Source organism: Glutamicibacter sp. NPDC087344 (assembly GCF_044744225.1).
GTDB lineage: Bacteria > Actinomycetota > Actinomycetes > Actinomycetales > Micrococcaceae > Glutamicibacter.
In genome coordinates this window covers 221,082-278,621 of the sequence record NZ_JBIUXY010000007.1, presented here as the reverse complement: position 1 = coordinate 278,621, position 57,540 = coordinate 221,082, and the positions used below count along the sequence as shown (strand labels likewise).

Here is a 57,540-nt window from a genome sequence, read left to right as displayed (position 1 = left end):
CGCTCGGCCGGCGGCAACCACCACCACCGAGGCTCGACGAGTGTGGTTGGCCAAATCCGAGGTGCGTGAATGGCACAGCGTCACCGTGGCATCGCGCTGAAGCAGCAGCTGCGCCAACGGTTTGCCCACCACCATGGAGCGCCCGATCACCGCTACGTCCTCCCCCGCCAGGGGAATCCGGTAGTGGTCCAACACCTCGATGACCGCTTGGGCCGTGGCGGCGGCAAAGGCCGGCATGCCGGCTGCCAATCGGCCAAAACTCAGTGGATTGGCCCCATCAACATCTTTCTCCGGAGGAATCAACCGCACCAGCTGGGCGGCATCCACCCCCGCAGGCAGCGGGGTCTGCAGGATGATTCCGTGAACCTGGTCATCGGCTGCCAGCGCACGCAAGGCCGCCGTCAGTTCCGCGGCATCGGCCTGGGCTCCCAGATCCAGCACATCGCAATGGATCGAAGCCTTGGCCGCCTGCTGGGCAATCGAGCGGACGTACCATCCGGTGGATTCGTTGTCTGTGGCAACAACCACCGCCACGCGCGGAACGATACCGTCACCGTGCAGTTGGGCCACATTCTGCGCGGTCCTCTCACGCAGCGCGCGAGCTACCGGAAGCCCCTGAAGCAACTGGGCACTCATGCGGCCAACACCTTTCTGACTTCCGCCGAAACCTCGTCAGCCTGAGCCATGACCGCTTCGGCTTGAACGACCGCCTGGGCCAGAGATTCCACCACGTCGGTGGTTGCCAGCGATCGGGCATTAATTTCCATGGTCACCACCGCGGTGCCCAGCCCGGCACGAGCCGCATCAGCGGCCGCGGCAACATCGCTGAGCACCATCCGGTTGCCAAACCGCACCAGTTCCGCCGCCAGTTCGATGACCTGGGTGCCGATCTGAAGCGCCTCCAGCTGCGGCTGGGCGGCGCGGATGGTTGCCTGCTCGATTTCCTGCGCCCTGAGGCTGCGCTGCCGCTCGTCCTCACGCGGCAGCTGGTAGGCGCTGATGACCTGGGCGAAAACCACCGCGTCTTGCTCGGCAAGAGTTACGGAACGAGCACGCAGCTGGTCGGCCTGTTGCGCAATGTCCTCGGCACGCTCCTGGACGTGAACGTATTTTTTCCCGTTGGTGAAACGGGCGACCATGGAGAGCAGGGCCGCCCCCTGGGCGAGGTGCAATCCGCCGGCGGCCCCGCCCCCAGGAGTTGCTTCCCTGGAGGCGAGCCGCTGGAGGTAATCCTCAACGGTTGATTGAGCGATCATCTGCCGGCTACACCGAAACCTTGGCGTGAACCGGTGCATCCTGGATGTCGCGCAGGCGGTTCATCTGCGGATCGTACAGCGGATCCTGGGTGACCGTAGCCGCCAGCCGCTGCCCGAAGTAGTCGATCTCGACCTTGTCGCCAAGCTCGTAGCTGGCCGGCAGGTAGGAGTAGGCGATCGGGCGTCCCACGGTGTAGCCGAAGGCGGCGCTGGTCACGTAGCCAACCACGTCATCCCCTGAATAAACCGGTTCCTTGCCCAGGACTACCTGGTTCGGGGAGTCCAGCACCAGGCAGCGCAGCTTTTTGGTCACCGGCTGCGCCGCGATCTGCGCCAGCGCGGCCTTGCCGACAAAGTCCTCTTCCTTCTTTTTCGCAATGGCGAAATCAAGGCCGCACTCGTACGGGTTGTATTCGGTGTTCATATCCGAACCCCACGAGCGGTAACCCTTCTCCAAACGCAGCGAGGCGAAGGCGGCGCGGCCGGCAGGCACAATACCGAACTCGCGGCCAGCCTCGAACAACACGTCCCACAGGCGCTGCCCGTTGTCCGCGGTGGTGTAGATTTCCCAGCCGAGCTCGCCGACGTAGGACAAACGCCAGGCGCTGACCGGCACTCCGGCAATGTGCGCCTTGGTTGAGCGGAAGTACTTCAGGCCCTCGTTGCTGAAGTCGTCATCCGACAGCTTCTCAATGACCTTGCGGGCGAACGGACCCCACAGGCCCACGCAGCAGGTGCCGCCGGTGATGTCCCGAACCTGCACCCAGCCGCCGGGGACCGCCCCGGAGTTCTGCGCTTCGGCCTCAACCGTGAAGTAGGCCAGGTCGATATTCCCGTTGGCACCGACCTGGAAGGTGTTCTCCTCCAACCGGGCGATGGTGATATCGCTGCGGATGCCGCCGGCTTCATCCAGCAACAGGGTGTAGGTCACCGAACCAACCGACTTCTTGGCGTTGCCGGTGCTCAGGCGGTGCAGCATCGCGGCGGCGCCCGGACCGGAAATCTCGAAACGCTTCAGCGGGGTCATGTCGTACATGGCCACGGCGGTGCGGGTTTTCCAGGCTTCCACCGCGGCGATCGGAGAGTGGAATTTCGCCGCCCAGGTGTCGCGCAGCGGTTCCTTCCAGTCCTCCGGCAGGTCCTTGAGGTACTTGGCATTGGACTCGTACCAGTACGGGCGTTCCCAGCCGCCGCCTTCCAGGAAGAATGCCTGCTGCTCGCGCTGGCGGGCGTGGAATGGCGAAACTCGCAGGTCGCGCAGGGCCAGGCGCGGCTCCAGCGGGTGGCGTACGTCGTAGATCTCCACAAAGTTCTGCGCCGAGGTCTCGTTCACGAAGCTCGGGGCCAGCTGGACATCCTCGAAACGGTTGATGTCGCTGTCACCCAGGTCGATGGAGCTGCGCCCCTGGACAATCAGTTCTGCCACGGCACGGGCAATACCGCCGGAGTGGGTCACCCACACGGCTTCGGCCATGTAGAAACCTGCAACCTTGGGACTCTGGCCGACCAGCGAACCGCCGTCGGAGGTGAAGGAGAAGATGCCGTTGAAACCGTGCTCGATCTGCGTCTGGGCCAGATCCGGCAGGATCTCCTGCGAAGCCTCCCACGCCGGCAGGAAGTCTTCCATGGTGAATTCGAGGCTTGAGGGCATATTCTCAGGCGTGTAGTCAGCCGCGGCGATTTTTGGCAGGTTGCTCACCGGAGACGGCATCGGCTTGTGCGCATAGGAACCGATACCGTAGCGGTCCCCGTGCTCGCGGTAATACAGGTCTTGGTCCTGGTAGCGCAGGATCGGCAGGCTTGCGCCGTTGGGCTGCTCGTTGCGCCCCTCAAGGCCAGCGACCTTGGTGGTTTTCGCATACTGGTGGGCCAGCGGCAGCAGCGGGATGTCCACCCCGACCATTTCACCGACGTTCACACCCCAGAACCCGGCGCAGGAGACCACGATGTCTGCCGCGAGGAATTCGTCGCCCAGCCAGACACCGGTGATCTTGCCGTTTTCCTGGGCAATGCCGGTGACCTCGGTCTGCTCGCGGTAGCTGACTCCCGCGGCGCGGGTGCTCTCGATCAACGCGGCAACCTGCTTGGTGGCAAGGGCCAGGCCGTCGGTTGGCACATACAGCCCGCCAAGGACCTTCTGGGCATTGAGCAGCGGGTACTTTTCCAGGCATTCCTCGGCCGAGAGCAGGTGCGCCTCGATGCCCGTGGACTTCACGTAGCCGTGGCGGCGGCGCAGGTCGCGCAGTCGGGTTTCGGTGGTGGCGATTTCCAGTCCGCCCACCGGGTTGAAGCACTCCATGGCCTCGAGCTTGTCGCGGGTGTAGGTCGCGAACTTCATCATCGACTGGGATGGGTTGGCCTGGAACACCAGACCCGGAGCATGCGAGGTGGAACCGCCGGGAAGGGTCAGCGGACCCTGTTCCAGTACGGTGATGTTGGTGTGGCCGCGCGCTACCAGTTCGTCGGCGAGGTTGGTTCCGACAATACCTGCGCCGATGATGACGATGTGCTGCAAAGTGGACACGATTTCTCCTGTGAGGCTGTGAGGTTCTGGCGAGATAAGGGGGAACTGCTAGCGGAAAACGACGGTGCTGGAGCCGTCGAGCATGACACGGTTTTCACAGTGCCACTTCACTGCCCGGGACAGCGCCTGGGACTCCGCGGTCTGCCCAACCTGGGACAGCGCCCGTGGATCATAGGTGTGATCCACCCGGATCACTTCCTGCTCAATGATCGGCCCCTCATCCAAATCCGCGGTGACGTAGTGCGCGGTGGCACCGATCATCTTCACCCCGCGGTCGTGCGCCTGGTGGTAGGGACGTGCACCCTTGAAACCTGGCAGGAACGAGTGGTGGATATTGATGGCTCGGCCAGAGAGTTTGGTGGTGAGATCGTCGGAGAGGATCTGCATGTAGCGGGCGAGCACCACGAGATCGATATCGAATTCGTCAATCAGCTCCAGCAGCCGGGCCTCGGACTGCGGCTTGCTGTCCTTGGTCAGCGGCACGTGGATGTAGGGAATTCCGGCCCCTTCAGCCATCTGGCGCAGGTCCTCATGGTTGGAGACCACGAGGGCAATCTCGGCGTTGAGGTTGCCCTGGCGCCAGCGGAAGATCAGGTCGTTCAGGCAATGCCCGCTCTTGGAGACCATCAGCAGCAAACGAGTTGGCTTGGAGTTGCTCAGCTGGTAGTTCATGGAGAAACGCTCGGCAACTGCGGAGAACTCCTGCTCGAGCTCGCCGCGGCTGATCGGCTGCGGCGTGGTGAAAGCCGTGCGGATGTGAACCCGGCCGGCGCCGCGGTTGTCGAACTGCTGATGTTCCTTGATATTGAACCCCCTGGAGGAGAGGAATTCCGCCACTCCGGCGACAATTCCTACCTGATCCACGCAGGAAGCGGTGAGCACAAATTCAGTATCAAGTTCGGCTGGAAGCTCGGTGAGCGCAGCGGCGTCTTGTTCTGTCAGGTTCAGGGGGCTCATGGTGACTCTCTTTCGAAGTGCACGAATAAGTATCCAACTAATATATTAGATTGCTTTGTAGCCTAGATCACAAGATGGCCGACGGTCAAGAGTTTTCCCGAAGTCGGCGAAAACCGCGTCACCGAACCGCAAGGCAACGACAGGTCCAACAGGCCGCATCGCAAGAGGTTCGCCCATATCAAGGGAGCCAATGACCGCCAAGGCAACCGATCGCTCCAGCCATCACCGACAGATATCTGAACAAAAATTTTGATCAGATCCCCCAAGGTTTCTTCGCCTCACCCCCTCCAGCGGGCGAACCACCATGGAATTCCTTGGGTTTACCCCGGCGCGAACCCGAACAAAAAATGATCAAACCGTCAACCGCGCCGCAGCAGAACCACAAGCCGCAGCTATCACCGCACGGGCTCACTTGAACAAAATTTTCGATCAGATTTCACCACAGATCCACCCCTAATCACCCGGAACCAGCCATCGAAGCCCACCAACCCCCAACTCTCACAGACCCCGGGCCACGAACATCCTTGAACCGGACCCAGCACTAAGCAGGTTCTGCTGACCAAAAATTTTGATCAGAATCCACGGCGCACAATCGAATGCTTCCCCAGCAGGCCACTGGAAGCCATTCGATGAGATTTCTGACCAAAAAAATTGATTAACTAACCACCAGGCCCCTAACGAACCCATTAGCACCGACCCCCACTGCCTTGGTGAACAAAATTTTCACTCAAGATTCACGCTTACCCTCAACCCGAACGCTGACCAAAAAAGAATTGATCAAATCCCCAACCATGGCACGACAGGACCAAAAAAAGCTACAGCTACCACCGCACAGGCTCCCTTGAACAAAATTTTCGATCAGATTTGACCACAGATCCGCCCCTAGTCACCCTGGGCTGGCTACCGAAGCTCACCAACCTCGCACCCCAGTTCCCGGACCACGAAAACCCTTGAACCGGGCCCAGCACCAACCAGATTCTGCTGACCAAAAATTTTGATCAGAATCCACGGCGTGCAATCGAACGATCAGCCAGCCGGCCACTCACCGATACCCGATGGAAACTCTGACCAAATAAATTGATCAAATCGCCAACTGCACCATGGCCGGGCCAAAAGCCGCGCCCACCCAGTGCAGGCAAAGTTGAACAAATTTTTCGATCAATTTCGGACTCGGTAGCCGCTCGACATCCCATTAGCTAGTTCCATCCGAGATTCCCCGGATTACTGACCAAAAAAATTGATCAAATCGCCAACTACTACACACAAGTTGCGGCCGCGAGAACGGGCCAAGAGTGTGAGTGCTCCATTGCTTCGACACTTCGAATTCCACAGCACGGAGATGCAATAGACACGCAGAGCTGTCCGATCCCGCATCTGTCAGCGCGAGGATCTCTCGCCTCAGTTGCTACGCGGCACCGGGGACCGAGCCGCGACTGGCACTAACCATTCGAAGCCTGGCCTCAAGAGCATCCATCATTGGGAATTGAGGGCAGGGTCGCAACTCCCAGGGAGTTCGTGAGGGCAATTGCCCCGTTCGCCGCACCGCAGGCCAAGTCGGTAACCTGAGAATATTTCGTTGACATAAGTGACCCCCACCACTAGCATTCCTGATATATAAGTTCTATACATCAAATAATCGCGGGTCACTCCGGACCGTCGCAGCAGCTACAAGCCACGGGACCCGCGCAGTAAATTGCACGTACCACTCGGCACACAGCAGTCCATCGTGTAGCCCAAAACATCGACCGCGCGAATGCGCTGGGAACCCGGAAAGCCCCCAGCCGACCACACCCCCGTTATCGGGGATTTCGTAGGTGCATCAAGGATAGAGACAATGAATCTCAGCACGGCCATGGACAACGCAAAGATGTCCAAGTTCCACCGAAAGTTAGTCACCGGTTGCATGGGCGGCCCGTTCCTCGACGGGTACATGCTCAGTATTATCGGTGTCGCAATGCTCGGCATCACCACTCAATTTCATTCTTCCGACATGGAAGTCAGCCTGATTGGCGCTTCAGCGTTGATCGGTATCTTCTTCGGAGCAATCCTCCTTGGCCCCCTGACCGACAAAATTGGTCGGCGCCTCATGTATACGATCGACCTTTGGGCTCTGGTTATCTGCTCGGTCGCACAGTTTTTCGTCCAGGACTCCACCCAGTTGATCATCCTGCGTTTCATCATTGGTGTGGCCATCGGTGCGGACTACCCCATCGCCAGCGCGTTGTTGGCAGAATGGCTGCCTATCGCCAAACGCGGGCGGATGCTGGGAATGCTCATCCTGGGCTGGTTCTCCGGTGCCGCGGTGGCATCCTTGGTGGGATTTGGCATCGCCGAGCTTGCCGGCGACGAAGCTTGGCGTTGGATGCTTGGCAGTTCTTCCGTCTTCGGTGTCGCCATCCTGTTTTTGCGCCATGGAATCCCGGAATCTCCGCGATGGCTCATCCAGCACGGAAGGCTTGATGAGGCGCGTGAATCACTGCAGATCGGCCTCGGCGACCAGGTAGACGCCAACGCCGTGGTTGATACCGAGGCGCAAAACGTCGTCCCGGGAATGAAAACCCACATCAATTGGTCCCTACTTCTTCAGCGCCCGTACTTGCGACGACTGATTTTCTGCTCGGTGTTTTACATCCTGCACGCGGCTCCTCTATTCGCCCTCTACACCTTCGGTCCGGTCATCCTGGAGTCCTTCGGCCTCAATGAGGGGAATCTAGCCAATCTGGGCTCCGTGGTCATCAACCTCGTTTTCCTTCTTGGTTGCATCCCGGCCCTGAGTCTGGTTGAGCGCATCGGGCGCCGTCCGCTGATTGTCTGGAGCTTCGCCCTCATGGCCCTGCCGCTACTGGTTTTGGGCTTCGCCCCTGGCGCACCGGTCGCAATCGTCATCGCGTGCTTCAGCCTTTACGCGTTCTTCTCCGGCGGACCGAACATCCTCGAATGGGCGTACCCCAGCGAACTATTCCCAACCCAGGTCCGAGCCAGTGCCGTCGGAATCTCCACCGGCATGAGTCGTATCGGAGCCGCCGCAGGTACGTTCCTGGTGCCATTCTCGATCAGCGGTTGGGGTATCGGACCGACCATGCTAATCGCCGGAGTGTTGACCGCACTGGGCTTTATTGTCTGCCTGTTCATGGCAGAAGAAACCAAGGGCACCAACCTTTCAGAGGTCATCGATCCATCCGAAGAGTTGCGTTCCCTGAACACAAATTCCGAGCACCCAGCACCACGGGTGAACTAGGACGCACAAGAAAGCGGGCTGACTCGAACACCCGCTAGACGATGATCTTAACGTCATCGCTGGCACCGGAGGACCCGCCTGCGACGAATCACCAGCCTTAGGCTAATGCCCGAACGGCAGCTTGAAGTGGATAACTTCGAGCTGCCGTTTTGGTCTTCTGCGTCTTCCCATAGCATCATCAACGAGGACAATAGTGAAAACGAGCATGCAGACAAGAACGTCCATTGCGGAAGTAAGACGAAAAGCGACCGAGTAGCAGAGCGGTTGATTAATACTCAAAAAGCAAACCTGACAACAGAATAAGGAAGTGCAACACCGGGTTACCAACGTAGAAAATCCCCGCTGAACGTGTGATGTCTCGACACATCGGTGACATTCAATGTATCGAGACATCGGTAACACTTACTCACCAACGGGCATGTTCTGGAGCTTCGCAATAGCGTGTTTCAAACTCAAATACGTAACCACCTCAGGGAACTGGCAATCGTAGCGAGCGATCAATTCACCGTCCATCGAGATCACCATCAACTCCGCCTGACCCCAAAGGACCCTGACCATCGTGGGGTGCAACAGTTTACACAGATACAGCTCCACCCCCAGCAACCCGCAAACAAAGTTTTTATTCACCCTACTCCAACGATTCCGCCAACACAGCGATACCCCAAGCCCCCTGCGGTGTGCACTGAGGTCCATCAAGCTCACGCAAGGCGCGGCTAAATGGAAAGCGAACTGATTTTTAAGCTGATTTTTAAGCCTTGCAGGCGTATCATCGAGAAATTTCTGTGAGCAAAACCGTGGAGTACCTAGATGCGTTGCACCCTAGTCCTATTAATATAGACACTCTTATATAAGTTCTCTTATAATTGAAGTGAGGAAGTTGCAATCGGGAGAACCGTGGAGGAATCATGGGGCAGATTACGGATCGTCCGGTGGAGCTTCAGGAGCTTAAGCGGCTTGGTCTTCGAAGGCAGCTTAATGAGTTGGATTACAAGCGTGCACTGAAGGCTGCGAGCGCAGTTGCAACCCAGGCGACGATCGGCAAAGTTCTGGGGATGTCGCAGCCCGCTGTTCATTCATCGCTAAAGACAGCAGCGACAGTTGATGATGTTGTTGCCGATTTTGGCTCAGGGAGTCCCACCGAGGCTTGTAAGCGGTATGCGGCAGGTCTAATCGGCCGGGACGAGCTGGTGCGTCAACTGAAGGCCTGGCCATACAAAATGATGCCTGAGCCAAATGAGCATGGTGAGTATGAAGAAAGTACGGATGGAACCTTCAATGAGGTTATTGTCGCCAGCTATCTTGGGCTCATCGATGATTCTATCTATAGCGAAGTATCCAATCATTTCACTAAGTAGGGTCACCTTGGAGATCGCTGACTCGTGAATATTGATCAGACAGTTGAGCGGCATCGACAAGTATTGAGGAAAATGAATGCCGATAGTCGTTCGACTGTTGACGGTCCATTTGCGACCGTCAGCAATCCTGAATATTTCACACGTGATCCGATTCGTGGCTTACAGCCGACTGATGTGCGGAAAGAACTGCATCAACGATGGATCACTGAAGTAGTTGACGCTGCTGGCGGTGGCGTCGAGGGGCGAAGAGCGGTGGTTATGGCCGGTCCGCCAGGGGCGGGTAAAGGAACTATTCAAAGGGAACTGCTGAAGCTGGACGGGTATGTAGTCTGTGATCCCGATGTGTTCAAAGTAAAGATCATTGATCATGAGCTACGCCAGGGCAAACTGGAGCTTTTGAAGTCGCCGGAAGTTAGAGTCTTGGAAGAGCACGGTGAAGTTTTCGCTCCCATGGATTTTTCCTCTTTGGTGCACAAAGAATCAGCGATGCTGCGCGACACTTTGCAAAAGTTCTTGATGGGTCAAAACCTTAATCTTGTCGTGGATACGGTGTTGGCTACCGATGGTGCAGTCCAAAGCGTTAAGACCATGCTGGACAGCCGCAACTATACCTATGACGTCGTGAGTGTTCAGACATCTAAGGAGCTGACGAAGTCGGGGATCCAAGACCGCTGGGAAAGTGGCTATCGTAAGCACCTAGCGGGTGAGGAAAGCAGAGAAGGCCGACTGGGCGGGCGGCCTGTACCCTCGGAGTTCGCTAATAATATGTATGGTCCCGATGGTGTCTCTATTACTGAAGAAACAGCTCTCAAATTAGCCAAAGAGGGAGTAGGAGCGAGAACTCTTCAGCAATACAGGCGACAGGAAGGTCGGTCTTTTACTCTGGAGAAGGATCTGGTAAAGCGAGACGGCATGCTGGTGTCAAAGCTTGTTGCGAGGCACCAGCCGATTTTTCCTCAGTCATCACGGGGTTCAGGAATGCGTCAGGCTCGTGACCCAGGGGAGCCTAGTTTAGGTTGCTAAATGAATCTTGGATGAGAAGGATTGAGGTGGCGTTTTATGTTTGAGTCAGACAGTCCCGCCGGGAATCCCGCCACGCCCTACCCCGCCCAAGAAGAATACGACATGAGGCCAAGAGCCCGGAGCCATTAATGTACTCACGCGTCACTTCGACAGGCATACTCACATTCAATGCCCCAACTAATGTTCGCAAGATATACAACACTGATATATGTTAGCGTTCCAAGGTATTCTAGGTCACAGAGTAATTGTTGCTCCGAGCGGATGAGGCATTCAAGGAGAAGGCGAAATGAGCGAAACCAGCACCGAGGTGACCCGAAATCCCAAGATGTCACTTGCGGAGTTCGCATATACCCAGCTCTGCCAGATGCTGTTGACACTTGTCATTGTTCCCGGAGAACCAATCCGCGAAGAAGCCCTAATGGCCGAACTGGGGATTGGGCGCACACCTTTGCGTGAAGCGCTCAAACGTTTGGAACTGGACAAGCTGGTGGTCAGTTATCCCAAACGCGGAACCTTTGCCACCCGGGTGGAGATCAGCGATCTGGCTTACGTCTCCGAAATCCGCCAGGTCCTCGAACCCATGGCCGCGGCGCGGGCCGCGCGCGTGGCTACCGAAACCACCCGTGATCAATTGCGTGAAGTTGCCCGCGACATTGAATTGCTTGATGAAGAAGCTGGCTCAATCAAAGACCTGCTCACCTTCGACTCCCGGGTTCACCGCAGCATCTACCGCGCCTGCGGCAACCCGCACCTGGAAGACTCACTGATCCGCTACAACAACTTGGGGACACGAATCTGGTGCACCGTAGCCGATCAGCTGCCGCATCTAAACGTCCACATCAAGGAACACCTCGTACTGCTTGATGCAGTCATCAACGGTGACGAGCAAAAGGCGGCCAGCTTGGCGGCCGAACACGTGCGAGCCTTCGAGGTTGCCGTGCGCGAAGCCCTGCTCTCAAAATAGGATCAACTCACTGGCTCCTCGGCAATCCACCACTATCGAGCATTAATCAGTATTGTGTTCTACAACACATGCTTCACTTGATGGTCGATATCCTGACACCCAGGTGGCTAGGTGGCGTTGCCGTGAGGAGAGATGAATGAAAATCGCTGTTCTGATCAAAGAAGTCCCGGACACCGGAGCTGACCGAGTACTGAACTTGGAAACCGGTTTGGCGGACAGGGCAGCGTCCGAAGCCGTTCTTGATGAGATCGGCGAGCGCACCTTGGAAGTTGCGCTCAAGTTTGCCGATAGCGCCCCGGGGACCGAGATTGTCTTGGTAACTATGGGACCCGACTCCGCTCAGGCAACTCTGCGCAAGGGGCTGGCCATGGGGGCGACGTCTGCTGTCCACATCAGCGATGAGGCGCTTCTGGGCGCAGACCTGCTGCTGACCGCTGACACCCTTGCGGCGGCGTTGCGCCGAGATGATTACAACCTGATCCTTACCGGCAATATGTCCACCGATGGCGCGGCGGGGGTACTCCCGGCAATGTTGGCAGAGCTCCTTGGTCTACCGGCAGCGACCGGACTGTCTGAAATCGCTATTGATGCCCAGAGCCTGGAGGGGAAACGTGAATCCGAGGGGGTCTCAGCGCAGCTTCGGGTTTCTTTGCCAGCCATCGCCTCCATCACCGAGTCCCTGCCCGATGCGCGGTTCCCGAACTTCAAGGGGATCATGGCCGCCAAGAAAAAACCTATCGAGGTCCTGAGCCTCGCAGATCTGGGAATCGACCCGTTGCCAACGGACACCGCGCGGACCATCATGCTGTCGGTGTCGAAAAAGCCGCCCCGCGAAGCGGGTACCGTCATCACCGATGACGGGCAAGCCGGCAGCGCCCTGGCGGATTTCCTGATCAAAAATAACCTGGTGTGATCGGAGCAGACTCATGACTACCTTTGCCGCGGATTCAATTCTTGTTGTGCTTGAGACCGCTCCGGGACCCGTCCTGTCCAAAAATCATGGCGAACTGCTAGGGGCGGCGGCCGGGGTGGGAACACCGGTGGCCTTGGTCGCCGGACCCGCCGATTCGCTGGGTTCATTGGCCGCACAGGCCAGCGCTTCCGGCGCGGCGGCGGTGCTAACGGTTGCATTGGAAGGCCGCCCGGTTGTCCCGCTGGTCGACGCGTTGCAGGCGGCGGCCACGCTGGTGCAGCCACAGGCGGTGTTGGTGGCCCACACCGAGTCCAGCCGCGACATCGCAGCTCGTTTTGCGGTGCGTTCGCGTGCCTCACTCAGTGTTGACGCGGTGGGAGTTTTCCGTGATGAGCTTGGTGTGGTTGCCTCCCATTCAATTTATGGCGGCGGCTTCTCCACCACCAGCACCGCGACCTTCGGCGCTCCGGTCATCACCGTACGCGTGGGAAGTATCGAGGCCCGGGCCGCCGCGCAATCCGAAAACATCACAGCATTGGACGTTGCAGCCAGCGGCAAACCGGAGGTTGAGGTCACTGACCTGAAAACGCTTGAGTCCACTTCCGCTCGACCGGAACTACGTTCTGCAAAACGCGTGGTCTCCGGTGGACGCGGTTTGGGCAATGCCGAACAGTTTGTTTTGGTGGAGCAGCTGGCCGACGTTTTGGGGGCCGCCGTGGGCGCCTCCCGGGCCGCGGTGGATGCGGGTTTTGTCCCGCATGCCGCGCAGGTTGGCCAGACCGGTGTTTCGGTCTCACCGCAGCTATATGTGGCACTGGGCATCTCCGGGGCCATCCAGCACAAGGCTGGGATGCAGACCGCGAAAACTATCGTTGCCATCAACAAAGATGCCGATGCCCCGATCTTCGACATCGCCGACTTCGGTGTGGTGGGTGACGTGTTCAAGGTGGTTCCGCAGCTGATCGCTGCGCTGGAAACGGCGAAGGACCGATAGCCGTGAGCACACCCACCCGTACCCCGCGCCAGGGTTTACCTCGGACTCCGGGCGGGGAGCCTTGGCCCCCGGCGGACTATTTGGCCGCTGTGCCCCAGGACCTCCCGGTAGTTGCCGGCGCTCTGGAAGCCGACCCGGTAGTCGCTTCAACACCACTCGCAGAGCCTGCCCCGGCCCAGGTAGTCGAGGTTCCCGTTCCGGGGGCCATGCCGAGCGTTCCTGCCCGGCCGCTGGCGGTTTCAGCGACGGCAGGCACCGTGCGCCGAGGGCTGCCCCGGGTGCCAGGCGGAGAGCCATGGCCACCGGCTGACAACCCAGGTGTGCCGGTTCCCGCGCCGGGCGCTGCTTCGAGCCCCGAACCCGACACCCAGGCGCCGCTAGCTTCCGTAGCATCGGCAGAGCCAGTCGACGATGTTGCGATACCCCCAGCACCGGTCGAGTCCTCCAGCGCTTCAACTCCGGCCGGGGACCTTCGCCGGGGCCTACCCCGCATTCCAGGCGGCCAGCCGTGGCCTCCGGCGGCCAAGGCCCCAGCACCAGCACCAGCACCAGCACCAATGGAAGCTGCACAGCCGGTGCCCGCCGTGGTTGAACCAGTTGCCCACGCAGTAGCCGAGCCTGAAGTAAAGGCCGCACCAGTCGCAGCTCCGGTAGCTCCGGCTCAACTTGCCGCGGCGCTATCCGCTCCGGCGGCATCCACTGCCCCGAAGCCGGAGACCGCCCCGGTGGCGCCACGGCAATCATCCCCACGACCCCAGCCTGGTACGCCGCCTGCACCCGCGTCCGGGTCAACGTCCGCAACCACCAAACCCGAGGCACAACGCCACGGTCCGCTCACGACCAAACAGTGGGTTCTGGCCGGGGTACTCGGAGCCTTTTGCGCGCTGGGCATGGCCACCACCGTTGTGTTGCTTGCCCGGTGGATTCTCGGATTCGAGGCAGTATCGAACTTTGTCGTTCGTTATCCGGGTGAATACCATCTGCCCGAGGCGGCGCCCATTGGGTTCCCCCGCTGGCTTGCCTGGAACCACTTCTTTAATTTCTTTTTGATGGTGCTGATCATCCGCTCCGGGTTGCAGGTCCGGCACCAACGCAAACCACCGGCCTATTGGTCTTCCAAACGCAGTCCGAAGGTCAGCATCAACCTGTGGCTGCATCAAAGCCTCGACGTGCTCTGGCTGGTGAACGGGCTGGTGTTTGTTGTGGTGCTGTTCGCTTCCGGACATTGGGTGAGAATTGTTCCAACGTCTTGGGAGGTTTTCCCGAACGCCATCTCTGCAGCCCTTCAATACATGTCGCTGGATTGGCCCACGGACAACGGTTGGGTGAACTACAACTCGTTGCAACAGCTGGCCTACTTCACCACGGTATTTATTGCCGCACCGTTAGCCGCCCTCACCGGGTTCCGGCTCAGCGCCTTCTGGCCCAAGAACGCTCCGGCGCTGACCAAACGTTATCCAATCGAGGTGGCCCGGGCACTGCACTTCCCCACCATGCTGTACTTCGCGGTATTTATCGTGGTGCATGTGGCGTTGGTGTTCTCCACCGGTGCCCTGCGGAACCTGAATCATATGTTCGCGGCCCAAGGTTCAACCGACCCCGCACAGTTTGCCAACAATTGGACCGGGCTGTGGATGTTCGCCGTGGCAATCTTCGTCACGGCCGCGGCCTGGGCAGCATGCAGGCCGCTGTTCCTCACCTCGATTGCCCGGATCTTCGGAAAGGTCAGTGCTCGGTAGCAAACACCCAATTTTTGCCTGTCACGCAAATCCTCTCGCGCTTACGGCTACTAGTGCCTAGGATCAGTAAAGAGCACACCGGCAAGATATCAGGGGGAATACAGGGAATGGAACACCATCACGTAACCGAAGAACTTCGCGGGGTCGACTTCTGGGAAAACCACTATGGCACATCCGAACGGGTCTGGTCCGGCAAGGTCAACCAGGTGATTGAACGGCTCGTCACTCCCCTGACGCCCGGGACATCCCTGGACCTGGGCTGCGGCGAAGGCGGCGATGTCATGTGGTTGGCATCAAAGGGCTGGCAGGCCACGGGTGTTGATATCTCCCCCACCGCTGTTCAACGCGCCGAAACCGATGCAGCCGCTCATGGGCTAGTTCCGCCGCAGGCAACGTTCATCGCCGCGGATCTCTCCGAGTGGACCAGCACCGAACGCTACGACCTGGTCACGCTGAGCTTTTTCCAAGCGCCATTCGATTTTGACCGGGCTGAGATCCTGCGGAAGGCTTCCTTGTTGGTGGCACCCGGCGGGCACCTTTTGGCGTTATCTCATGCCGCCCGCCCCTCCTGGGCACCACCGCTGGAAGGCAAGGTTCCGCCTTTCCCCACCCCTCAGACTGAGCTTGATGCCTTGGCCTTGGATTCGGATCAGTGGGATATCTTGCAGGCAGAAATTATTGAACGCCAGATAACCGATCCGAACGGCAATCCTGCAACACTTGAGGACACCGTGGTGTTTGTTCAGCGCCGTAATTAGAAGACTAACCAGCAGAGACCCAGAAGTTTTTCGACAACAGTCCAGTAAAGAAATCAACTATCCAGGCCTGCAGTCTGCACTGAGGCAGTTGAAAAATTCGTCGACCTTACTGGATTACCAGAGTTCGAAGATTCGGAAACTTCGAGCGTCTCCGCAGATGAAGCAATGACCGTGCCTCGGGATTGAGGACCACGGTCATGCGTAGAACGCTAATCTCTGCGGCGTTGAGCTCCAATGCTCTGGGCCTCTATGTCTAGGCGAATCGGCCCGATACTCTCGGCCACTGAGTTCTGTTGCTGTTCAATTAAACGACGTCCAGTAATTTTGAGTCGCCGTGAACATCGTCGTGCGACGCGTTCGCTGTGGGTGGCGATGACAAGCATGCTTCCGCGAGACTGCAAGACATCAAAGAGATCGAGCACGTCGTTCTCAGTCTGCTCGTCCAACGCACCGGTAGGTTCGTCTGCCAAAAGTATGGAGGGATTTTTCACAATGGCACGGGCAATCGCTACTCGTTGGGCCTCTCCTCCAGATAATCGACCCACATTTTGGTTCGCATAATCCGCAAGCCCAACCAGTTCGAGCGCTTGAAGCGCAGGTCTACGGTGGGAGGCTTTGCCGTTGCCGAGACCAAGCATGACATTCTGTAGAGAGGTGCGCTCATTCAAGAGATCGTATCCCTGGGTGATGATACCCACTTTTTTACGGCGGAACGCCGACATCAGCATTTCGTTTTGCCGAAGTTCCTCGCCATCTACCCGATATTTCCCAGAGTAAGAAATGTCGAGGCCAGCGAGCACGTTCAGCAAGGTACTCTTCCCTGACCCGCTCCGCCCGACTACCGCGACAGACGAGTCATCTTCAGACAGCAGGAGATCGGTATTCTCAAATAGGCTCCGAATGTTGCCGTTCGGTTCGCGGAATTGCTTAGAAAACCCCTGAAACTCGATCGTGGTCATGCTACTTCCTTCTTCCCATATAGATGATGCCTCAGCGCGAAAGTTGCTGCCCCAACATTAACGACGGCAATAAGAGCGCATAGTAGCCCCATCCAAACGACGACGCCTGAACCAGCATTCGGGAGTACACGGTAGACAAGAGCGAACAAGACAGCAATGAACGCCCATTCAACAAGCACCATAAACGCCATAGACCTTTCTAAGCTTGCACCAGATATTCCAACTTTCCATCGCACATCCATGGCAAGGAGACGCCTACGGTAAACAAAGACTCCAAGCACGACGAGCACGAATGCGCTTCCAGCCCCAAGCGCAAGTTGCAGCAAACCAACTAGCCAAGCATTGTCGATGAGCAGGGATCGAGTGAGCGAGTACTGAGTCAGGTACTGTGGCACGCCAAGCATCGCATAATTCAAGAACCCGCTCTCTTGCCCGATCCCGTCGAGATGGCTGAGTACCTCATCGCTAGAGAGAGATTTTGGCGCGACCAGGTCAGTGTTAATCATCGCGAACGACAGTAGCCCATCGAAGTACAAGGTCTCCGCCGTCGGAAGTGTGAGCTGCGGCGGATAAGGGATGATCAGGTAGTCGTCGAGGAAAAAATTAATAGTGTCCTTATAGAACATCGACGAGTCCGATTCCAGGAACCCCGAAACTTGGAATGTGAATGGTTGAAAATACAGCTGCCCCTCTATCTCGTCACCGAGCTCGTAGGTTCCTAAGTAGTTCGCTCCGAGAAGCACCGGGATTTTTCCAGTGCTGTAATCGATATGTTCCCAATCGGGAAGATTGCCCTTTTGAACTGCAAGATGCGCGAAATCGAATGCTTGGTTATTCATCTGCATTGACAACACATCCCGGGTCTCTTTGCCTGTTTCAGGGTCGAGATAGACGCCAGCTGCAGCGTATTCTGCATCGGCCCAGGCATCGAACGCTTCACCGCCACGGAAATCAGTGATTGCGACTGGTTGAGCAAACGCCGAAATCAAGCTCACAACCTTGCTTTCGTTCAGTGCATTATAGAAATTCCCCACCGTTGCAACCTTGTCGACGCTCCCTCTAAACTCCGAAAAATCATCGTCGGAGGTGAGCACATCCGTGAGGCTATAGAGGTTCTGGTTATTACCGCTACTGAAGCTATGGTTGATCGCGCTCCGCGTCGACTCTGAGAAGCTCACTGTGCTGTAGAGACCTGTCAAGAACAGCACTACAATCAGCGACTTCACCGCAATAATCAGCCAATTTCGTCGTAGATCGAAGACATACTGGTTCATCTTCACCCTCGATTCCTGACTGCAAACGATATACCGAACGCCAACAAGAACACGCCCAGCAACAGCGCACAAGATAGCGCAAAATCATGAAAAAGGGTTCCTGCCGAGTTTAAGCTGCGCAGTACCCCACCTGCGATACTTGCAGCACCGACCCAAACCAACGCATAGATGGCTGTTCGACGAATCAGGATCATCGGACGGCTACGCCCCCAAAGCCGGTTAATCGAATCACGTGCCGCTCCCCATTCATTGGCCAGATACCCCGCTAACGCAGAACCCAAAATAAGCAGAATCAGCGAAAGGGAGACCATTACGGGAGTTACGAAATCCAGGTTGGTCCTCCGCGAAATGCTCTCGGAGACCGGGCGTGCATCATTGAATTTCTCAGCAACAACGGAAGCGTCGCTTCCATCAATCACGAAGCGCTGCATGGTCGTTTCGGTAAAGAAAGTAGGGTCGTAGACGAGAATATCGTCTGCGGCGAGGCTCTGATCTTGGGTACCCAACAGACCAGCGATTGGATAGTCCGTGCCAAGCACGTCAACATGCCCCGAAGCTGGAGCTACATTTGCGCCAGCAAATGCTCCCGGACGGGCGTCTGACACATTCCAACGCACCCTATGCTTCGGGATCATATCCAAATTACCCTGTGCGGAGATTACCGCTCGAAGCTTGTCGTTGTTTTGGATTGGAAGGAAGAGTAATACATCAAGATCATCATGCTGAGCTATAGCCAAGGCTTTCGACGCTTCTCCTGTGACAGCAACCGCGTTACTCGAATATAGGGCATTCGCTTCCCTCAACAAAGCCTCTTGGGCGGACCGATAAGTCAACAGCGCCACATCCAAAAACATCAGCAGGGCTGCGATCAATAGCACCGGAATCACAGGTTTATGACGCACAAAACACGCTTTCGCATAAGACGGGCGGAGAAGCAAAAATGCGTCTCCACCCGTTCAGACTATCTATGTACCGTAGTAGGTCCTGGCCGTGCCTAGGCTTTCTGGATCGCCTCCATTAGCCCCGCTCCACGCGGCCCGAGGTGACCGGTCCTCGGTCACGTCTGTTCCAAAAATGACCAGAATCAGTGACGACTTTCGCATCCTTTTCAACATATCCAAGCAGATCTACTGGCATTGGAGCCAGGAGATACGACACCTAAGACATCCCAGAACAATACTTTTGCCACATCGTTCGCAGTTAATATTTTTATCATGACACCGGATGAATCCTCAACCCGAATCAGGAGCTCCATGACCGTTTGAAGATCGACCCCACCAACTGTAGCTAACCAGCCGCCCACCAGTAACAAAGAAATAGAGACACAGACAGCAACAACTTGAAAAGCATGCTATGAAATTCGGTTCGTAACCACTACCCATCCGAACCAAATTTTGGACACTCGGCAAGCACCACCGCCCATATCAAATATGTAAATCTTTAGATTCTCTATTTATTCTCAAAATTAGTGAAACCATAGAACTTGCCGCAGAACGTAAGAAATAACCAGATGCCACCCATCGGCTACCCAAGCTGGATCGCTGGCAGATGTAAACAACTGGCCCCAGATAACACAAGAGGGAAAGGTCCAGATCTTGTGCGCCGAAGAAAAATGCTCGTCGAGCAAAACCGGTTTGCCCGGTTTTGCTCGACGAGCACTGAGGTCAATCCGCAGAATCAGGATTCAGCAGTACGGAACCGTCACGGCCAGTCCGCCGGATGAGGTTTCCTTGTACTTCGAGAGCATATCCCGACCGACCTCCCGCATGGTTTTCACCGCGGTATCCAGCGAAACGATGTGGGTGCCGTCCCCGTGCAGGGCGATCCGCGAGGCAGTCAACGCGGTAGACGCCGCGATGGCGTTGCGCTCGATACACGGAATCTGCACCAAACCCCCGACGGGGTCACAGGTCAGTCCCAGATGATGTTCCAAGGCAATCTCCGCGGCGTTTTCAACCTGATGCGCGCTGCCTCCGCGGACCGCGGTTAACCCCGCGGCAGCCATGGCGCAGGCCGAACCGACCTCGGCCTGGCACCCGGCTTCGGCGCCAGAGATCGAGGCGTTGGCTTTGATGATCGAACCAATCACGCTGGCGGTTAAGAGGAACTCATGGATCTGCGGCCGCGTCAGGCCTTCCTGGACCAGGTAATACAGCACCGCGGGGATGATCCCGGCCGCACCATTGGTTGGCGCGGTCACCACGCGTCCTCCCCCGGCATTCTGTTCATTAACCGCCATCGCGTAGCTGTTGACCAGTGCTTCCGAATTGCCGTTGGCATCCGCCAGGGTTGAGGAATACACGGCGGCCGCCCGGCGCTTGACCCCGAGCCCTCCGGGAAGGGTTCCCTCGGCGGCCAAGCCTGCCTGGACACAACTGCTCATTTCATGCCAGATACGATCCAGTCCTTGCTCCAAACCATCTGCCGAATGCCAGAAGTTCTCATCACGCCTGGCCACCTGGGCAATCGATTCACCGGATAATGATCCGAGCAGCTCATCCATGTTCCGGTAGCTGCTCACCGGCTGCGGCAAACTGGCCGTCGGCACCATCGGCTGGCCGCTCGCACCATGGGTATCGGTTTGTGCCTGCACCACAAACCCGCCGCCGATTGACAGATAGGTTTGCTGCAACAGCACCTGTTCTGAATCGAATGCCACCAATGTCAGAGCATTGGGATGCCCACGGTCCCTGACCCGGGCTTGGAACTGGATATCGTTTTTGCGCACCCTCACGGAGTCGATCAAGACCTGCTCCCCGGCGGCGAGGGCGGCATACTGCCCATGCACCATTGCCGGGTCGCAATCGTGCGGTTGCAGGCCGGCCAATCCGGCGAGCACCGCATCCGGGGTGCCGTGGCCGATACCCGTCGCGGCCAGCGATCCGTGTAGCTGGATCTCGTACCGATCCACCTGGCTCAGCGCTGAACGGTTCTCCAGTTCATTTCTGAACCGGGCCCCGGCGATCATCGGGCCTACCGTGTGAGAGGACGAAGGCCCGATGCCAATGGAGAACATGTCCAACGCCGAAACGTAAACACCAGCGGTCATTATGCGGTCAACGGGATGGTGGTGTCTCCCGGGGTGCGGGCCGCCTGAAGTTCAAGCAGTTCTGCACGCAACGCCGGGTTAACCGCGGCCTCCAACGCGGTGCGGGCAATGACCAAGGCTCCGTCGATCACCGATTCGTCGGCTTCCGGGCTGGCGGCATCGGCGGCAAAATCCGGGTGGTGCGGAACGGCTTTGGAGTTTCGGATGGCAATCATTCCATGCACCGAAGGAACCACCTGGGACACATTGCCCATATCGGTTGACCCGCCCCCGTAGACCGGCTCCGGGTTGACCGGGCGGCCAATGGACTCCATGGCGCCATCCCACACTTCGGCCAGGCCCGGGTGGGTATTGACCGGCGAGTAGGGGTGTTCGGTCTGCTGATGTTCCCAGGTGCAACCGGTAGCGATGGCGGCCCCCTCGAAGCAGTTCAACACACGCTGCTTGAGTCCGCGCCAGACATCCAGGTCATGGGCGCGGACCTCAACCTGAACGGTTGCCGAGCCGGCAATCACGTTGGTGGCTCCGCCGCCGTCTGAGATGAAGGCGTTGGTGTTGGAGCGTTCTGGCAGGTGCTGGCGCAGAACGGCCATGTTCATCAGTGCCAGGCTGGCCGCGGCACCGGCATTGATCGCTTCGCTGGGAGCCCCCGCGGCGTGCGCCTCACGGCCCTCGAATTTCACCTCGAAGCGCTCAACGGCGGTCATGCTCATCGACTTGACGCTGGTCTCCGCACCGGACATGCCGTGAACCATCAAGGAGAACGCCGCGTCCTCCCATGCCCCGGCGTTCAGCAATGAGATTTTGCCGCCGCCGTGTTCCTCTGCCGGGGTTCCCAGCAATTTGATGCGAAGCCCTGCACGTTCTGCGACCGGCTTGAGGGCAATGGCGGCCCCCACGCCGGCGGCGGCGATGATGTTGTGCCCGCAGGCGTGGCCGACATTGGGAAGGGCGTCGTATTCGGCGCAAATCACCACGGTGAGTTCGCCGCTGCCGTAGGTGGCTTCAACCGCAGTTTCTACACCGTAGGCGGATTCGAGGACGTCAAAACCGTGGGTTCGAAGCAACTGGGCGACGGCCTTGGCGGATTCGTGTTCCTGCCAGGAGATTTCCTGAAGTCCGTGGATGGTGTGGCTGAGTTCCAGCAAGGATCCACGGGCCTCGGTGAGGGTCTGGGAGATCAGTTCCTGCAGTTCTTTCAGCTCGGATACTGTTTGGGTGCTCATCATTTCGCCTTTCAGTTGGTGTGTAGTCAGGTGGTGAAACGCGGGTTTCACTTGACCGATTCGGTGATGGGGGAAGCTTCGGTGGAGCTGGTTGCCCCGGTGGCGGGTTGGCGCATGGAACGCGCAAGGATGGCGAATGCTACACACAGTGCCGCGCAGATCCACCACACCGAGTGGTAGGACAAGGCGCTGGAAACGTTGGCTCCGTCAGCTGAACGTGAAGCGAAAGCGGCCATTAGCAGGGCGAACAGGGCACCGGCTACCGCACCAGCGGCGGTGCGTGCGGTGTTGTACAGCCCGGAGGCAATACCCACCGAATCCTTGTCTGCCCGGGTCACCACAATGGTGGGAAGCGCACCGATCACCAGGCCGGCGCCAAAGCCCACCAGCAGGAGCCAGCAGGTGAAAACGGCCAGGGTTCCCGGGGCCAGGATCATCAGCACATAACCGATGGCGCTGAGCAAACCGCCAATCATCACCGCGTGGTGGCCCCCGACCTTGCGGGCCAACCGGTCGCTGAAGGTGGCTCCGAAGAAACTTGCCACGGCGAAGATCGAGAGCACCAACCCGGCGGTGGTTGCCCCGGCAGAGAAACCGAACCCGGCGCTCTGCGCATCGGTGCGCAGGTAGAGCGAGATGGGAGTTTGCGCGCCAAACATCTGGGCTCCGAAAAGGAATGCCACGATGATCGGCAGGCCGATCCCGCCGCTGGCCAGCATCCGCAGGTCGATCAACGGATGGTCGCTGCGTTTGGCCGAGAAGACCCAACCGGCCAAGAGAAGTGCGCCCAGCAACACCGCGCCCATCGACAGGGCCGGAGCCCAGGAAGCCATGTTGGACACGCCGCCGAGCAACGCGACCAGGCCTGCGCCCAGAAGCAGCGCCCCGAGGTAGTCGACCTTCTGCTTGCTGCGCAGCGTGGTTTCGGCAACAAACAGCGCCACCCCGAGCACACACAGGGACATGAACACCGCGGGAACCAACAGCGTGATGGTCAGGCTGCCGGTGGCATCAAGCACCGCTCCGGAGAGCAGACCGCCCACGGCCGCGCCCAGGGTGAGTGCTCCCACCAGGCGGCCAATGCTACGTCCGGCGTTCTCGGAATCACGTTGATGGACAATGGCGAATTCCAAGGGCAGGAACACCGCCAAAGGAGCTTGGATGGCGCGGGCCGCCAGGAACACCGCATAGTTCGGTGCAAAGGCGACCGCGAAGGAAGCCACGGCAACAATTGCGGTGGCGATCATCAGAATCCGCTTGTGGCCGTAGATGTCGCCCAGCTTGGAGAGCAACGGCACCACCAGCACGGTGGCCAGCAGGTAGGCGGCGCTGATCCAATTCAGCGATGCGGCGCTAACCCCAAAGGAGTCGCCGAGGGAGGTGTACAGCGGGCTGAACCAGCCTTGGAGTATGCCGCTGCCAAATTCCATGATCACCAGGAATCCGACGGCTGCACCTGCAGACCGGCGTTGTGTAGTGGGATGGCCCATGAGAGCTCCATGTGTGTGGTGTGAACGGGATTACTTTTAAGGTAGGCCACCGTGACTCACGGTCTACAAAAATGAAGAAAACTAGGGTAAATTCACGTTCCATGCAGGAAAATCGTCTTAGTGACCTTGATGAGCGAATTATCCATGCTCTTCAAATCAACCCTCGGGCCCGCTGGAGCGACCTGGAACCGGTGCTCGGCGCTGATGCGGTGACCTTGTCCCGGCGCTGGGATTCCTTGGTTGAGCAAGGAATCGCGTGGACCACTGGATTTTTTGTGGACGGGGCCGCTGCCCTGATTGACATCACGTGTGTGCCGCAAATGCTCGGTGAAGTCACCCGGGCCTTGGCGCAGATGCCTGAGCTGGTGACCCTCGACCACACCTCCGGAGAACGCGACATTTTGGCCACCGCCACCGCCCCGACACCAGAGCACATCTGGGATCTGGTGACCAATCAGATTGGCGCCCTGCCAGGCGTCAAACAATCCAAAACCCATCTGGTGACCGAGCCGCTCAGGGAGGCCTCAACCTGGAGGTTGAGCGCGCTGAAACCCTTGGAAGTAGCCGCCATCCCGCGTCCAACCCCGCCACGGGCCAGGGCTCCCCGCTCGATTCACCCCGACGTGGAATATGCCCTGCGCCAGTCCTTGCGTGAAGACGTCCGGCGGCCGGCGCGGCAGATTGCCCGCGACTACGGCCTCAGTGAGCAGCGGGTGTCGGACGGGATAGCCCGGATGATTGAACGCCGCGAGTTGCGGATGCGCACGGATGTGGCACGCTCGGTCACCGGTTGGCCCATCTACGCCTGGTACTTCATGCAGGTTCCCGCCAAACTCATGTCGAAAAGCGGCGACGTGATGGACCGCATCCCGCAGATCCGCACCGCCCTGGCCGTGGCCAGCCAGTTCAACCTGGTGGTTGCGGTCTGGCTGCGGGAGCTCAACCAGGTGCCGCAGTTCGAATCGATTGTGGAAGAGACCCTGCTCGGCTCAAGAATTGTCGACCGGAGTGTGGTGTTCCGGATGAGCAAACATCAAGGGCACCTCATCGATCCCCAGGGGCGCGCAACCCTGGGTTTTGTGCATCCGGAGCGACCCATGCAACCGCCCCGAACCTGATGGGGCCGGAGAAAACCCTGAGTTGTACCACCCTTAGTGCACACCCGCCGCAGCCTCCGCTGCGCTAGGTTGCGGTATCACCGCGGAAACTGCCCGGTACCCGTTTCACCGGCCGGGGAGCCTGCTGTTCAGTGAGTTTCCGGTGAGCGAAGCTGCGCCCGACGCACGTCGGGGGTCAGCATTTCAAAAATTTCATGCAGCTGCTGGCATGCGCGCTGAACCACGGATCTAAGCCATGAGTTGGCCGGATCATCATCACGGTTGGTGTGCCAGAACATTGCTTCAACCAGTGCCGCTTCGTTCTCCACGGGGAAATCCACAATCGCCAGGTTGGTCCCGCGCGAATACTTGTAGGCCAGCATGCGCGGCACCAGGGCCATCAAATCTGTTCCCTCCACCAGCAACGGCAGGGAGAGCAGGCCCTGCACGCGGGCGGCAATGGCCGGAGCTTCACCCAGGACATCCCAGAACTGATCACCCGGCGTCCGGATTTCCGAACCGAAAAACCCTACGGCCTGGGGTAGTTTCACCAGGTCTTGGGCGCTGAGATCCGGTTTATCCAGCACCGGATTGTCGGCATCCAACACCGCCACAAAACTATCGCGGAACACCGGTTTGCCGTGCCCGGGCAGGTCGTATCCCATGGGCCCGACAATCAAATCCCACTTCCCGTAGGTACTGCGATCCCACGACGCCGCGGAGGTCGGGGTGATCTCCACCGAGACCGCCGGCGCTTCAACCCGCAGGATCGCCCGCAGGTGTTCCACCAGCATCGCCGCGACGTAGTCGGAGGCGACAATCACGAACTTCCGATCACTGGTGGCGGGGTTGAACTGGCTCTTGATGGTCGAGACCCGGTCGATGGCGTGCATTGCCGATTCCACCAGCGGCTGCAGATCCTGAGCCAGCGGGGTGAGGTCGTATCCGCGCCCGGAGCGCACCAGCAATTCATCATCAAAATATCGGCGCAGCCTGGACAGGGCCGCGCTGGTGGCCGGTTGGCTCAGCCCCAAAAAATCCGCCGCCCGCGTGACATTACGCATTCGCAGCAGGCTTTGCAGCACCGGCAACAGATTGATATCAAGATTCTTCATGGTGCCACCTTAGACTTTACTTCCCTCGTAGTGCCGGTTTCACCAGCGTCGAGGTGATTCCGCAGGTCACCGGGTGTTGCGCTGGGGGCGCTTAACTATTTATTTCAGTGCATCCGAGATGGATTTAGCCCCGCCATGGGCCGTTTGGCCGCCGTCCACCGGGATTTCGGCGCCGTTGACAAACGAGGATAACTCGCTGAGCAAAAACAGCACCACATTGGCCACTTCCTGGCTGCTCCCGGCCCGGCCCAACGGCGTTTCACGAATCGTCGCCTCACGGAATCTGGGGTTCGCGGCGCTGGTCATGGGGGTTTCGATAAATCCCGGGTGAACCGAATTCACCCGGATCCCGGCTGGGCCTAACTCCATGCAGGCGATCTGGGTCAATCCCCGCAACGCCCACTTGCTGGTGGTGTAGGCCACCGGATAGTGGGCGCTGAGCCCGGCCACGGAACCGATGTTGATGATGGAAGACCCCGGGACGAACAGCGGAGTCAAGACCTGGATCCCCAGCAGGGCCCCGGCCACATTGACCTCATAGACCTGGTGCAGCTGCTCCAGGCTGACCTCTGCCAGGCGGTCGCGCTGGGTGATCCCGGCATTGTTCACCAGCCCGTGCACCTCCTGCCCGGCCAACAACGCCGCCAGCTCTTCCCAATGGGCACGCTGGGTGACATCAAGTTGGCGGTAGATCAGCTCTCCGGGTCCGCTCAGGCCGCGCAATTCGGCCGGGACCTGGGCACAGAGGTCCACGGCGAAAACCTTACAGCCGTGTTCCACCAGCAGCCGCGCTTCGGCGCTTCCCTGTCCCTGCCCCGCTCCGGTCACCACCACGGTTTTCCCGGCCAGGCCCAGATTCATCCCTGGGCCCGCTGGGCCGCTTCGAGCCGCGGGCGCGGTGTGGAGGGGACCCGGGTGATTGCCTCGCGGCGCGCACCCACCGTATTGCTGATGGTGCCAATCCCTTCAACACTCATCACCACGGTGTCCGCAGGCTGCAGCGGCGGCGGGCTCTGGGTTCCGTTGCGCCCCCACAGCTCGGCCAGGCACCCGCTGCCGCAGGTGCCTGAACCAAGCACGTCCCCGGGGCGCACCACCGAGTCGGCGGAGGCATAGGCCACCAGTTCGGCGAAGGGCCATCCCATGTGGGAGAGCAAATCCATCCCGATCTGCTGTTTATTGACGCTCACCGTCATCTGCAGGGCCAAGAATCCCTGCTCGTCGTGCAGGTGCTCGAACTCGTCTGCCGTCACGATCCACGGGCCCAGGGTGCTGGCGAAATCCTTGCCCTTGCACGGGCCCAAGCTCACCTTCATCTCGCGGCGTTGCAGATCCCGCGCGGACCAGTCGTTAAAGATGGTGTAGCCGAAGATGTGCTGATGGGCCGCGGCCGCATCGAGGTTTTCACCGTTGCTTCCGGGAACGGAGCCGATCACCGCGGCAACCTCAAGCTCGAAGTCCAGCTCCTGGCATCCTGCTGGAATCGGGATGGTCTCACCGGTGCCGCGCACGGTGTGGGGGTTGCCGAAGTAGAAGGTCGGCGCCTCATGCCACTGGGGAACTACCCCGGCAACACCATCCACCGAGATCCGCACCCCTTCAACATGCTCCTCGAAGGCCACAAAATCACGGATGGTGGGCGGCTTGAGCGGGGCCAGCAGTTGCACCTGGTCCAACGAGACCCATTCACCCTCCGCGATTGCCTGCTCGGCACGTTCCAAGGTCGCGGCCAGCCCCATGTCGCACAGGTCCTGGACACTTCCGCCATCCGCCAACGGGTAGCAGCGGCCATTGGCCACGAAACCGCTGCGTTCCTTGCCGTTGACCTGCATCCAGCGAGCAATAATCGCCATCAGCTCTCACTGCCTTCCAAAACCGTTGCCGCACTGCGGGCAAGGGATGTCAACCCGAGGTCTACGGCGTTGCCCCGCAGGATTGCCTCGCGGTGTTCCGGCGCCAACTCGGCCTGGTCAACCGCCTGCACCGGATAGTCGCTTCCCATGTCAAAGGGGTAGTCGGAGCCCAACAGCACACGGGAGGATCCCGCGGTTTCCGTCAGCCGGGCAAGTTCCACCGGATTGTGCACCAGCGAATCAAACCAGAGGCGGGAAAGGTAGCTTGAGGGGGCGTGTTCGCAAACCCGCGCCTCGGGACGGACCTGCCAGGCATGATCCGAACGCCCGATCACCTGCGGCAGGTAACCGCCGCCGTGGGCGGCAACCAGTTTCAGTGCAGGGAACCGGTCAAGGACCCCGGCGAAAATGAAATGGGATAACGCGACCGCGTTCTCCGCAGGCTGCGCCACGGTATTGGCCAAGTAGAACTTGTCCAGCCGTGCCTCCAACGGGCATCCGAAGGGATGCAGGAAGATGATCGCGCCCAGCTCTTCGGCCCGCGCCCACAACGGGTCCAGCCGCGGATCGGAAAGTTCAACCGTCCCGCCGTGCGGATCAGGGGCATAGGAGCCAATCTCGATTCCGGCCAGTCCCCGGGTGAGCACCGCATCCTCAAGGGCGGCCACCATCAGTTCCGGGTGCTGCAGCGGTGCCAGACCCAGGCCGTGGAAACGCCCAGGAGCCTGGTCGATGTACTCGCGGACCAAACGGTTGGCTTCTTGGTACAGCGTGGTCGCCAGCTCGGTGCCGGCAAACGCGTAGAAATGCGAGGGAGAGGGTGAAATGATTTGGACATCCACCTGGCTCTTGTCCATGTGCTCCAGGCGTGCGCCCAGGTCGGTGAGCAGCGGCCAGCGTTCGCGGATCATCAGCCCCGAGTTCTTTTGGGACTCTTGCCCATTGCGCAGCAGGTCGGTTTGCTGTTGCTCGGCCAAACCTTCCGGATGCTGTTCTCTGGCCAGCGCCTCAAGCTGCGGGAGCAGCACATGGGCGTGGACATCGATGATTGGCTGGGTTCCGCTCATGCCGGCACCACCAGTCGCGAAGCCAAACCGCCCATCAGGCCCGGGACGTCGGCATTCTTTTCGCCGTCCAAGAGCCACTGGCCCAGCTGCACCGAGGCCTTCACCACCGCGCTGGCCCGTTCAACACGACGGGTGTAGAACTTCTCCCACAGCTCATCATCCACCGTGTGCCCGGCAATCAGCTCTTCGGCCAGGACCGCCGCATCTTCCAGCGCCATGGCGGCGCCCTGGGCGATGGTTGGCGGGCAGGAGTGCGCGGCGTCGCCGATGATGACGGTGCGGCCACGGTGCCAGTTCCCGTCCACCACATGCTGGGTGAAGCGGGTGTAGTTCACCGGGGCGCCGTCAACCAGGGATTGCTGGATCTCATTCCACGGGCCGCCGTAGTTGGCGGCCAGTTCGGCCATGATGGTGGTGTCCTTCTGATCGTGCCGGTCCTGGGCGCGCTCAACCAGGTAGGCGTACATGTCCTCTTGCCCGGTCGGGCAGTACCCGGCGATGAAGCAGCGTCCGCCGTAGGTCAGGTCGGTGCGCACCACCTCGGCCGGACGCGGAACAAATGCACGCCAGATCCCCATCCCGGTAGGCTGCGGTTCGGCGGTGATCCCGATGGCCCGGCGCACGGTTGAATGGATCCCGTCGGCCCCGACCAACAGGTCGTAATCGGTTTGCTCCCCGTCCTCGGTGTGCACCCGGACCGAGTTGCCGAGATCCTCTACGGTTTTCACGGTTTTCCCGTAGCTGATCACCACACCGGCGGCGAGCGCCCGCTCGCGCATGATGGACGCCAGCTTGGGGCGGTACATCCCGAAGGTTGCCGGAAGTTCCGGGCCTCCGGTCTGCATTTCATCAAGAATGGCCAGCACCGTTCCCTCGGGGTTCGGCGCACGCAGTCCCAGGTCGTTGAAGGCATATCCGTGGGCGGAGATTTCCTCCCACAAACCCAACTGGCGCAGGATTCGCAACGCGTTGCCCTGCAGGGTGATCCCGGAGCCCAGGGTGGAGGGGGCTTGGGACTTCTCCAGAATTTCGGTCTTAATTCCCGCGTCAGCCAGGAACGTTGCCAGCGCCAGCCCGGCGGCGCCGGCGCCGACGATTCCAACGGTAGATACTGCGGCCATCTGATTTCTCCTTTGTAATTCTCGTGAACCGTTGCCTATTTGATGGCGAGCGGGTTAACCGGCGAGCCGACGGCTCCCACGATCTTCAGCGGTGCGGCGCTGAGCATGAACTCATACACCCCATCACCAGCGCAGTGCAGCGCCAGGTCGTCCGGATCCCACATCTCCCCCAGGAACAATCCCATGTTGGGGATCGCAACCTGGTGCAGGGGCTGGAAGGCTCCCTCAAATTCGTTGGGGCGGACTTCGAAACCCCAGGTGTCGGTGGCTACCCCGGCAATCTCGTTGCGGTGCAGCCACCCGGCGGTGCCGAAGGACAACCCGGGGGCCGCGCCGCCGGCATAGTCCTGCCAGCCGACACGTTTGGCCCGAGTGTATTGCCCGGTCCGGATGATGACAATATCTCCGCTGCCCACCTGCGAGCTCGTGCCCTGGGCCGCGATGGTTTGCTCCAGATGCTCTTCCGTGATGGCAAAACCATCCGGGAGTTCCCCGTCGGTTCCGAAGACCCGGCCTACATCCAGCAGCACACCCCGGGTGAGAATCTGGGCGGCGGCGGTGTCGATGCCTGTGACCTGATCCCCCTCCGAGGTCACCACGCTGCTGGCGGCACGCCCGTTCCAGGCCTTGCCCCGGTCGAAAATGTGCCCCAGCCCATCCCATTGGGTTGAGCACTGCAGCGGCATGGAGATCACGTCATCCGCGCCGCCGAAGCCGTGCGGGAAACCCTGCATGCCGTGTTCGGCTTCCACCCCGGTGTCCGTCATGGTGTGCACCGGGTTGGTGCGACGGCGCCACCCCTTCTGCGGGCCTTCGGAGCTGAAGGGCTGCGAGAGGGAAAAGGTGGTGCCGCTGCGCACCAAAGACGCGGCCTGGACCCGCTTGGCCTCGGTGATGAAGTTCAGCGTGCCCAGCACATCATCTTCGCCCCAGCGCCCCCAGTTGCGGTAGCGTTCGGCTGCTTGCGCGATCGCTTGTTCCGGGGAAGCACCAACCCAGGTGTGGGTCTCGGTGCTCATACCCGAACCTCATCCCGGCAGGCCACGGTTTGCATGCCCAGGGAGGTGATGCTGCCTTCCATCACGTCCCCGTCACGCAGCAACCGTCCCCAGTGCGCCCCGTTTCCGGCCGGCGAACCGGTCAGCACCAGGTCTCCGGGGAGCAATGGCATGTTCCAGGAGGCGTGGGAGATCAGCTGGGCCACGGTGAAGATCATGTCCGCGGTTGATTCCTGCTGCATGACCTGGCCGTTGAGCTTCAGCGTCACGGTCAGCTGCTGCGGGTCGGAAATGAATTGCGCGGGGACCAGCAGCGGCCCGGTGGGGAAGAAGCCCGGCGCGTTCTTGGCGCGGTACCAATCCGAGCCGATGGCCGGCATGTCCTTGCGGAACACCAGGTCGCGGGTGGTGATGTCGTTGACCATGGTGTATCCGAAAACGTGCTCCAGGGCTTCTTCGACGCTGACCCGGTGGGTGCGCTTTCCGATGACCGCCGCGAGTTCAAGTTCCCAGTCGTGGGACTGGCTGTAGTAGGGCAGCGACAGCTCGTCGTTCGGGGCGGCGATGGCCGTGGGCAGCCCGATGAAGAAGTAGGGCAGTCCCTCTTGGGAGCGTTTGTCCATCATCCGCGCGGTTTGCTCGCGGACTTCTTCTTCGCTCTGGTTCTCTTCCTTGTGGGAAACCGCCAGGTCGATGACGTGGGTGCGGTAGTTCGCTCCGGCCTGGATGATCTGCTGCGGCTGAACCGGGGAGAGCAGTCGAACATCGTCGAGGTCAATCGTGTCCCCGGCGGGCTCGGCGATTAACTGCTCTACCGTTGCCTGCCAGGTGGCCCAGTTCTGCACCAGGTCGTTGATGCGGGCCTGCAGCGGGTGAACACGTCCGTCCGCCAGCACACCGGTCTGTTCGGTTTCGGACCCGAGGCGGGTGAAACGGATCAGCGAGTAGGTCATTGAATTAGCCTCGTCCCTGTTCTGCGTAGGGGTTGAGCAGCGCTGCCTTCATTTCCTCCGAGGCTCCCTCTTCCGTGGCGGTGAAGCCCTCGGCCGGCGGGAAGGATTCGGTCATGGAATGCGGCATGGCGCCGTTGCGGTAGAAGTTGTTCGAGCCTTCGGACGGGGTCCAGGTGTTGGCTTCCCAGTCCGGGACGTAGTTGCGGTAGCCGCCGGAGTTCAGCTCGACACGCAGTCCGCTGGGTTCGCGGAAGTACAGGAAGTTCTGTTCGCCGATCCCGTGGATGGACGGCCCGTATTCCATGGGGGTTCCGTTTTCCATCAGCACGTCGGCGGTGCGCAGCAGGTCCTCGTGGGTATCCACCCAGAAGGCAATGTGGTTCACGCGTCCGGCGGTGCTGGAGGTATCCAGCACCACACCGAGGTCGTGCGACTTTTCATTGGTGGTCAATACCGAGAAAACGGTGATCGGTGCTTCGTCCAGCTCGGTGAAGGCCATGATGCGGAAGTCCAGGGCCTTGTTGTACCAGTCGGCGAAACCGCGCACATCCGAGGCGGCCACGGTGACGTGGTCCAGGAAACGCGGGGCTGCTGCGTGGCTGCTGCGCTTCTCCGGGCGGTCCGGGTAGATGGAAGCGAATTCCTCATCCGCGGTGAATCGCTCGACGTCGTAGACCAGGCGCATGTGGTGGCCGTAGGGGCCGGTGAATTCGTAGGCGCGGCCGTAACCCAGCCCGCCCTCGCTCCAGACACCCTGCACGCCGTTGGCTTCAACCTGGGCGGCGGCGGCTTCCAGGGCCGCTGCGCTATTGGTGCGCCAGGCCATGCGCGCCAGGGAGGCAACCTCGCCCGGGACTACAACCAGGCTGTAGCGGTAGTAGTCGCCCCAGCAGCGCAGGTAGATCTTGCCGTCGGCACGCTCGATGATGCGCATACCGAACTTTTCCTCGTAAAAAGCCGCCGAGGTTTCGACATCTTCGCTGGTGATTTCCAGGTGGGCGAGGTGTGAGAGTGGACGTTCCATGGTGATGCCTTTCGGGTTGATGCGACTACCAACTGTGAGCCACAACACCAGTGTGATCCAGTTCAAGTATTTGCGGAACAGAGATATGAATATGCTTGATATTTGTTTAGCAAATACCTGTGGTGCCCGCCGCACCGGCGGGCACCACACCGGCTACGCCGTCGCGGCCGGTTGCGAGGCGGCGGCCAGTTCGGTGCCGGCCGCCAGGTCTTCGGCCAGCTGCGTGGCCCCGCGCACCGCAATGGCAACACTCATCAGCGTCGGATTCATGGCCGTGGCCGTGGGGATCAGCGCATTGCCGCCCACCACAAGGTTGGCATGTTCCCAGACCCGGGAGTACGGGTCGGCCACGCTGGTTCCGTCATTGCGCTCCCCCATGCGCATGGTGCCCTGGTAGTGCAGGCTGGACCCGTTGGGCATCAGCCGCGGTTCGGCGACAAAGGCGCCCAGCGCGTGGCCGGCTCGCCGCAGCCGCTGCGTGGCCTGCTCGATTTCCGCTTCCTCGGCCGCGCTCAACGCGTAGTCGATCCGCATATTGGGCAGCCCCCGGTAATCCAGCTCCGCCTCGTCGAAGCTCACCGCATCCTCAAAGCGGGGCTGCTTGCGCATGCCGTAGCCCATGTTGACGTAGCCCCAGCGGTTGTTCGCATGCTCGGCCTGCGGGTCCATGGGGAACGGGGTGGATTCGGTGTACATCACCTGGACGGAGAATGGGTGCCCGGGTTCGGAGAACGGAATACGATTCACCGCGGCCACCGGATCCGCCGGGTTCAGCGCCCTGCGGGCAAGTTCGGCGGCCAGGTCGTCCTCGGAGGCGAAACGCCGCATTTTTTCGGCGTCCAGGGCCACGGTGGAAATCACCACCGGGTGCTCGGTCAGATAATGCCCCAGCGCCGCCGGGCGGACCCCCGAGGCCCAGAGCAGCTGCGGGGAACGGAATGCATCAGCGGCCACAACCACCGCATCCGCGGCGAAAAACAAGGTTTCCCCGGTACGCAGATCCTTGTAGGTCAGCCCGGTGGCACGGTGCCCATCAAGCTCGACCCGCAGCACCAAACTCAAATCGCGCAATTCAAAACGCGAAGCCTGCTCGCTGCCCGGGGTGATCAAGGGGCCGAGCACCACATCCGCGCCGGCCCAGCGCATCGATCCATCCGGTTGCGGGTCCCCGGCCACCGGCAGGGTCCCCACCCCGTACCCGTCGGGAAGCTCCGCCCCGAACTCTTCATCCAGCAGGCTGCGGATCGCTTCACCCACTGCCGAGTCGGCAAAGGCCGCGCTCTGCACGTGCAGCAGGTCCCGGGCGCGGGCCATCAGCGCATCCCATTCGCCGTCCGGGATAAATGGGATCTTTTCGCTGAAGGCAGGTTCCGGGGTGGCGCAGGTCCAGTGCGCCCCCTGGCCGCCGACGTTGGTTGCCGCCGCGGCCGCCGGGAAGCTAGGCGCGTGGGCCGCGCCGGGGCCGCCGAAGTCCAGCAGGTGGGTTCCCTGCCGGGCGGTGAACATTCCCTCGGTGACGGTGGCCTCCGGGATCCCCAGGGAGGCCCGGTAGGAGCCGGCCTGCGGCCCCTGGGACTTCTCCCGCGCCTCTTCTTTGGCCTGCGGGTCCTGGATGTTGCGGACACTCTCACCGGGAATTTCGGTCAGTTGCGGGCCTGCTTCAAACATCACAACTCGCGCGTGGGGGTGCTGTTCAATCAGCACTCGGGCGTAGGCCGAACCGATGGGCCCGCTGCCGACAATGGCGATGGTGGGCTGAGACATGGTTTTCTCCTTGATCAAGATTGGGTGGTGACGGGTTTCGAGGCGCCTTGCGACGACCCGGCGGGGGCACTGCTCAGCCGGCCGCGGGGCAGGCAGAGCGCGGCAAGGATCCCCACGGCGTAGGCGATGGCGAGGGCGGTGAACACCGGGGCGAAAACCGAGGTGTAGATCTGCGCCACTTCGGCCTGCACCGCGGCGGGTGCGGCATGAACCTGTTGCGGGGTCAGCGTGGCCGCATCCAGCCCGACCGGCAGCAACCCGGCGACCGAGGCGGCAATGCTCACGCCGATCATCGCCGTGGCTACCGTGGAGCCGATTTGGCGCACCAGGTTCACCGTTGCGGTGATGGTTCCGGTCTGCTGCACCGGGACCGCGCCCTGCACCAGCGCCACGATCAGGTTCATGAACGCACCGGTCCCCACACCCACCACGGCCATGATCACCATGGGGACCCAGAGCGGCTGGCCCACCGGAAGCAAGGCCATGGCAAACAGCCCGGCGGCGCCTAACGCGGTGCCGAGGATCGGGAACATCCAGTATCCGCCGGTGCGGCTGGCCCACCAGCCGGTGAACAGGTTGCTGCACAGCATGCCGAAAACGGTGGCAATCGGCACCAGCCCGGAGACCGTGATGCTGGTCTGGTAGGCCATCTGGATGTAGGTCGGCAGGTAGGCGGTGATGGAGAACAACCCGACACCGATAATTGCCGAGAGCGCCGTGCCGGCGGCGACGGTTCGATTGCGGAAGACCTTCAGCGGGATCATCGGCTCGGGCACCCGGGTCTCGATCCACGCAAACAGCACCAGCCCCAGCAGGCCCACCGCTAATGCGAGAACCGTTGCGACCGATCCGCCCTGGTCGCTGGCCCAGGTGATCCCCAGAATCAGCGCCACCAGGCTGATGGTGAAGACCCCGGCGCCGGCAATGTCGAAACCGCGCGGCGTGTGCTGGGATTCCAGCTGCGGCAGCGCGAAGACCGCCAGCGCCAGGGCGATCACGCCGATGGGGATGTTGATCCAGAAAACCCACTGCCATCCCCACTGATCGGTAATGAGTCCGCCCAGCAGGGGTCCAACCAGGATTGCAACCGGGAAAGCGGCGCCGATCATGGCCATGTATCGCGGCCGCTCGCGCTGCGTGGTCACCCGCGCAATGATGGTTTGCGACATCAGCTGCAAGCCAGCGGCGCTCATGCCCTGGACCACGCGGGCGGCGATCAGCCAGCTGAAGTCGGCTGCGAACCCGCAGCACAGGGAGGCAATGAGGAAAACACTCAGGGCGGCGAGGAAAATTTTGCGCGGCCCCAGGATGTCATCCAGTTTGCCGAAGACCGGCAGCAGAACCGTGCTGGCAAGGGTGTATCCGACAACTATCCAGCTCATGTACTGCAGGGCGCCGAGCTCGCCGGCAATGGTCGCCAGGGAGGTGGAGACCACGGTGTGGTCCATGGCGCCGAGAAATGAGACAGCCAGCAGGCAGGTGAGAAGCAACCTGAGCCTCAAGGGTGAAAGTTTCATAGTGATCTGCCCGATCGATCGGGCCATCTACGCGACAGAATGTGCTTGCGCCGGATTCTCCCGGAGCAAACGGACCAGCTGGCCCCTACGTCATTTCCAGAATATCTTCACTTAGGTCTAAAAACAACGAAAGTTTGAAGCTTTCCAACCTTATAGTTCGGGGATACTCTCCCTGACGCCCCCAAGGGCGCACTTTCCACCACCCCGTACAGAGCGTAGGGTTCAAGATAACGCGAGCTCACCGGCGCCTTGCCCGCCAGCACGCACAGGCGGCCCAATAGGTGCATAAAACGCATAAGTTATGTCGTTTTCGACATTAGTTGCCTCCGGAACCTGTCATTTCGCTTGAGATATGCAAGAATTACCAGTTATGGCAACAATGTCGACGCTCCAGTTCGGAGCCCAAACAGACGAAGTGACGAGCCTTCTGCGTATCGTCAACCTGGTGCGCACCGGGGAAGCGACCACACGGCCCGAAATCGGGAAGGTGACCGGGCTCGGCCGCGGTGTCGTCAGCCAGCGCATCGACCAGGCCATCGCGTACGGTTTCCTCAAGGACAGCGACTTCGCCGCCTCCTCCGGCGGCCGGGCCCCGCGCACCTTGCGTTTCCATTCGGAGCAGGGGGTGTTGATCATCTGCGCGCTGAGCGCCCAGCGTATTCGTGTGGGCATCACAGACCTGGACGGCAAGCTGCGCCAGCATGTGCAACGCAAGTGGGACATTGCCCAGGGGCCGGCCAAAACCATCAAGGAACTGTTCAAGCAGATCGACACGATCTTGGACAAGGACTCGGCTCCCCCGGTGTGGGGTGTGGTCATCGGGCTTCCGGGGCCGGTGGATTTCGCCAGCGGACGCCCCGCCGCTCCCCCGCTGATGCCAGGATGGAACGGCTACGACATCAGGACCCCCTTTGAACAGCGCTTCGAGGCGCCAGTCTGGGTGGATAACGACGTGAACCTGCTGGCCTTGGGTGAGCGAGCGCGCCGCCGCGAGGCGAATGTGGATCTGATCTACTGCAAGATCGGCTCCGGCATCGGGGCCGGGCTGCTCTCCCAGGGTTCAATCCACCGCGGGGCCAACGGGGCCGCCGGGGATATCGGGCATGTCCGGCTCCCGGATTCCACCGCCCCCTGCCGGTGCGGCAAGATCGGCTGCCTGGAAGCCGTCGGCGGCGGGTGGGCGCTGGTCCGCGATGCCCAGGAGGCAGTGGACGCAGGCAGCGACGGCCCGCTGGCCGCCCTGGCCAAAAAACAGCCAATCACCCTGGAACTGATTTCCATCGCCGCCCAGGCCGGTGACCCGCTGGCTATTTCGCTGATTCAGCAATCAGCCCTGGTGGCCGGGGAAACGGTCTCCACCCTGGTGAACCTGTTCAACCCCGGGGTGATTGTCTTCGGCGGGGCTATCGCCTCGGCCGGCGAGTTGTTCCTGGCCGATGTGCGTCAACGGATTTACGAACGCTCCATGCCGCTGGCCACCCGCGATATCACCATTACGTTATCGGTGAATGATGAACTCGAACCGCTGCACGGCGGGGTTGAGCTGGCCATCGAGCAGCTCTTCGATGTCACCTTCCCCCGCTGGTTTGCCGACGGGCGTCCCTCGCCGGACCGCAGCACCGTGCGCTAGCGGGCCGCCAAAGCAAAAAACCGCACCAGCCTTGCGGCCGGTGCGGTTTCTTGGTTTGGTGTTATTTGTTTTGGTGCTATTTGGTGCTGAAGGCCGCGTCGAATGCCGCATTCGAGGGTTCGTACGTTGCCAGCTTGCGCACGAAACCCAATGCTTCGGGCGCTCCGACCAACCGGTCCATGCCCGCGTCTTCCCATTCCACGGACAAGGGCCCGGAGTAGTTGATGGAATTGAGCATCCGGAACGCGTTCTCCCACGGCACGTCTCCGTGGCCGGTGGAAATGAAGTCCCAGCCGCGGCGCGGGTCGGCCCACGGCAGGTGCGATCCCAGGCGTCCATTGCGGCCGTTGTCCAGGCGCTTTTTGGTGTCCTTGCAGTGCACATGGTAAATCCGGTCCTGGAAGTCCCAGAGGAATCCCACCGGGTCGATGTCCTGCCACACCATATGGCTCGGGTCCCAGTTCAGGCCGAAGGCCTTGCGGTGGCCAATGGCTTGAAGCGCACGCTGGGTGCTCCAGTAGTCATAGGCGATTTCCGAGGGGTGGACCTCGTGGGCAAAACGCACACCCACCTCATCGAACACGTCGAGGATTGGATTCCAGCGGTCCGCGAAGTCCTGGTAGCCGGCCTCGATCATCGATTCGGAGGCCGGCGGGAACATCGCCACGTACTTCCAGATGGAGGAACCGGTAAAACCGGTCACCGTCTGCACGTTCAGCCGCGCGGCCAGCCGGGCGGTGTTTTTCAGCTCTTCGGCCGCCCGGGTCCGCACCCCCTCCGGGTCCCCGTCTCCCCAGACTGAGTCCGGCAGGATCTCGCGGTGCCGCGCATCGATCGGGTCGTCGCAGACCGCTTGGCCCTTGAGGTGGTTGGAGATGGTCCAGACCTTCAGCCCGTAACGGTCGAGAATCTCAAGTTTTCCCTGAATGTACTTCTCATCGTCCCAGCGGTTGGGATCCAGGTGATCTCCCCAGCAGGCGATCTCCAACCCGTCATAACCCCACTGCCCGGCAAGCCGGGCCACCTCCTCGAAGGGAAGATCCGCCCACTGGCCGGTGAATAGCGTAATAGGTCGTGCCATGTTGTGTGCTCCTAAGCTACGTGGATGTCAGCGGGGTGCGCTACCGATGTCCAGAGCGACTGGTTGGCCGCGCTGCGGCTCACCGCGTCCAGCACCTGCTGGACCCCGAGCCCCTCGGCAAACGTCGAATGCGCCGGGGTCCCGTGGATGATCGCCTCCACCAGGTCTTTGACCTGGTGGGAGAACCCGTGCTCGTAACCCAGCATGTGCCCGGCCGGCCACCAGCCCGAAAGGTAGGGGTGGACCGGTTCGGTGACCAGGATCTTGCGGAACCCCTGGATCTCTTGCGGGTCTTCCCGGTTGTAGTACTGCAGGCTGTTCAGGTCTTCCAGGTCGAAGGCAAGCGCCCCCTTGGATCCGGAAACCTCGATGGACAACGCGTTTTTGCGTCCGGTGGCCACCCGCGAGGCCTCGAAGGAGGCCAACGCCCCGTTGGACAGCCGCCCGGTGAACAGCGCCAGGTCATCCACGCTCACCTGGCCGAAACCGCTGCCGTCGGCCAGCGGCCGGTGTTCGGTGACGGTCTGCAGCACGCCGCTGACCTGTTCGGTGCGCAGCCCGGTGGTGAACTGCACCAGGTCGATGGCGTGGGCTCCGATGTCCCCCAGCGCCCCGGAGCCGGCCTGCTCCTGCTGCAACCGCCAGGACAGCGGGGCGGCCGGGTCTACCAGCCAGTCCTGCCGGTAGGAGGCACGCACCTGCTGGATCTGCCCGAGCACACCCTGCGCAATCAGCTGGCGCATCAAGGTGGCCGCCGGAACCCGGCGGTAGGTGAAGCCGACCATCGACTGCACCCCGCGGGCGGCCGCTCGTTCGGCGGCCTGCGCCATCAGCTGCGCTTCGTCAACGGTGTTGGCCAGCGGCTTCTCGCACAGGACGTGTTTGCCCGCTTCCAGGGCGGCGATGGCGATTTCCGCGTGCGAGGCCCCGGGTGTGACGATGTCGATGATGTCGATGTCTTCACGCTCAATGACCTCGCGCCAGTTGGTGCTGTGAGCCTCCCAGCCCCATTTCACCGCGGCCGCCGCGGTTTTGGCGCCATCGCGCCCCACCAGCACCGCCATCTGCGGGCTGGCTGGCATCTGGAAAACGCGGTGCGCGGTGCGCCAGCCCTGGGAGTGGGCGGCTCCCATGAATCCGTGGCCGACCATGGCCACCTTGAGGCTTTTCACGAGAGCACCAGCTGGCGTTCAACCGCCACGCGGTTGGTCACGTAGCGCATCGGGGCGATCTGCATGTAGAGCAGGCGCATGGTCAGCACCACCTCGACCTCTACCGTGTCTCCTTCGGCCGGCGGGTTCTCCAGGCTGATCACCACGTCCGGGCGGTCGGCCACGAACCACAGGGTGTCCCACTGTTCGGGCAGTTCTTCGATGCGGTAGCTGGTTCCCGCCAGTTCGAAACGGAGGTCCTCGGTGGGTACCGCTACCCCGTTGACGCTGGCTTCAACGTTGTCCACCGCGGAGAGCCACAGGCTTCGGTACCACGGGAGCTGGACGGAGACCGACAGGCCGTCGGGGTGCCGGCTGACATTCGAGTCTTGGAACAGAGAATTATGAGTTGCCATGGGTATTCCTTAACAATCTGGGCCTGGGTTTTGGTTAGGCCGGGACGACGGCGTCTTCAATGGCCTGGCGCATCAGGGTGTGCTGCTTTTTCACCAGGTCGATGGGGTCGGATTCGCCAAGGTCCGCGAAGGCGTGGCCTTCCCATTCGCTGGAGAGGAATCCCTGGTAGCCGCCGCGCACAAACTGGCGCACGATCCGCGGAATATCCATGGCCGGCTCGTTGCCGTCCTGGTCGATGTCGTAGAACTTGGCATGCACGTGGAAGATCTGCGGCATGATATCCAGCCATTCCTCCGGCGGGACCAGCCCGTGCATGTTGAAGGCCAGCCGGGTGAAGGGGCCCAGCCGGGCCGGGTCGAAGTTGTGGGCCAGCAGGTAGTCCTCGAACTTCTGGTTGCGTTCATGCATCGGCAGCGGTTCGCGCCAGATCTGCTGCATGAGAGCCAGATGCTCCTCGCCCAGTCCCATCTGGCGCAGGGTGCGGAACAGGGTCGGGGACAGCGAGTGCATGGTGGAGCTGAAGTCTGCGGTGAAGCCCAGGCGCTCGCTGTCCAGCTCCTGGTACATTTCACGGATCTGCAGGATCTTCGGATCGTTCGGGCCCTGCGGCGCGTGGATCTCATACCCGAGTTTTTGATCGTATTTTTCGGCCAACGGCAGCAGGCTGCGCAGCAGCTCCTTGCCGGCCGAGCGGATCACGATGCGGTTGAATCCCAGCTGGTGGGCGGTGTGCAGCTGGGCGGCGAAGAAGTCGTATTCCTCGCTCGGGGTCATGTCCCGGTCCTTGCGCCGGCCCATGTCCAGGTTGGTTCCCACCGCGCTGGGCACCAAACCGTAGCGGTCCATGCTGGTGCGCCACAGCTTGATGAACTCGTCGTCGACGTGCGGGTAGGTGCGCAGCATCTGCGCGATGTTGAATTCAACCCCCGGCCCCAGCCCGTGATCGGCGGCGGCCTTGATGAGGGTTTCCTGGGTGTACTGTCCCGCGGCGAATTCCGAGGTCAAGGAGTACAGGGTGATACCAAGCTCGATCCCCGAGCCTGCAATGCCTTCTGCCATGATGTTCCCTTCCAGAGTTTTCAGCCGCGTGCAGGCTGGGCCAGGTGCGCGTGGAGCAGTTCACGGGCGCTGTGCGAATCGGTGATCATGCTGGAGCCGGCGTCCTTGGCCGCCGCGCGCTGCAATGCGTGCTCGCCGCGGATGATTTCAAACGGATCCTGCCAGTTGTTCCAATGCCAGCCTTCGTATTCGCTGGAGATGGCGCCGTGGTAGCCGTTCTCCACCAGCTGGGCGATCAGGCCGCGGACCGGAACCGATGGTTCTTCGCCGGTCTCATCGATCCCGAAGAACTTGCCGTGCACGTGGCGGATCCAGGGCATGATTTCCTGCCAGGTGTCAATGGATGCCGGTCCGAACAGGCCGGTTCCGTTGATGGCGAAGTCGATTCCGAGCTCCGGGCGGCCATAGCGGGCGGCCAGGCCGATGAATGCGCCGAACCGTTCGCCGTGCACCTTCTGGGTGATCGGCGGGCCTTCGGCGTAGAAGCCGTCCCACAGCGCAACCACCGCGGCCAGCAGTTCCTCGCTGGCCCCGCGACGGCGGTAGGCTTCCAGCAGCGAGGGTGCGAAACCGGTGACGGTGGCACCCCAGTCGGCGGTGAAACCCAGCAGCGGCGAGTTCAGCTTTTCGTAGCGGTCACGCAGTGCGAGCACCCGCTCGTGGGCGCCGTGCTGGTCCGCGTGGACCTCCAGGGCAAGGGTCACCCCGTACTTCTCGGCCACCGGCAGCAGGCTCTCCATGGCGTCCGGGGTCAGCGAGATCTGCACCCGGGCGATGGGGAATCCCAACCGGGCGGCCACCTCGATCTGGGCCCGCATGTATTCAACCATCTCATCGTGGGTCATCAGGCGGTCGCGGCGCAGCCCGGTGTCCACATTGACCGCCAGCGAGGTGGGGACCAGGTCCACTTCCTGCACCAGCTCGCGGAACTTGCCCACAAAACTGTCCTCGATGCGGTTGGGGAAACCGCGCAGGCTGGAGAAGCCGATCAGTTCAAGCCCCGGACCGAATCCTTCGGCCGCGACCTTGCGGATCAGGGATTCAAGATCGTAGTGGCGGGCGTGGGAGGCGCGGGTAAAGCTGTAGAGGGTGACCCCCTGGATTGGTGTTCCCAGAGTGCTCATCGCTGTGCCGCCTTCATGGTTTTGGTGTCGCTTTCTTCAATGTGCAGCACCCCGTGATCGGTGATGATGTACGGGATGTAAACCTTTAGTTCCACACGAACTTCGTGCTCGGTGATGTCCTCGCGCAGCGGCAGGTCCCCGGTCAGGGTGGCCGAATCCAGCGGGAACCACCATTCGTCGGTTTCCTGGACCAGCTCGCTGAAGCTGAAGGTGCGTCCGTTCATGCCCCAGCGCAGGCTGTCGGCCGGTGCTTCGACGCCGTCAACACTCAGTGTTGCGCCGGCAATGCAGGACCCCGGCAGGGCCCGGTACCAAGGGATTCGCACCTCCACGGCCGTTTGGCCTTCATGGGTGGTTAGCGTCCCCTGCTCGATTATGCGATCGGCAATCATCGGGTCTCCTTGTCTAGGTTCGTCACAACTGACTTATTCCTTATTCACTCATTCTATTGTCTGATTTCGACATAAGTAAAGAGTTGTTGAGTTTTTCTGCGATCCGCCGCGCACCGCGCACGGCCAGGGCGACGGAGGTGAGGGTGGGGTTGCAGGCGGTCGCCGTGGGGATCACGCCGTTGCCGGCCACAAACAGGCCGGGAACCTGCCAGACCTCGCTGTCCGGTGAGCACACGCTGGTTCCGTCATCCGCGGTTCCCATCCGCGTGGTGCCCTGGTAGTGCAGCGACGAGCCCGGAGGCATGACGAATGGGCGCTCATCCAGCGGGTCCCCCACTGCGTGCCCCAACCGGACAATCTGCTGCTTGGCCCGCTCGATGACCTGGTGGTCGGCTTCGCTGAGGCGATAGTGGATCCGCATCGAGGGCATGCCGTAAAAATCCGGAACCTGGTCGTCGAACTCGACGCGGTCCTGCGCGCTCAGGTCCTTGGCGCAGAACAGTCCAAGACCGACAATCGATCCAGGAACCACCGGATCGTCATCTGCCAACGGAACCGGCGAGGCATCCAGCTGCATGATCTGCCCGTGGAAGGGCTCCTCATCCGTGTAGGGCACCCAGGAGACACCGCTTTGCTCGCTCAGCCCGGCACCGGGTGCGCCGGCGCCCTGCGATGCCTCAACCCCGCGCAGGCGGCTGGCGAAAACCACCTGCGCCTGGTCGTTCAGGTAGCGGCCCAGGGCTTCGGGGCGGATGCCCGAGGCCCACAACAGCTGCGGGGTGCGCAACGCGTCGGCCCCCACCACCACGCAGCGGGCGGCAACCTGGTACTGCTGCCCGGTGAGCTGGTCGCTCAGCTCAACCCCGCTGGCCGCCGCGCCGTCGGTGAGCACCCGGCGAACCAATGAATTGTCGAAAAGGGTGAAGTTCTCATTGTTCCGGGTCGCCTCGCCCATCACCACGTCGGCTCCCGACCAGACCAGCTGCCCCTCGGGACGCCGGTGCACGGCCAGCGGCATGGGCTGCACCCGGTATTCGGCCACACGGTCCTGATCCACCTGGGCCGCCAAAAGCTCCCTGACCTTCTGGGGCAACGGGGCCTGTTCGAAGGCCTGGGTCGTCACCCCCAGCAGCCGTTCGGCTTCGGCCAGCAGCGCATCAAGGTCATCGAGGAAGCCGATCCGTTCGGCGCCGCCGGGCCGCGGGCACGCACCGGTCCAGTGCGCCCCCATGCCCCCGACGTTGCTGGACATGGCCGCCACCGGCAGCCCGTCTTCCCCATCAGCCGCGTAGCCTTCGGTGAGCAAAAACGTGCCGGGGCGGGCCTGCCGGGTTCCGGCTTTCACTTCCCCGGGAGAATTGACCGTCGCCGCGCCGGCCCCGGGGCCTTCCGAAGCCCGTTGGGCCGCCGCGCGTGCGGCCGGGTCACCGATGTTCTTGACATGGGCACCGGGTGGATTGCTGATGCTCGGGCCCACCTCGAACATGGCGATCCGCGCCTCGGGGGCCAGTTCGCTCAGGATCCGGGCGTAGGCCGCGGAAGTCGGCCCGCTGCCCACAATGGCGACATCTACCTCCAGCGGATACCGGTTTGCGCTCATGGTGCGGCCACCAGTTCCTGGATACGCTTCACCGACTGGGCGGAGCTGATGGTCGGATAGTATTCCAGACCGATCTCACCGCGGTAGCCGCTGGTGTGCAGCTGCGCCAGGCGCGAGGTCCAGTCAATCAACCCGGAGCCCGGTTCGCCGCGGCCCGGCGCGTCGGCAATCTGCACATATTTGATCAGCCCCGCCGCGTTGGCCAGTTCGTGTTCCACGTCCTCGCCCTCAACGGTCGAGTGGTACAGGTCGTAGAGCACCCCGAACTGCGCCGAATCCACGCCGCGGGCCACGTACACCGCTTCCGAGGTGCGGTCCAGCAACGCTCCGGGGTGATCCACCCGCACGTTGACCGGTTCCAGCACCAGGGTGATGCCCGATCCGTCGATGAGGCTCACGGCCTTGGTGTAGATCTCGATCAGTTCATCGAGCTGGTCCTGGCGTTTGCGTCCGCCAAAACCGGTTCCCGAACCGACAACAATCCGCGGGCAGCCAAGCTGCAGGGCGACCTGCACGCCTTCTTCAAGCCCGGTGTAAAACGGTGCATGATTTTTCGGTGGAATCATGAACTGGGTGCGCGGCTCGGCCAGCTGGGCGGTGAGCTTCACCCCGGTCTGCTCAAGTGCATCCTTCAGTGCCGGGATGTCCTTGCCCGTCGGTCCCCACATTTCCACGGCGCTGAATCCGGCGGCGGCCGCCGCACGGACCCGGTCCGCGGCGGATTCGCCGGCTTCAGCAAAAAGCAGGTCGATGTTGGGGGCAAGCTCGTACATGGGAACTCCTGTCACAAGGGGTGGAAAATGGTGGTTTTGATGATGCGGACCCTGTTTTTGGGCGCAGCGGGTCACCACGACAGGTACGGAACCTGTCTGGATGGGTGGGTGGGGCGGGGCCTTAGCCTTTCAGGCCGCCGGCGAATCCCTGGATGAAGCGCTTCTGCGCGAAGAGGAACAGCACCAGGATCGGGATCATGGAGACAATCACGATGGCGAAGATCGAGTTCCACTCGGACACCAGGGAGCCGATGTAGTAGTACATGGCCACCGGCAGGGTCTGGTTCTCGGAGCCGCCCAGGAAGATCAGCGAGGTGAAGAAGTCGTTCCAGACGATCAGCCCCGCGAAGATCGTCACGGTTCCGGTGGCCGGGGCCATCATGGGAAGCACGATCTTGGAGAAGATCTGGAAACGGGTGGCCCCGTCAATGGTTGCCGCTTCCTCATAGGAGGTGCCGAGTCCGCGGAAGAAGTTCGAATACAGGAAGATGGATACCGGCAGCAGCATGCCGGTGTACAGGATGATCATGCCCCAGGACGAGCCGGTCAGGCCGATGGCACGGGCACCCATGTACAGGGGCACCGCACCCAGCTGTCCGGGCAGGATGATGGCGATCAGGAACAGGTAGTAGGCGGCCTTGCTCCAACGCCGGGTGTTGCGGGCAATCACATACCCGGTCAGCGAGCCCATGATGATCAGCAAGACGATGCTGCCGGCGGTGATAATCACGCTGTTGAGCAGGCCGGTGAGGACGTTCGAGTTGCCCGTGGCGGTGAGCACATCAACAAATGCGCTGAAGTCCAGGCTCTCAGGCAATGCCAGCGGCGAGGTGGAGTACATTTCGGTACCCGACTTCAGTGCCGTGGTGACCAGGAAATAGAAGGGCGCCAGGAACACCAGGGCAAGGACCCAGAGCCCAATTTCTCGTAGCAGCGTCAGCTTGGTGTAGCGGAACATGAGCTTAGTCCTCCGGGTTCGAACGGGTGAGCCGCTGCTGAAGCACGGCGAAGAATAGGATGATGACCGCCAGCACCAGTGCCAGCGCGGCGCCGCCGCCGAAGTTTCCGAGCGCGAATGCCTGCTTGTACACCTCGGTGGCCAGGGTTTCGGTGGCCCCGGCGGGGCCGCCGCTGGTCAACGCCATGATCGGGTCGAAGACCCGCAGGCCCTGCACGATGCCCAAGGTCATCGCGATCGCCACCGCCGGCCGTAGCGCCGGCAGGGTGACGTGGCAGAAACGCTGCCAGAGGTTGGCCCCGTCAATCGCGGCGGCCTCTTCAACTTCATTGGGAACACTGGTCAGCCCGGCCATAAAAATGACCATGGCGAATCCGGTGGAAGACCAGGTCAGCACCACGAGAACCGTCCAGACTGCCCACTGCGGGTCAGCCAACCACGGTTTGGCCAGGTGTTCCAGGCCAACCGAGGTGAGCAGGACGTTGATCGGACCGTCGAAGTCGAAAATGAACTTCCAGATATAGGCCGTGGCCAGCGGGCTGAGCACCACGGGCATGAAAAACAGGGTACGCAGCGCGTAACGTGTTTTCACCACCCGGTTCAGTCCCAATGCGAGCAGCAGGCCCAGGATATTGCCTAGGAGCACCGAGCCGAAGGCGAAAAAGAGGGTGTTGCCCAGGGAGCGGATTTTGGTGGGGTCGCTGAAAATCGCTTCAAAGTTCTTGAACCCGATGATCTCGAACGAGCCGATGCCCGACCAGTTGGTGAAGGCGAAGAACCCGCCGATACCGGTCGCCACGTAATGGACGGCGAAGACCAACACAATCCCGGGTAACGCCCACCACCAGTGTCCAAACTCCAGGCCCCATTGCGGCCGGGAAGCTTTTTTCGAACCGCTGCCGCGCCGCCCGGGGCGGCTAGCTTCGGTTTTCTGCCCGATGGGCGCTTGACCGCTCGCCGGCTCGCTGGCCTCGCGATTGGTCGATTGTGATGTCACCGTCATGATAATTTCTGCCTATTCTTCCGAAACCAAAAACTCAGAGACCAGTGGGTTACTGCTCCCAGGCGACGTCCATAGCTTCCAGCACCTGGGCCGGGGTCTGCTGCCCGGTCAACAGGCCCTGCACACCGGTACCCAGCTCGTCATACACCGCGGCATTGGACCATTCGCTGTTCGGCAGTGGTGCGTAGCGCTTATTCAGGATCAGGTCGGCAACGTTTTTGTAGGCGCTGTTGGCGAAGTCGAAATCTTCCAGGCCGGTCACCGGCAGGGCTCCGTCGATTTCAGCGAAAGCCTTGGTCTGTTCCGGCTTGGCCAGCCATTCCAGGAAGGTTGTGGCGGCATCCTTGTTCTTGGATGCCGCGTTGATCGAGTAGGCGTAGTTGGCGCTGGCGTAGATGAAGTCTTCTTCCGGGCCGCCTTCGCTCGGCAGCACCCGGACCTCGAAGTCCTGGTCTTCGGCGGTGGTTTTCAGCTGCATGTTGCTCGGGCCTGGGATGAAGGCCGCCAGCGAGTTTCCGCCAACCAAGGCCTTGGTCACCACGTCGAAGCCGGCGCCCTCGGCACCCTTCTGGAAGCATCCGGCATCCTTCAAGACGACCACTGCTTCCAGGGACTTCTGCCAGCCTTCGGTACCGGCGAAGGTCACCTCTCCGGCGACACGCTTGTCATTCCAGTCTGGATCCGTGGAGTACACACGGGTCGCGGCCAACTGCATACCGAGCAATCCGGTGTTCGGGGCCGCGGTGCCTGCCACCGCGAACATCGATTTGTTATCGGAGGCCAGCGCCGCGCACTGCTCAAGGACACTGGAGAAGTTTTCAGGGAACGGGTTGATCCCGGCGGCGGCTGCCGTCGTGTCGTTGGAAACCAGGCCGACCACGGTGATCTCCGGGGCCAGGCCGTAGACCTTGCCGTCCGAGCCGAACAACGCCTCGCTGCCCTCCGGGACCAAGTCCGCGGCCGATTCACCCAATGGCTCCAGGAAGCCGGCTTCCACCAGCGGCAGGATGCTGCGCCCCGAGGCCGAGCCCGGGGAGGTTACCAACACGTCGGAGGCATTGCCGGCCTGCAGCTGGGTGCGCACCACCTGGTCGTAGGAATCGTTTGGCTGCGGGTTCAGGGTGATTTTTACGTCGGGGAACTCTTCCATGTACTGCTTCGCCAAAGCCTCGTAGGGGCTCTCAACGGTGTTGGAGGTTGCGAAGGTGAGCGAGAATTCCTGGCTGCTTGCCTCGGATGCGCTGTCGGAAGATCCCCCGCACCCGGTCAGAGCGAGTGCCGCAACGGTGGGAATAGCCAGGGCTGCAAGCCTAAAACCTGCGGAGCGTCGGTGCTGAGTCATGACCAGCCTTTCAAACTTCATTGTGAGCGTATAACCGAAGGGTGATCCCGGTCACTCATAATTATGGATACATGTGCCAGAAAAGTACATAAGTTTTGCAGATAGTAGACATAAGTAAGTATTTGCGCGACTTCTACGCGCCCCTGCTAGCCTCATCCGCGCCCGTGATATAAGCCGACGCACCGTGCGCACCCCGATGAAATCGAGGTGCGCACGGTGCGTCGCAAGACGGAGCTTGGCCTAGACTGCGGCCGTCAGCGACCGCATGCTGCGGCGAATCAGGTCGTGCTGCTTGCGCACCAGCGCCAGCGGGTCCACTTCCCCGAGCTCGGCGAATGCATGGCCCTCCCATTCACTGGACCAATAACCGCGGTATCCGCCGTCAACAAAAACGCGCACGAGTTCCGGATAATCGATGGCAGGCTCATCACCCTGCTCGTCGATGTCGTAGAACTTGGCGTGGACGTGGAAGATCTGCGGCATGATGTCGGCCCACTGCGCCGGTTCGATGTGCCCATGCATATTGAAGGCCAGGTGGGCGAAGGACCCCAAGCGCGCCGGGTCGAAGTCGCGGCCACGCAGGTAGGCGATGAATTGCTCCTGGCGTTCACGCATCGAGGCATCGGTAGCCCAGATCTCCTGCAGCCGCCGCACGGCCTCATCATCCAGTCCCGCCCGGCGCACGGCACGCAGCAGTGTGGGAGACATGCTGTGCATGGTGGATGAGAAGTCGGCGACAAATCCAAGCAGCGGCGAGTCCAGTTCCTCATAGACATCCCTCACCCGCATGATTTCAGGTGAGTTCGGCCCCATGGGAGCATGGATCTCATAGGCAAGTTTCAGCCCGTGCTCTTCAGCCACCGGGAGCAGCCGTCGCAGCAGCTCCGGTTTGGCGCTTTGAATACGGACCAGCGGGAATCCCAGGGTTTTGGCCCCGTCGAACAGTGTCCTGCTGAACTCGAATTCCTCGTCCGGTGTCATGTCGCGGTCCCGGCGCCGACCCATGTCCAGGTTGGCGCCGAAGGAGCTGGCGGTGAACCCGTATTTATCCATGGCCCCCTTCCACACCTTGGTGAATTCGGGAGTGACCCGCGGATAGTCCGGAAGCATTTGCGAGGCGACCATCTCAATGCCGGGGCCGATTCCCAACTGCGCAACACGTTCAAGCAAGCTGTCGAAGTTGTACCACCCGGCACGGTATTCAGCGCTGGCCGAATACAACGTCAGCCCGAGATCAAACGGGTCTTCCTGCGTTTTCGGCGCTGGCGGTTCGACGGGTTCAATCTCAATCTGCGCCTGTTGCGGGCGGTCGGTTGCCTTCAGCTCCAGCTGCTGGTTCACGAAGTTCGGGACATACATCCCCGGCCCGCCATCAGCACCCGGGGCGATCTGCATGTACGGCAGGCGCAGTTCCCCCAGGATTCGCACGGTGTGCACGTTTCCCAGTTCAATGGGTTCGGGCAACGCGGCGATCAGCAGCGGGTGGTCTTGCAGGAACCAAAGGACCTGGTCCTGCTGGGGCAGCTCATCCAGGGAGTAACGTACACCGTGAAGTTCAAAACTCAGGTCCTCGGCTGGAATTTCGGTTCCGTCCACGGTCAGCTTCAGGGAAGTTACCGAGGACAGCCAGAGGCTACGATACCAAGGAATCGTCAGGGCTACCGCAAGGCCGTCGGGGTGGACGCGGAGGCTGGATTCGCCAATGAGGCCGTTAGGCATGATTTTCTTCTTTCTGGAACGTTGTTAGTTCACTGTCCGAGGCAATGGAACGCAGCAGGGTGTGTTGCCGCCTGATCTGTTCAATGGCGCGCCAGGCGGTGCGTTCGCCTTCGTATTCGCTGGAAAGATACCCGCGGTATCCGGCGTTTTCCAAGGCGTTGATGACCGGAACCCACGGGATCTGCTGATCCTCGAGGTCGGTGTTGATGTCGTGGAATTTGGCCTGGATAAAAACCACGTACTTGGCAATCTCGGCAAAGTCCTTCGGGTCCACCCCGATGCCATCCAGGAATGCCGGCCTGGTTTCGCGGCTTTCACCCTCACGCAGAGGAATGGGACGGTCCTGGAAGATTCCGGTGTCAATCAGCAATCCGAAGTTTTCGGTACCGGTGCGTTCGATGAGGCTAATGTAGTCCTGGACCACCGGATGCTTAATGGGTGTCGGCGAGTGGATCTCCGGGCAAATAATGATCCCGAGGTCGTGGGCCAGATCGAGATTTCGTTCAACCGCGCCCTGCCAAATGGGGTCGGGCACCAGGTCGTCGGAGACGACACCAATTTTTGGCCTGACAAATTTGAATCCGAGCTGATGCGCGAGCTTGAGGTCGCGTTGCAACGCCTGCGCCCCCTCTTGCTCGGTCAGCCCGCGACCAGGATGCAGCCGGGTATCAATCCAGGATCCATAGTTGGTTGGCTCCAGCGAGTAGCGCTCCAGCAACGCGAACCACCGGTCAATGAACGCCGCGGACGGGTTGGGGTATCCAGGGATATGCCCCTCTCCGAGGATTTCCACGCCGGTGGCGCCGATGTCATTGATGGCCGCCAGCGAGGTTTCCAGATCCATGACCGTGCCATAGTCTCCCATAAAGCTGTAGAGAGACACCCCGTATTTAAACTGTCCGCCGCCGTCCTGCGGCGCCAAGGTCACCATCCGAGTTTCACGGAACAACGAGGGCTGATGCATCAACGGCACGTAGGACATCCGCAGCCGCAGTTCGATGCTGACCTCGTGGACACCCGCAGGCAGGCCTCCTTCCAGCGGCACGGTAACTAGCGCCGCTTCTTCCAGCGGCCACCGCAACCCTTCGCTTTGCCAGAGCTGCTCAAGGGTGAAGGTTTTTCCCGCGAATCCCCACAGCGGAACTTCCGGGCCCACGGTGAGAAGATTCCCCACGGAAACCGAGATCCCGTCAATCAGCGACGCGGCCATCCCTCGATACGAGGGCATTCGAACCCTGAATTGAAATCCGGTAACGCGCCCATCCTGGTACACATTCCGGAAACCTACCGATTGGATCAGGCTTCTCTCCAGCAGCATTGTGACCCACCTCTCTCTCGATCTTGCTCAAGAGTAACAGCATTATGTCGTTTTTACACCAAAGGTTGGTAGATTTTGACATAAGAAATTTGGATGACCACCATGCTGGAACTTGCTTGACGCCCGACAAGGGGATGGTGCGCTATTTGGGGAGATGCATGCCGACCGTAGTTCATTCCAGCAAGACAACGGCAACCAACAGCAGATTGCCACCTTCGTCGCCCACTCCAAAAATCGCTGGAGGTCGGCAACCTCCCGAACCTGGAGGCAATCCACCCCAGTCATCTTGCGCCTAGGGGGTCGCAAGGCTGTGATAACGTACCTATGTATAGGTACAAAGATACAAAGATTGGGTCTAGAAATGAATAACCTGATAGCGCCTATCGGCGCAGTTATCCTCATCATTGGCGCCATTCTTCTCGTTGGTATGCCTGCAGCACGAAGGATGGCACCTTGGATGGGTTCGTATGTAGGAGTCAGGAACGATGCGGATCTGATCGCTACGCGCGCAGCTTGGCACCGAATGGGCCTATTTAGCGGCGGCGTCTTGCTCGTCCTTGCAGTGGCGCTGTTCGTTAGCGATTTGGATCTATATTTAGCCCCGGTGGGCTATGCAGTGGCTATTATCGCCGGCTCGGCCGCCAACGTGGGGGGCGGAGTGAAACGTCGAGCTGAGTTGGTGCACACCGACAGAGAGCGAATCACATCGACAGGTTTGCTACGCGCATCATTAGCGATGACCGTAGGCATCATCATTGCAGCAAACCTCGCCTCATTTAAACTGTCCAACGAAGCCAATCATTGGTCAGGCCTGCTCTCATTGCGCTCAGCACTATGGCCGTTCAGCCTTGATATGCGACAGATACTCGTCATCGGGCTTGTCTCGGTGTTCGTATCAGCGCTGGCATGCGCCTGCCAATGGGTACAGACGCGGAGGCAGTCAATCGCAGGTGTGTCGGCAAGGGTTGATTCGATGATCAGGGCTCTCACTTCCAAACGAATCGCGCTTGCAGCGCTGGGAGCACAGATCATGCTTGTCGGCTCCATCTTTCCTGGACTTCAAATCTTTACTTTGAATGTCATCGGGTATGACTACACGGTCAATGCCCAAGCCGATGTTGTTGGCTCACTGCTCGGATTGGCAGTATTCACGGCGGGCATGGCGGTTTGCCTGCGCGCAGTACTGTTTCCGCTGTGGATCAGGCCACGAAACATTTTCAGAACGACAGCGCTAGGCAACACTCAGTCAGATTCAGATACGATCAATCTGCGCACCCCCGCCGACGCCCACGCTGAAGAGACGGACGTATGGAACTCGAAGTAGACACCCGAAGCCCCGTCCCAAGTTACGAGCAAATCCGGCATCAAATCACCAAACTGGTCCTGACTGGTGTTTTGCAGCCGGGGATACAGTTGCCACCCATCCGGCGACTAGCTGGACATTTGGGGCTATCTAACGGCGTCGTAGCACGTGCATACAAAGAACTTGAGCGTGAAGGCACCGTTATCTCAGAAGGGAAAAAGGGGACCACCATCGCTCCGCGACGAATTCCTGCCGATTCTGGAAATCAAAACCACGAACGAGATCAGCTGCTTCTCGAAGGAGCGGTCAAATATGCCGCCCTAGCTCACTCACTTGGGTTTGGAGCTCCGGACGCTCAAGACGCACTCAAACGCGCCTTGGATCCAAACTTTCTAGGCGCGCCAGGAAGCGGGATCCTGGACCAAATCGTGGACCAAGTTGGGCCGACGCTACGACGAACAACTAGCCCCATTTGATACCCCTGAAAGCATAAGTTGATGAGAGTTTTCTAGGTTCTCTCATTACGTTTATTCCTTGGATGCTTACTAAGCCTCCCTCCTCGTTAGCTTGTCAGCCACATCACGACGCTGATACCCATGATGAGAAAACATTTCTCAAGCACCAGTGACTACAGGTTGAGAATTTCAAGGTAACTAATACGAAACCTCGGAATTTTCCCCGTCGGCCGCAAAAAGGCTGCCAGTGAGCGATTGCTCGGTGGCAGCCTTTTCAGAAGAATCAGAAGACTTCTTACGAGGAAGCTCCCGACGAATAAGCAGGAGATATCTCCATGATTCCCTCTGGACCTTCCTGAACCGACCATTGCTGATCAGCCGGGAATGCCTTCGAATAATCCAAGTTTTCAGAGCAGAAATCAACCTTCGACCGGGTCAACTCAACCGACTGCGCATCATCCCCTTGCCCGAAGACCAGCCACTGTCGCTGGTCTCCTGAATCAGTATCGAGCTGTTCCACCACCCTTTTCATCGGAGCAGGCAGATCTGCAGAAGCCGAGGAATACGGGCACACTACGGCAACGTGTTCCCAAGATTCCATCGGTAGATCCCGTTGAGGGAGAACGATATTTCCATGGGGCTTAGCCTCAGAAATCAGCTTTCCCTCATAAGATCCGCCTTGCGCGCAGCCTGTCATCACCAGGCTAAAAGCAGCAAGGCAAACAATCTTCAAGGACAGTTGTTTAGTAATTTTCATGCTCGCATTCAACAATTTTTAGAGGGTGACCAGCTTGTTCTGGTTGGCCAAGGACTTGCACTTAGCACTGCTCTTTGAAGCTGTCTTCTGCGCCTTGCCGACCGATCGACCAGTCTTGTTGTTGGCTAGATCCATCTTCTTCTCACGCGCAGGTCCGTTACGGATTGCTTCATGGTTTGAAGCAATCTTCATAGCACCGTTCTCTCCAATGCTGATGGTCATCAAGGCATTCCAGTAGCAGTGGCGGTATGCGTCTCCCTTGCCATTATGCAACGAATTAGGGAAAAGCTTTTTTGCGGATGCTGAGGCACTGTTCGCGTCCTAACTAGCACGGTTACACGACACTAGATCTACGTGGATGACGCAAGCGGCCTTTTCAAAAAATGACCAAACAATATCAGAATATGCGGGACTCGCTACACCCAACACCCCAGCTTCAGCCGCGGAGGCAACCGAAATTTCACCGTTGGGCGCAAAAATCTCAGCTACCCTCTCCACTTCCATTTCCTCAAACTCCTGCAACAGCGCTTCCTGATCAGATTCGCTCATTTCGTCCAGTTCAGCGTATGGGTCTGCCGCCTCCTCCAACCGCTCCAGTAAGACCAGCTGATCAGCAGCATCAGCATTCTCAGAAGCATGAGCTGCTGAGGAACCGATAACAAGGGCAATGGTGACCACGCCAGACATCAACACAGAAGATAACTTCTTCAGACCTTCAACTCTCTTCATGGGCAATATACCCATTCTAGTGAATATATCACCACTATTCAAAAGAAAAAAGCCAAGAAATATGATTCCCGGAGTCATGAGGCTGATTCTAGACATTTCCATACCATCGGAACATCCTGGCGCACCGGCGAGTCGTAGTCCCAAACCGAACCATCCGGTGAAATCAGTTCCCCATCAACGGGTAGAAGTAATCAAGCATGCAGGAAGCCATATCAGGGGCGCCGTCCCACCGCATTTTTTCGAAGCTCAACCACGACGCAGTGATCAGCGTGATCTCTTCCTCATACCGATATGAGCCTGGGAGTCTACAGAACGTATGCAGCTGTAGGCTTTCCCATTTTAGACTGTCTGCTATTGGGATCTGTCCGAACTTTGTTCTCCCATAGACTCAATTTGCCATGCCCAAAAGAACCGCGCGGACGTACTAGAAACTCAATTTGGTTCCTTGCATCAGCCAACACACCAAGGGGCTCCGCGCGGCGCTAAATACACACATCATGAATTTTCGACGTACATGCGGCAAGGACCCTAGGCGCGTCCCGCGACGAGGCAAGTGTCCGTAAAACGGGCCTAACGGGCGCTCCCGATCCGGCACATGCAAAAGCTGCGCTCTTGAACTTGGACTACTCAACGGTACAAGGAGCCCGGGGTGCGTCCGAATGCGGCCCTGAATGCTGTGATGAATGCGCTTGGCGAAGAGAATCCACTCTCGTTCGATACACGGGTCACGTTATGCCCCTCCGCAAGTCGCAAAGTCGCGCTATGCATCCGTAGCTGGTTTCTCCAGGTCACGAAACTCATGCCGGCTTCCAACCGGAACAATCGGTTCAATGTCCGCTCGCTAGCCCCCACCTCCCGACCAAGGGCCGCCAGCGTCAGGTTTCGACTCATCTCCGCCTCAACAATTTCCTGCAACCTGACCAGACGCAGGTCGGTGAACACCGGCAGCATGCTCGAATTATGGTCAGAGGCTACCAACTGGTCGCCTAGTACTTGAAGCAACCGACGAGCCTGGGGCGTTTTAGATTTTCCCTGATTTGAGCAAGCGATCAGCAACTCTCTGACCAATGGAGAAACCGTGATTAGTGAAGGTTCGTGGCCCAAATTCTGTACAAAAGACGTTGGTATCCCGATCATATGCACGGTGGACACACCGTGCACCTGCCAATGATGCATCATGCCTCCTGGCACCCACACTGCACGGACTGACGGGGTGTACCAGGTGCCGCTTTCGACAAATACCTCCAGCACACCGGAGCTGGCATAAATCACTTGATTATCGTCGTGCACATGCGGCGTGACTTCATCGCCGGGCAGGAGAAAACGCGTTTCAGTGGGAGCAACAGACTGATGGCGGATTTTCGACATAATATGTCAGTTTAGCGAAAGTACGACGTATCAGTATCGCGTGAAAATTTAGGTATGAGTTCTACAGTTTCCCGTTCAGCTCGCCACGGAGCACGACTCTTGGCGTACTCGCATGTGACGGTTGATTTCTATCAAGGCGCCATCGCTGCGCTAGTTCCTTTCCTGGTTGTCGAACGTGGCTACAGTTACGCCGCCGCTGCAGGAATTGTGCTGGCCAGTTCTCTCGCATCATCCATTGTCCAACCTCTCTTTGGAGCACTTGGCGATAGGTGGCAGATGCGTTGGCTGATTCCAGTCAGTATTTTTGTTGGCGGCCTTGGTGTTGCCGGTATCGCGTTCGCCGATTCATTGATTGCAACCTCGCTCATGGCCGCTCTTTCTGGGATCGGTGTTGCGGCCTATCATCCAGCTGGCGCGAGCCGAGCTCGAGTGATCAGTGGTAACGATCAAGTCGTCATGTCATGGTTCTCGCTTGGAGGCAATATTGGCTTTGCCATCGCTCCCTTGGCCGTGGCTGCGACCGTTGGAGTCTTCGGCCTCAGGGCTAGCCCACTGTTGATGGTTCCAGCGCTGACGGGAATGCTTGCGGTAGCACTTATTGGAAGTGTCTACACACCTTCATCGGCGAGACTTGCGTCCAAACAGGTTTCCGGAATTGATGACTGGCGCGGGTTTATCCGCACTTCAATAGCGATCATCCTGCGTTCGGTGGTGTTCGTCGGCATGGGCTCGTTCATCGTCCTGTTCATGCACCAGTACCGTGGAGTGAGTGAACCTGTCGCGGCCGCTTCGCTCTTTGTTTTCTATTTGGGTGGCGCGTTTGGCACTGCATTGGGCGGTTACCTAGCGAAAAAATGGCAACGCACGTCAATACTTCGCTGGGCTTACCTGGTCTCCGTGCCAGTCATTGCCGGAATGCTACTGGTTCCTGGTCCAGCTGCCTTTATCTTCATCGCGTTGGCTTCAGTTGTGTTGTATGTGCCGTTTTCACTGCATGTCACCCTGGGGCAAGACTATTTGCCACGACATATGGGGACTGCGAGCGGTGTGACGCTGGGGTTAGCCGTCTCATGCGGCGGCCTAGCATCCCCAGCTATTGGTGCGTTGGCAGACAACGTCGGCTTGGAATACGC

General features: G+C 60.2%; 51 protein-coding genes and 1 pseudogene (2 of these 52 running past the window's edge). 14 read left to right on the top strand and 38 right to left on the bottom strand.

The genetic code is table 11. From position 1 onward, the window contains the following. The 4 genes in view from ACIOWL_RS14520 to purU are tightly spaced (at most 48 nt apart) and all read right to left on the bottom strand, a layout consistent with a single transcriptional unit that may run on beyond the window. Positions 1-636, bottom strand: partial view of a bifunctional 5,10-methylenetetrahydrofolate dehydrogenase/5,10-methenyltetrahydrofolate cyclohydrolase gene (locus tag ACIOWL_RS14520; protein WP_400386479.1) — the 5' portion only. Its footprint begins 225 nt before the window's first position; only the first 636 of its 861 coding nucleotides appear in the window; it begins with the start codon at positions 634-636; the stop codon falls past the left edge of the window. Further along, the gene (locus ACIOWL_RS14515) at positions 633-1,256 is read right to left on the bottom strand and encodes a cyclodeaminase/cyclohydrolase family protein (protein ID WP_400386477.1); all 624 of its coding nucleotides are present in this window, start codon (positions 1,254-1,256) and stop codon (positions 633-635) included. The genes ACIOWL_RS14520 and ACIOWL_RS14515 overlap by 4 nt, the downstream gene beginning before the upstream one ends. Before the next feature lie 7 nt (positions 1,257-1,263). After that, positions 1,264-3,780 (bottom strand): FAD-dependent oxidoreductase, encoded by a 2,517-nt coding sequence (locus tag ACIOWL_RS14510; RefSeq protein ID WP_400386474.1) that lies wholly within the window; start codon positions 3,778-3,780, stop codon positions 1,264-1,266. Positions 3,781-3,828: 48 nt separating this feature from the next. After that, on the bottom strand, positions 3,829-4,737 hold the full coding sequence (gene purU / locus ACIOWL_RS14505) for a formyltetrahydrofolate deformylase (protein ID WP_400386471.1): 909 nt from the start codon (positions 4,735-4,737) through the stop codon (positions 3,829-3,831). 1,834 nt (positions 4,738-6,571) lie between these two features. On the opposite strand from purU, the gene ACIOWL_RS14500 reads away from it, so the two are divergent. Then, entirely contained in the window at positions 6,572-7,975 is a 1,404-nt protein-coding gene (locus tag ACIOWL_RS14500; RefSeq protein ID WP_400386469.1) for an MFS transporter, read from the top strand. Positions 7,976-8,080: 105 nt separating this feature from the next. Next, positions 8,081-8,278 (top strand): hypothetical protein, encoded by a 198-nt coding sequence (locus tag ACIOWL_RS14495; protein ID WP_400386466.1) that lies wholly within the window; start codon positions 8,081-8,083, stop codon positions 8,276-8,278. Positions 8,279-8,377: 99 nt separating this feature from the next. Here the strand turns inward: ACIOWL_RS14495 and ACIOWL_RS14490 are convergent, their stop codons facing one another. Next, a complete protein-coding gene (locus ACIOWL_RS14490; protein ID WP_400386463.1) occupies positions 8,378-8,602 on the bottom strand; it encodes a hypothetical protein in 225 nt (74 codons plus the stop codon). A 278-nt stretch (positions 8,603-8,880) separates the two neighbouring features. Here ACIOWL_RS14490 and ACIOWL_RS14485 point away from each other — a divergent pair, with 278 nt between their 5' ends. The 7 genes from ACIOWL_RS14485 to ACIOWL_RS14455 all read left to right on the top strand — a co-directional run bounded on the left by ACIOWL_RS14485 (position 8,881) and on the right by ACIOWL_RS14455 (position 15,721). Beyond that, positions 8,881-9,330, top strand: a complete 450-nt coding sequence (locus ACIOWL_RS14485) for a hypothetical protein (RefSeq protein WP_400386461.1) — start codon at positions 8,881-8,883, stop codon at positions 9,328-9,330. 24 nt (positions 9,331-9,354) lie between these two features. Then, entirely contained in the window at positions 9,355-10,353 is a 999-nt protein-coding gene (locus ACIOWL_RS14480; protein ID WP_400386458.1) for a zeta toxin family protein, read from the top strand. A gap of 286 nt (positions 10,354-10,639) precedes the next feature. After that, positions 10,640-11,317 carry a GntR family transcriptional regulator gene (locus tag ACIOWL_RS14475; RefSeq protein ID WP_400386455.1) on the top strand — a complete coding sequence of 226 codons (678 nt, stop codon included), beginning with the start codon at positions 10,640-10,642 and terminating at the stop codon, positions 11,315-11,317. A 136-nt stretch (positions 11,318-11,453) separates the two neighbouring features. Next, on the top strand, positions 11,454-12,230 hold the full coding sequence (locus tag ACIOWL_RS14470) for an electron transfer flavoprotein subunit beta/FixA family protein (RefSeq protein WP_400386452.1): 777 nt from the start codon (positions 11,454-11,456) through the stop codon (positions 12,228-12,230). A gap of 13 nt (positions 12,231-12,243) precedes the next feature. Further along, positions 12,244-13,224, top strand: a complete 981-nt coding sequence (locus tag ACIOWL_RS14465) for an electron transfer flavoprotein subunit alpha/FixB family protein (RefSeq protein ID WP_400386450.1) — start codon at positions 12,244-12,246, stop codon at positions 13,222-13,224. Positions 13,225-13,226: 2 nt separating this feature from the next. Continuing rightward, the gene (locus ACIOWL_RS14460; protein WP_400386447.1) at positions 13,227-14,963 is read left to right on the top strand and encodes a cytochrome b/b6 domain-containing protein; all 1,737 of its coding nucleotides are present in this window, start codon (positions 13,227-13,229) and stop codon (positions 14,961-14,963) included. 107 nt (positions 14,964-15,070) lie between these two features. After that, on the top strand, positions 15,071-15,721 hold the full coding sequence (locus ACIOWL_RS14455; RefSeq protein WP_400386444.1) for a class I SAM-dependent methyltransferase: 651 nt from the start codon (positions 15,071-15,073) through the stop codon (positions 15,719-15,721). Positions 15,722-15,930: 209 nt separating this feature from the next. Here the strand turns inward: ACIOWL_RS14455 and ACIOWL_RS14450 are convergent, their stop codons facing one another. The 6 genes from ACIOWL_RS14450 to ACIOWL_RS14425 form a co-directional block, all read right to left on the bottom strand. After that, positions 15,931-16,680, bottom strand: a complete 750-nt coding sequence (locus tag ACIOWL_RS14450; RefSeq protein ID WP_400386441.1) for an ABC transporter ATP-binding protein — start codon at positions 16,678-16,680, stop codon at positions 15,931-15,933. Further along, positions 16,677-17,960, bottom strand: a complete 1,284-nt coding sequence (locus ACIOWL_RS14445; protein ID WP_400386438.1) for a hypothetical protein — start codon at positions 17,958-17,960, stop codon at positions 16,677-16,679. The genes ACIOWL_RS14450 and ACIOWL_RS14445 overlap by 4 nt, the downstream gene beginning before the upstream one ends. Beyond that, positions 17,957-18,856: a hypothetical protein gene (locus ACIOWL_RS14440; protein ID WP_400386435.1), complete on the bottom strand. Its 900-nt coding sequence runs from the start codon at positions 18,854-18,856 to the stop codon at positions 17,957-17,959. The genes ACIOWL_RS14445 and ACIOWL_RS14440 overlap by 4 nt, the downstream gene beginning before the upstream one ends. A 782-nt stretch (positions 18,857-19,638) precedes the next feature. Beyond that, entirely contained in the window at positions 19,639-21,003 is a 1,365-nt protein-coding gene (locus ACIOWL_RS14435) for an L-serine ammonia-lyase (RefSeq protein WP_400386432.1), read from the bottom strand. Further along, positions 21,003-22,229 carry a M20 family metallopeptidase gene (locus ACIOWL_RS14430; RefSeq protein ID WP_400386429.1) on the bottom strand — a complete coding sequence of 409 codons (1,227 nt, stop codon included), beginning with the start codon at positions 22,227-22,229 and terminating at the stop codon, positions 21,003-21,005. Before ACIOWL_RS14430 ends, ACIOWL_RS14435 begins: the two co-directional genes overlap by 1 nt. A 47-nt stretch (positions 22,230-22,276) precedes the next feature. Further along, a complete protein-coding gene (locus ACIOWL_RS14425) occupies positions 22,277-23,719 on the bottom strand; it encodes an MFS transporter (protein WP_400386426.1) in 1,443 nt (480 codons plus the stop codon). Positions 23,720-23,820: 101 nt separating this feature from the next. On the opposite strand from ACIOWL_RS14425, the gene ACIOWL_RS14420 reads away from it, so the two are divergent. Next, complete coding sequence (locus tag ACIOWL_RS14420) at positions 23,821-24,837, top strand: Lrp/AsnC family transcriptional regulator (RefSeq protein ID WP_400386424.1); 1,017 nt, start codon at positions 23,821-23,823, stop codon at positions 24,835-24,837. 128 nt (positions 24,838-24,965) lie between these two features. Here ACIOWL_RS14420 and ACIOWL_RS14415 read toward each other — a convergent pair whose 3' ends face one another. From ACIOWL_RS14415 to ACIOWL_RS14370, 10 genes are all read right to left on the bottom strand, one after another. Next, on the bottom strand, positions 24,966-25,931 hold the full coding sequence (locus ACIOWL_RS14415; protein WP_400386421.1) for a LysR family transcriptional regulator: 966 nt from the start codon (positions 25,929-25,931) through the stop codon (positions 24,966-24,968). A 99-nt stretch (positions 25,932-26,030) separates the two neighbouring features. Beyond that, positions 26,031-26,792, bottom strand: coding sequence for an SDR family NAD(P)-dependent oxidoreductase (locus ACIOWL_RS14410; protein ID WP_400386418.1), 762 nt, complete (start codon positions 26,790-26,792; stop codon positions 26,031-26,033). Then, positions 26,789-27,784, bottom strand: coding sequence for a fumarylacetoacetate hydrolase family protein (locus tag ACIOWL_RS14405; RefSeq protein WP_400386416.1), 996 nt, complete (start codon positions 27,782-27,784; stop codon positions 26,789-26,791). Before ACIOWL_RS14405 ends, ACIOWL_RS14410 begins: the two co-directional genes overlap by 4 nt. Continuing rightward, complete coding sequence (locus ACIOWL_RS14400; protein ID WP_400386413.1) at positions 27,784-28,851, bottom strand: amidohydrolase family protein; 1,068 nt, start codon at positions 28,849-28,851, stop codon at positions 27,784-27,786. The genes ACIOWL_RS14405 and ACIOWL_RS14400 overlap by 1 nt, the downstream gene beginning before the upstream one ends. Continuing rightward, a complete protein-coding gene (locus tag ACIOWL_RS14395; protein ID WP_400386410.1) occupies positions 28,848-29,972 on the bottom strand; it encodes an FAD-dependent monooxygenase in 1,125 nt (374 codons plus the stop codon). The genes ACIOWL_RS14400 and ACIOWL_RS14395 overlap by 4 nt, the downstream gene beginning before the upstream one ends. A gap of 35 nt (positions 29,973-30,007) precedes the next feature. Further along, positions 30,008-30,991 (bottom strand): cyclase family protein, encoded by a 984-nt coding sequence (locus tag ACIOWL_RS14390; protein ID WP_400386407.1) that lies wholly within the window; start codon positions 30,989-30,991, stop codon positions 30,008-30,010. Then, positions 30,988-31,923 carry a fumarylacetoacetate hydrolase family protein gene (locus tag ACIOWL_RS14385; protein WP_400386405.1) on the bottom strand — a complete coding sequence of 312 codons (936 nt, stop codon included), beginning with the start codon at positions 31,921-31,923 and terminating at the stop codon, positions 30,988-30,990. The genes ACIOWL_RS14390 and ACIOWL_RS14385 overlap by 4 nt, the downstream gene beginning before the upstream one ends. A 4-nt stretch (positions 31,924-31,927) precedes the next feature. Then, the gene (locus tag ACIOWL_RS14380; RefSeq protein WP_400386403.1) at positions 31,928-32,947 is read right to left on the bottom strand and encodes a VOC family protein; all 1,020 of its coding nucleotides are present in this window, start codon (positions 32,945-32,947) and stop codon (positions 31,928-31,930) included. 153 nt (positions 32,948-33,100) lie between these two features. Beyond that, entirely contained in the window at positions 33,101-34,711 is a 1,611-nt protein-coding gene (locus ACIOWL_RS14375; protein WP_400386400.1) for a GMC oxidoreductase, read from the bottom strand. A gap of 14 nt (positions 34,712-34,725) precedes the next feature. After that, positions 34,726-36,228: an MFS transporter gene (locus ACIOWL_RS14370; protein WP_400386398.1), complete on the bottom strand. Its 1,503-nt coding sequence runs from the start codon at positions 36,226-36,228 to the stop codon at positions 34,726-34,728. Positions 36,229-36,643: 415 nt separating this feature from the next. Between ACIOWL_RS14370 and ACIOWL_RS14365 the strand changes: the two genes are divergently transcribed. Beyond that, complete coding sequence (locus ACIOWL_RS14365; protein ID WP_400386395.1) at positions 36,644-37,858, top strand: ROK family protein; 1,215 nt, start codon at positions 36,644-36,646, stop codon at positions 37,856-37,858. A gap of 76 nt (positions 37,859-37,934) precedes the next feature. Here ACIOWL_RS14365 and ACIOWL_RS14360 read toward each other — a convergent pair whose 3' ends face one another. The 13 genes from ACIOWL_RS14360 to ACIOWL_RS14300 all read right to left on the bottom strand — a co-directional run bounded on the left by ACIOWL_RS14360 (position 37,935) and on the right by ACIOWL_RS14300 (position 51,795). Further along, positions 37,935-38,939 carry a sugar phosphate isomerase/epimerase family protein gene (locus tag ACIOWL_RS14360; protein ID WP_400386392.1) on the bottom strand — a complete coding sequence of 335 codons (1,005 nt, stop codon included), beginning with the start codon at positions 38,937-38,939 and terminating at the stop codon, positions 37,935-37,937. Positions 38,940-38,950: 11 nt separating this feature from the next. Further along, positions 38,951-40,090: a Gfo/Idh/MocA family protein gene (locus ACIOWL_RS14355; RefSeq protein WP_400386525.1), complete on the bottom strand. Its 1,140-nt coding sequence runs from the start codon at positions 40,088-40,090 to the stop codon at positions 38,951-38,953. Between the two features lie 17 nt (positions 40,091-40,107). Beyond that, a complete protein-coding gene (locus ACIOWL_RS14350; protein WP_400386389.1) occupies positions 40,108-40,506 on the bottom strand; it encodes a DUF6379 domain-containing protein in 399 nt (132 codons plus the stop codon). A gap of 34 nt (positions 40,507-40,540) precedes the next feature. After that, positions 40,541-41,566, bottom strand: coding sequence for a sugar phosphate isomerase/epimerase family protein (locus tag ACIOWL_RS14345; protein ID WP_400386386.1), 1,026 nt, complete (start codon positions 41,564-41,566; stop codon positions 40,541-40,543). 20 nt (positions 41,567-41,586) lie between these two features. Then, complete coding sequence (locus ACIOWL_RS14340; protein ID WP_400386383.1) at positions 41,587-42,690, bottom strand: sugar phosphate isomerase/epimerase family protein; 1,104 nt, start codon at positions 42,688-42,690, stop codon at positions 41,587-41,589. Further along, positions 42,687-43,082 carry a DUF6379 domain-containing protein gene (locus tag ACIOWL_RS14335; RefSeq protein ID WP_400386380.1) on the bottom strand — a complete coding sequence of 132 codons (396 nt, stop codon included), beginning with the start codon at positions 43,080-43,082 and terminating at the stop codon, positions 42,687-42,689. The genes ACIOWL_RS14340 and ACIOWL_RS14335 overlap by 4 nt, the downstream gene beginning before the upstream one ends. 40 nt (positions 43,083-43,122) lie before the next feature. Continuing rightward, positions 43,123-44,682 carry a GMC oxidoreductase gene (locus ACIOWL_RS14330; protein ID WP_400386378.1) on the bottom strand — a complete coding sequence of 520 codons (1,560 nt, stop codon included), beginning with the start codon at positions 44,680-44,682 and terminating at the stop codon, positions 43,123-43,125. Next, positions 44,679-45,455, bottom strand: coding sequence for a TIM barrel protein (locus tag ACIOWL_RS14325; RefSeq protein WP_400386375.1), 777 nt, complete (start codon positions 45,453-45,455; stop codon positions 44,679-44,681). The genes ACIOWL_RS14330 and ACIOWL_RS14325 overlap by 4 nt, the downstream gene beginning before the upstream one ends. Positions 45,456-45,576: 121 nt before the next feature. After that, a complete protein-coding gene (locus ACIOWL_RS14320) occupies positions 45,577-46,413 on the bottom strand; it encodes a carbohydrate ABC transporter permease (protein WP_400386372.1) in 837 nt (278 codons plus the stop codon). Between the two features lie 4 nt (positions 46,414-46,417). Beyond that, on the bottom strand, positions 46,418-47,416 hold the full coding sequence (locus ACIOWL_RS14315) for a carbohydrate ABC transporter permease (protein ID WP_400386369.1): 999 nt from the start codon (positions 47,414-47,416) through the stop codon (positions 46,418-46,420). Between the two features lie 49 nt (positions 47,417-47,465). After that, positions 47,466-48,758, bottom strand: coding sequence for an ABC transporter substrate-binding protein (locus ACIOWL_RS14310; protein WP_400386366.1), 1,293 nt, complete (start codon positions 48,756-48,758; stop codon positions 47,466-47,468). Between the two features lie 240 nt (positions 48,759-48,998). Further along, positions 48,999-50,477 carry a DUF6379 domain-containing protein gene (locus ACIOWL_RS14305; RefSeq protein WP_400386363.1) on the bottom strand — a complete coding sequence of 493 codons (1,479 nt, stop codon included), beginning with the start codon at positions 50,475-50,477 and terminating at the stop codon, positions 48,999-49,001. Continuing rightward, a complete protein-coding gene (locus tag ACIOWL_RS14300; RefSeq protein ID WP_400386361.1) occupies positions 50,470-51,795 on the bottom strand; it encodes a DUF6379 domain-containing protein in 1,326 nt (441 codons plus the stop codon). Before ACIOWL_RS14300 ends, ACIOWL_RS14305 begins: the two co-directional genes overlap by 8 nt. Positions 51,796-52,156: 361 nt before the next feature. Between ACIOWL_RS14300 and ACIOWL_RS14295 the strand changes: the two genes are divergently transcribed. Together ACIOWL_RS14295 and ACIOWL_RS14290 are read left to right on the top strand one after the other, a co-directional pair. After that, complete coding sequence (locus ACIOWL_RS14295) at positions 52,157-53,119, top strand: hypothetical protein (protein WP_400386358.1); 963 nt, start codon at positions 52,157-52,159, stop codon at positions 53,117-53,119. Then, positions 53,104-53,574, top strand: a complete 471-nt coding sequence (locus tag ACIOWL_RS14290) for a GntR family transcriptional regulator (RefSeq protein WP_400386355.1) — start codon at positions 53,104-53,106, stop codon at positions 53,572-53,574. The genes ACIOWL_RS14295 and ACIOWL_RS14290 overlap by 16 nt, the downstream gene beginning before the upstream one ends. Before the next feature lie 274 nt (positions 53,575-53,848). On the opposite strand, the gene ACIOWL_RS14285 is transcribed toward ACIOWL_RS14290, so the two are convergent. The 4 genes and pseudogenes from ACIOWL_RS14285 to ACIOWL_RS14270 all read right to left on the bottom strand — a co-directional run bounded on the left by ACIOWL_RS14285 (position 53,849) and on the right by ACIOWL_RS14270 (position 56,407). Beyond that, complete coding sequence (locus ACIOWL_RS14285; protein WP_400386353.1) at positions 53,849-54,310, bottom strand: hypothetical protein; 462 nt, start codon at positions 54,308-54,310, stop codon at positions 53,849-53,851. A gap of 18 nt (positions 54,311-54,328) precedes the next feature. Next, positions 54,329-54,613 (bottom strand): annotated as a pseudogene (locus tag ACIOWL_RS14280) (DUF6973 domain-containing protein); the annotation flags it as partial. An 18-nt stretch (positions 54,614-54,631) separates the two neighbouring features. Continuing rightward, positions 54,632-55,117, bottom strand: coding sequence for a hypothetical protein (locus ACIOWL_RS14275; protein WP_400386350.1), 486 nt, complete (start codon positions 55,115-55,117; stop codon positions 54,632-54,634). A 549-nt stretch (positions 55,118-55,666) separates the two neighbouring features. Then, positions 55,667-56,407 carry an AraC family transcriptional regulator gene (locus tag ACIOWL_RS14270; protein ID WP_400386347.1) on the bottom strand — a complete coding sequence of 247 codons (741 nt, stop codon included), beginning with the start codon at positions 56,405-56,407 and terminating at the stop codon, positions 55,667-55,669. Positions 56,408-56,461: 54 nt separating this feature from the next. Between ACIOWL_RS14270 and ACIOWL_RS14265 the strand changes: the two genes are divergently transcribed. Next, positions 56,462-57,540, top strand: the 5' portion of a protein-coding gene (locus tag ACIOWL_RS14265; RefSeq protein ID WP_400386344.1) for an MFS transporter. The gene runs 127 nt beyond the window's last position; the window shows 1,079 of its 1,206 coding nt (coding positions 1-1,079); the start codon lies at positions 56,462-56,464; the stop codon falls past the right edge of the window.

Coding starts and splice junctions, on each gene's coding strand:
- ACIOWL_RS14515 (WP_400386477.1), bottom strand. CDS start 1,256: ATGATCGCTCAATCAACCGTTGAGGATTACCTCCAGCGGCTCGCCTCC.
- purU (WP_400386471.1), bottom strand. CDS start 4,737: ATGAGCCCCCTGAACCTGACAGAACAAGACGCCGCTGCGCTCACCGAG.
- ACIOWL_RS14500 (WP_400386469.1), top strand. CDS start 6,572: ATGAATCTCAGCACGGCCATGGACAACGCAAAGATGTCCAAGTTCCAC.
- ACIOWL_RS14495 (WP_400386466.1), top strand. CDS start 8,081: ATGCCCGAACGGCAGCTTGAAGTGGATAACTTCGAGCTGCCGTTTTGG.
- ACIOWL_RS14485 (WP_400386461.1), top strand. CDS start 8,881: ATGGGGCAGATTACGGATCGTCCGGTGGAGCTTCAGGAGCTTAAGCGG.
- ACIOWL_RS14475 (WP_400386455.1), top strand. CDS start 10,640: ATGAGCGAAACCAGCACCGAGGTGACCCGAAATCCCAAGATGTCACTT.
- ACIOWL_RS14470 (WP_400386452.1), top strand. CDS start 11,454: ATGAAAATCGCTGTTCTGATCAAAGAAGTCCCGGACACCGGAGCTGAC.
- ACIOWL_RS14465 (WP_400386450.1), top strand. CDS start 12,244: ATGACTACCTTTGCCGCGGATTCAATTCTTGTTGTGCTTGAGACCGCT.
- ACIOWL_RS14455 (WP_400386444.1), top strand. CDS start 15,071: ATGGAACACCATCACGTAACCGAAGAACTTCGCGGGGTCGACTTCTGG.
- ACIOWL_RS14450 (WP_400386441.1), bottom strand. CDS start 16,680: ATGACCACGATCGAGTTTCAGGGGTTTTCTAAGCAATTCCGCGAACCG.
- ACIOWL_RS14435 (WP_400386432.1), bottom strand. CDS start 21,003: ATGACCGCTGGTGTTTACGTTTCGGCGTTGGACATGTTCTCCATTGGC.
- ACIOWL_RS14430 (WP_400386429.1), bottom strand. CDS start 22,229: ATGAGCACCCAAACAGTATCCGAGCTGAAAGAACTGCAGGAACTGATC.
- ACIOWL_RS14425 (WP_400386426.1), bottom strand. CDS start 23,719: ATGGGCCATCCCACTACACAACGCCGGTCTGCAGGTGCAGCCGTCGGA.
- ACIOWL_RS14420 (WP_400386424.1), top strand. CDS start 23,821: ATGCAGGAAAATCGTCTTAGTGACCTTGATGAGCGAATTATCCATGCT.
- ACIOWL_RS14415 (WP_400386421.1), bottom strand. CDS start 25,931: ATGAAGAATCTTGATATCAATCTGTTGCCGGTGCTGCAAAGCCTGCTG.
- ACIOWL_RS14410 (WP_400386418.1), bottom strand. CDS start 26,792: ATGAATCTGGGCCTGGCCGGGAAAACCGTGGTGGTGACCGGAGCGGGG.
- ACIOWL_RS14405 (WP_400386416.1), bottom strand. CDS start 27,784: ATGGCGATTATTGCTCGCTGGATGCAGGTCAACGGCAAGGAACGCAGC.
- ACIOWL_RS14400 (WP_400386413.1), bottom strand. CDS start 28,851: ATGAGCGGAACCCAGCCAATCATCGATGTCCACGCCCATGTGCTGCTC.
- ACIOWL_RS14395 (WP_400386410.1), bottom strand. CDS start 29,972: ATGGCCGCAGTATCTACCGTTGGAATCGTCGGCGCCGGCGCCGCCGGG.
- ACIOWL_RS14390 (WP_400386407.1), bottom strand. CDS start 30,991: ATGAGCACCGAGACCCACACCTGGGTTGGTGCTTCCCCGGAACAAGCG.
- ACIOWL_RS14385 (WP_400386405.1), bottom strand. CDS start 31,923: ATGACCTACTCGCTGATCCGTTTCACCCGCCTCGGGTCCGAAACCGAA.
- ACIOWL_RS14380 (WP_400386403.1), bottom strand. CDS start 32,947: ATGGAACGTCCACTCTCACACCTCGCCCACCTGGAAATCACCAGCGAA.
- ACIOWL_RS14375 (WP_400386400.1), bottom strand. CDS start 34,711: ATGTCTCAGCCCACCATCGCCATTGTCGGCAGCGGGCCCATCGGTTCG.
- ACIOWL_RS14370 (WP_400386398.1), bottom strand. CDS start 36,228: ATGAAACTTTCACCCTTGAGGCTCAGGTTGCTTCTCACCTGCCTGCTG.
- ACIOWL_RS14360 (WP_400386392.1), bottom strand. CDS start 38,939: ATGGCACGACCTATTACGCTATTCACCGGCCAGTGGGCGGATCTTCCC.
- ACIOWL_RS14355 (WP_400386525.1), bottom strand. CDS start 40,090: ATGGTCGGCCACGGATTCATGGGAGCCGCCCACTCCCAGGGCTGGCGC.
- ACIOWL_RS14350 (WP_400386389.1), bottom strand. CDS start 40,506: ATGGCAACTCATAATTCTCTGTTCCAAGACTCGAATGTCAGCCGGCAC.
- ACIOWL_RS14345 (WP_400386386.1), bottom strand. CDS start 41,566: ATGGCAGAAGGCATTGCAGGCTCGGGGATCGAGCTTGGTATCACCCTG.
- ACIOWL_RS14340 (WP_400386383.1), bottom strand. CDS start 42,690: ATGAGCACTCTGGGAACACCAATCCAGGGGGTCACCCTCTACAGCTTT.
- ACIOWL_RS14335 (WP_400386380.1), bottom strand. CDS start 43,082: ATGATTGCCGATCGCATAATCGAGCAGGGGACGCTAACCACCCATGAA.
- ACIOWL_RS14330 (WP_400386378.1), bottom strand. CDS start 44,682: ATGAGCGCAAACCGGTATCCGCTGGAGGTAGATGTCGCCATTGTGGGC.
- ACIOWL_RS14325 (WP_400386375.1), bottom strand. CDS start 45,455: ATGTACGAGCTTGCCCCCAACATCGACCTGCTTTTTGCTGAAGCCGGC.
- ACIOWL_RS14320 (WP_400386372.1), bottom strand. CDS start 46,413: ATGTTCCGCTACACCAAGCTGACGCTGCTACGAGAAATTGGGCTCTGG.
- ACIOWL_RS14315 (WP_400386369.1), bottom strand. CDS start 47,416: ATGACGGTGACATCACAATCGACCAATCGCGAGGCCAGCGAGCCGGCG.
- ACIOWL_RS14310 (WP_400386366.1), bottom strand. CDS start 48,758: ATGACTCAGCACCGACGCTCCGCAGGTTTTAGGCTTGCAGCCCTGGCT.
- ACIOWL_RS14305 (WP_400386363.1), bottom strand. CDS start 50,477: ATGCCTAACGGCCTCATTGGCGAATCCAGCCTCCGCGTCCACCCCGAC.
- ACIOWL_RS14300 (WP_400386361.1), bottom strand. CDS start 51,795: ATGCTGCTGGAGAGAAGCCTGATCCAATCGGTAGGTTTCCGGAATGTG.
- ACIOWL_RS14295 (WP_400386358.1), top strand. CDS start 52,157: ATGAATAACCTGATAGCGCCTATCGGCGCAGTTATCCTCATCATTGGC.
- ACIOWL_RS14290 (WP_400386355.1), top strand. CDS start 53,104: ATGGAACTCGAAGTAGACACCCGAAGCCCCGTCCCAAGTTACGAGCAA.
- ACIOWL_RS14285 (WP_400386353.1), bottom strand. CDS start 54,310: ATGAAAATTACTAAACAACTGTCCTTGAAGATTGTTTGCCTTGCTGCT.
- ACIOWL_RS14275 (WP_400386350.1), bottom strand. CDS start 55,117: ATGACTCCGGGAATCATATTTCTTGGCTTTTTTCTTTTGAATAGTGGT.
- ACIOWL_RS14270 (WP_400386347.1), bottom strand. CDS start 56,407: ATGTCGAAAATCCGCCATCAGTCTGTTGCTCCCACTGAAACGCGTTTT.